Annotated in this window: 55 protein-coding genes and 1 tRNA gene (2 of these 56 cut by a window edge); 40 read left to right on the top strand and 16 right to left on the bottom strand. The window is 43.9% G+C overall.

The window, feature by feature from the left end; all coding sequences use genetic code 11:
- From NO992_RS09170 to NO992_RS09130, 9 genes are all read left to right on the top strand, one after another.
- Positions 1 to 317, top strand: the end of a protein-coding gene (locus NO992_RS09170) for a bifunctional tRNA (adenosine(37)-C2)-methyltransferase TrmG/ribosomal RNA large subunit methyltransferase RlmN (RefSeq protein ID WP_017217053.1). The gene continues 820 nt to the left of window position 1, outside the view; the window shows 317 of its 1137 coding nt (coding positions 821-1137); its start codon lies beyond the left edge, outside the window; its stop codon occupies positions 315 to 317.
- Between the two features lie 141 nt (positions 318 to 458).
- Positions 459 to 1952: a type IV pilus biogenesis/stability protein PilW gene (gene pilW / locus NO992_RS09165; RefSeq protein ID WP_371376296.1), complete on the top strand. Its 1494-nt coding sequence runs from the start codon at positions 459 to 461 to the stop codon at positions 1950 to 1952.
- An 8-nt stretch (positions 1953 to 1960) separates the two neighbouring features.
- Positions 1961 to 2812, top strand: a complete 852-nt coding sequence (locus tag NO992_RS09160) for a RodZ domain-containing protein (protein WP_239358677.1) — start codon at positions 1961 to 1963, stop codon at positions 2810 to 2812.
- Between the two features lie 5 nt (positions 2813 to 2817).
- A complete protein-coding gene (ispG, locus tag NO992_RS09155; protein ID WP_371376293.1) occupies positions 2818 to 3936 on the top strand; it encodes a flavodoxin-dependent (E)-4-hydroxy-3-methylbut-2-enyl-diphosphate synthase in 1119 nt (372 codons plus the stop codon).
- Between the two features lie 178 nt (positions 3937 to 4114).
- Positions 4115 to 5392 carry a histidine--tRNA ligase gene (gene hisS, locus NO992_RS09150; RefSeq protein ID WP_371376290.1) on the top strand — a complete coding sequence of 426 codons (1278 nt, stop codon included), beginning with the start codon at positions 4115 to 4117 and terminating at the stop codon, positions 5390 to 5392.
- Positions 5393 to 5401: 9 nt separating this feature from the next.
- Complete coding sequence (locus NO992_RS09145) at positions 5402 to 6019, top strand: tetratricopeptide repeat protein (protein WP_010605666.1); 618 nt, start codon at positions 5402 to 5404, stop codon at positions 6017 to 6019.
- A 9-nt stretch (positions 6020 to 6028) separates the two neighbouring features.
- Positions 6029 to 7210, top strand: coding sequence for an outer membrane protein assembly factor BamB (bamB, locus tag NO992_RS09140; protein ID WP_010377353.1), 1182 nt, complete (start codon positions 6029 to 6031; stop codon positions 7208 to 7210).
- 74 nt (positions 7211 to 7284) lie between these two features.
- Complete coding sequence (gene der, locus NO992_RS09135; protein ID WP_010377355.1) at positions 7285 to 8754, top strand: ribosome biogenesis GTPase Der; 1470 nt, start codon at positions 7285 to 7287, stop codon at positions 8752 to 8754.
- Positions 8755 to 9151: 397 nt separating this feature from the next.
- Positions 9152 to 9538, top strand: coding sequence for a VOC family protein (locus NO992_RS09130; RefSeq protein WP_239358673.1), 387 nt, complete (start codon positions 9152 to 9154; stop codon positions 9536 to 9538).
- A 43-nt stretch (positions 9539 to 9581) separates the two neighbouring features.
- On the opposite strand, the gene NO992_RS09125 is transcribed toward NO992_RS09130, so the two are convergent.
- The 4 genes from NO992_RS09125 to NO992_RS09110 all read right to left on the bottom strand — a co-directional run bounded on the left by NO992_RS09125 (position 9582) and on the right by NO992_RS09110 (position 11526).
- Positions 9582 to 9938: a DUF2750 domain-containing protein gene (locus tag NO992_RS09125; protein WP_010605663.1), complete on the bottom strand. Its 357-nt coding sequence runs from the start codon at positions 9936 to 9938 to the stop codon at positions 9582 to 9584.
- A gap of 11 nt (positions 9939 to 9949) precedes the next feature.
- Positions 9950 to 10528: a glutathione S-transferase family protein gene (locus tag NO992_RS09120; RefSeq protein WP_019647242.1), complete on the bottom strand. Its 579-nt coding sequence runs from the start codon at positions 10526 to 10528 to the stop codon at positions 9950 to 9952.
- A gap of 100 nt (positions 10529 to 10628) precedes the next feature.
- A complete protein-coding gene (locus NO992_RS09115; RefSeq protein WP_010377362.1) occupies positions 10629 to 10910 on the bottom strand; it encodes a peptidylprolyl isomerase in 282 nt (93 codons plus the stop codon).
- Between the two features lie 64 nt (positions 10911 to 10974).
- Entirely contained in the window at positions 10975 to 11526 is a 552-nt protein-coding gene (locus NO992_RS09110; RefSeq protein ID WP_010377364.1) for a glutathione peroxidase, read from the bottom strand.
- Positions 11527 to 11593: 67 nt separating this feature from the next.
- Between NO992_RS09110 and NO992_RS09105 the strand changes: the two genes are divergently transcribed.
- The 3 genes from NO992_RS09105 to NO992_RS09095 all read left to right on the top strand — a co-directional run bounded on the left by NO992_RS09105 (position 11594) and on the right by NO992_RS09095 (position 15491).
- Positions 11594 to 12082 (top strand): GNAT family N-acetyltransferase, encoded by a 489-nt coding sequence (locus NO992_RS09105; RefSeq protein WP_239979745.1) that lies wholly within the window; start codon positions 11594 to 11596, stop codon positions 12080 to 12082.
- Positions 12083 to 12232: 150 nt separating this feature from the next.
- A complete protein-coding gene (locus NO992_RS09100; protein ID WP_371376283.1) occupies positions 12233 to 14200 on the top strand; it encodes an ATP-binding protein in 1968 nt (655 codons plus the stop codon).
- A gap of 157 nt (positions 14201 to 14357) precedes the next feature.
- Positions 14358 to 15491 carry a PleD family two-component system response regulator gene (locus NO992_RS09095; RefSeq protein WP_010377372.1) on the top strand — a complete coding sequence of 378 codons (1134 nt, stop codon included), beginning with the start codon at positions 14358 to 14360 and terminating at the stop codon, positions 15489 to 15491.
- Between the two features lie 66 nt (positions 15492 to 15557).
- Here the strand turns inward: NO992_RS09095 and queG are convergent, their stop codons facing one another.
- Positions 15558 to 16691 (bottom strand): tRNA epoxyqueuosine(34) reductase QueG, encoded by a 1134-nt coding sequence (gene queG / locus NO992_RS09090; RefSeq protein ID WP_371376280.1) that lies wholly within the window; start codon positions 16689 to 16691, stop codon positions 15558 to 15560.
- Between the two features lie 11 nt (positions 16692 to 16702).
- On the opposite strand from queG, the gene NO992_RS09085 reads away from it, so the two are divergent.
- The 9 genes from NO992_RS09085 (at position 16703) to hflC (ending at position 26664) form a co-directional block, all read left to right on the top strand.
- The gene (locus NO992_RS09085; RefSeq protein WP_371376278.1) at positions 16703 to 18187 is read left to right on the top strand and encodes an NAD(P)H-hydrate dehydratase; all 1485 of its coding nucleotides are present in this window, start codon (positions 16703 to 16705) and stop codon (positions 18185 to 18187) included.
- A complete protein-coding gene (tsaE, locus tag NO992_RS09080) occupies positions 18184 to 18657 on the top strand; it encodes a tRNA (adenosine(37)-N6)-threonylcarbamoyltransferase complex ATPase subunit type 1 TsaE (RefSeq protein ID WP_010605655.1) in 474 nt (157 codons plus the stop codon). Before NO992_RS09085 ends, tsaE begins: the two co-directional genes overlap by 4 nt.
- Entirely contained in the window at positions 18650 to 19993 is a 1344-nt protein-coding gene (locus NO992_RS09075) for an N-acetylmuramoyl-L-alanine amidase (protein WP_308374178.1), read from the top strand. Before tsaE ends, NO992_RS09075 begins: the two co-directional genes overlap by 8 nt.
- A 3-nt stretch (positions 19994 to 19996) precedes the next feature.
- Positions 19997 to 21862 carry a DNA mismatch repair endonuclease MutL gene (gene mutL, locus NO992_RS09070; protein ID WP_371376274.1) on the top strand — a complete coding sequence of 622 codons (1866 nt, stop codon included), beginning with the start codon at positions 19997 to 19999 and terminating at the stop codon, positions 21860 to 21862.
- Positions 21863 to 21908: 46 nt separating this feature from the next.
- On the top strand, positions 21909 to 22859 hold the full coding sequence (miaA, locus tag NO992_RS09065; protein WP_371376271.1) for a tRNA (adenosine(37)-N6)-dimethylallyltransferase MiaA: 951 nt from the start codon (positions 21909 to 21911) through the stop codon (positions 22857 to 22859).
- A 75-nt stretch (positions 22860 to 22934) separates the two neighbouring features.
- On the top strand, positions 22935 to 23198 hold the full coding sequence (gene hfq, locus NO992_RS09060) for an RNA chaperone Hfq (protein ID WP_010377383.1): 264 nt from the start codon (positions 22935 to 22937) through the stop codon (positions 23196 to 23198).
- 24 nt (positions 23199 to 23222) lie between these two features.
- Positions 23223 to 24512: a ribosome rescue GTPase HflX gene (gene hflX / locus NO992_RS09055; RefSeq protein ID WP_010605651.1), complete on the top strand. Its 1290-nt coding sequence runs from the start codon at positions 23223 to 23225 to the stop codon at positions 24510 to 24512.
- A gap of 92 nt (positions 24513 to 24604) precedes the next feature.
- Positions 24605 to 25780 carry an FtsH protease activity modulator HflK gene (gene hflK, locus NO992_RS09050; RefSeq protein WP_099030575.1) on the top strand — a complete coding sequence of 392 codons (1176 nt, stop codon included), beginning with the start codon at positions 24605 to 24607 and terminating at the stop codon, positions 25778 to 25780.
- 5 nt (positions 25781 to 25785) lie between these two features.
- The gene (hflC, locus tag NO992_RS09045; protein ID WP_253104374.1) at positions 25786 to 26664 is read left to right on the top strand and encodes a protease modulator HflC; all 879 of its coding nucleotides are present in this window, start codon (positions 25786 to 25788) and stop codon (positions 26662 to 26664) included.
- Positions 26665 to 27415: 751 nt separating this feature from the next.
- Here hflC and NO992_RS09040 read toward each other — a convergent pair.
- Entirely contained in the window at positions 27416 to 28576 is a 1161-nt protein-coding gene (locus NO992_RS09040) for a DcaP family trimeric outer membrane transporter (protein WP_371376265.1), read from the bottom strand.
- A gap of 319 nt (positions 28577 to 28895) precedes the next feature.
- On the opposite strand from NO992_RS09040, the gene acs reads away from it, so the two are divergent.
- Positions 28896 to 30836, top strand: coding sequence for an acetate--CoA ligase (gene acs, locus NO992_RS09035; protein ID WP_253104379.1), 1941 nt, complete (start codon positions 28896 to 28898; stop codon positions 30834 to 30836).
- A gap of 86 nt (positions 30837 to 30922) precedes the next feature.
- Complete coding sequence (locus tag NO992_RS09030) at positions 30923 to 31576, top strand: LuxR C-terminal-related transcriptional regulator (protein WP_371376262.1); 654 nt, start codon at positions 30923 to 30925, stop codon at positions 31574 to 31576.
- Between the two features lie 47 nt (positions 31577 to 31623).
- Here NO992_RS09030 and NO992_RS09025 read toward each other — a convergent pair whose 3' ends face one another.
- The 3 genes from NO992_RS09025 to NO992_RS09015 are packed head-to-tail and all read right to left on the bottom strand — an operon-like array spanning position 31624 to position 33927.
- Positions 31624 to 32808 carry a VWA domain-containing protein gene (locus NO992_RS09025; protein WP_010377399.1) on the bottom strand — a complete coding sequence of 395 codons (1185 nt, stop codon included), beginning with the start codon at positions 32806 to 32808 and terminating at the stop codon, positions 31624 to 31626.
- Positions 32809 to 32810: 2 nt separating this feature from the next.
- On the bottom strand, positions 32811 to 33647 hold the full coding sequence (locus tag NO992_RS09020; RefSeq protein ID WP_371376393.1) for an AAA family ATPase: 837 nt from the start codon (positions 33645 to 33647) through the stop codon (positions 32811 to 32813).
- Between the two features lie 43 nt (positions 33648 to 33690).
- On the bottom strand, positions 33691 to 33927 hold the full coding sequence (locus NO992_RS09015) for a DUF1653 domain-containing protein (protein WP_010377401.1): 237 nt from the start codon (positions 33925 to 33927) through the stop codon (positions 33691 to 33693).
- Positions 33928 to 34011: 84 nt separating this feature from the next.
- Here NO992_RS09015 and NO992_RS09010 point away from each other — a divergent pair, with 84 nt between their 5' ends.
- From NO992_RS09010 to rpoS, 10 genes are all read left to right on the top strand, one after another.
- Positions 34012 to 34482, top strand: coding sequence for a DUF2947 domain-containing protein (locus tag NO992_RS09010; RefSeq protein ID WP_045962078.1), 471 nt, complete (start codon positions 34012 to 34014; stop codon positions 34480 to 34482).
- Positions 34483 to 34566: 84 nt separating this feature from the next.
- A complete protein-coding gene (locus tag NO992_RS09005) occupies positions 34567 to 35205 on the top strand; it encodes a hypothetical protein (protein ID WP_171039493.1) in 639 nt (212 codons plus the stop codon).
- 38 nt (positions 35206 to 35243) lie between these two features.
- Positions 35244 to 35537, top strand: a complete 294-nt coding sequence (ftsB, locus tag NO992_RS09000) for a cell division protein FtsB (RefSeq protein ID WP_010605642.1) — start codon at positions 35244 to 35246, stop codon at positions 35535 to 35537.
- Positions 35521 to 36219 carry a 2-C-methyl-D-erythritol 4-phosphate cytidylyltransferase gene (gene ispD / locus NO992_RS08995; RefSeq protein WP_017217025.1) on the top strand — a complete coding sequence of 233 codons (699 nt, stop codon included), beginning with the start codon at positions 35521 to 35523 and terminating at the stop codon, positions 36217 to 36219. Before ftsB ends, ispD begins: the two co-directional genes overlap by 17 nt.
- Positions 36212 to 36688 carry a 2-C-methyl-D-erythritol 2,4-cyclodiphosphate synthase gene (ispF, locus tag NO992_RS08990; RefSeq protein WP_017217024.1) on the top strand — a complete coding sequence of 159 codons (477 nt, stop codon included), beginning with the start codon at positions 36212 to 36214 and terminating at the stop codon, positions 36686 to 36688. The genes ispD and ispF overlap by 8 nt, the downstream gene beginning before the upstream one ends.
- A complete protein-coding gene (truD, locus tag NO992_RS08985; protein ID WP_010377408.1) occupies positions 36685 to 37722 on the top strand; it encodes a tRNA pseudouridine(13) synthase TruD in 1038 nt (345 codons plus the stop codon). The genes ispF and truD overlap by 4 nt, the downstream gene beginning before the upstream one ends.
- Positions 37723 to 37757: 35 nt before the next feature.
- Positions 37758 to 38498: a 5'/3'-nucleotidase SurE gene (gene surE, locus NO992_RS08980; protein ID WP_010377409.1), complete on the top strand. Its 741-nt coding sequence runs from the start codon at positions 37758 to 37760 to the stop codon at positions 38496 to 38498.
- 9 nt (positions 38499 to 38507) lie between these two features.
- Positions 38508 to 39146 carry a protein-L-isoaspartate(D-aspartate) O-methyltransferase gene (locus tag NO992_RS08975; protein WP_017217023.1) on the top strand — a complete coding sequence of 213 codons (639 nt, stop codon included), beginning with the start codon at positions 38508 to 38510 and terminating at the stop codon, positions 39144 to 39146.
- Positions 39147 to 39270: 124 nt separating this feature from the next.
- Positions 39271 to 40092, top strand: coding sequence for a peptidoglycan DD-metalloendopeptidase family protein (locus tag NO992_RS08970; RefSeq protein WP_349195295.1), 822 nt, complete (start codon positions 39271 to 39273; stop codon positions 40090 to 40092).
- A gap of 63 nt (positions 40093 to 40155) precedes the next feature.
- Entirely contained in the window at positions 40156 to 41136 is a 981-nt protein-coding gene (gene rpoS, locus NO992_RS08965; RefSeq protein ID WP_017217021.1) for an RNA polymerase sigma factor RpoS, read from the top strand.
- Between the two features lie 88 nt (positions 41137 to 41224).
- Here rpoS and NO992_RS08960 read toward each other — a convergent pair whose 3' ends face one another.
- The 3 genes from NO992_RS08960 to pepA all read right to left on the bottom strand — a co-directional run bounded on the left by NO992_RS08960 (position 41225) and on the right by pepA (position 46674).
- Positions 41225 to 44074: a valine--tRNA ligase gene (locus NO992_RS08960; protein WP_017217020.1), complete on the bottom strand. Its 2850-nt coding sequence runs from the start codon at positions 44072 to 44074 to the stop codon at positions 41225 to 41227.
- A 20-nt stretch (positions 44075 to 44094) separates the two neighbouring features.
- The gene (locus NO992_RS08955; protein WP_010377414.1) at positions 44095 to 44541 is read right to left on the bottom strand and encodes a DNA polymerase III subunit chi; all 447 of its coding nucleotides are present in this window, start codon (positions 44539 to 44541) and stop codon (positions 44095 to 44097) included.
- A 621-nt stretch (positions 44542 to 45162) separates the two neighbouring features.
- The gene (gene pepA / locus NO992_RS08950; RefSeq protein ID WP_010377415.1) at positions 45163 to 46674 is read right to left on the bottom strand and encodes a leucyl aminopeptidase; all 1512 of its coding nucleotides are present in this window, start codon (positions 46672 to 46674) and stop codon (positions 45163 to 45165) included.
- Positions 46675 to 46870: 196 nt separating this feature from the next.
- Between pepA and lptF the strand changes: the two genes are divergently transcribed.
- Positions 46871 to 47983, top strand: coding sequence for an LPS export ABC transporter permease LptF (lptF, locus tag NO992_RS08945; RefSeq protein WP_010377416.1), 1113 nt, complete (start codon positions 46871 to 46873; stop codon positions 47981 to 47983).
- A complete protein-coding gene (gene lptG, locus NO992_RS08940) occupies positions 47980 to 49047 on the top strand; it encodes an LPS export ABC transporter permease LptG (RefSeq protein ID WP_017217017.1) in 1068 nt (355 codons plus the stop codon). Before lptF ends, lptG begins: the two co-directional genes overlap by 4 nt.
- Before the next feature lie 93 nt (positions 49048 to 49140).
- On the opposite strand, the gene NO992_RS08935 is transcribed toward lptG, so the two are convergent.
- The gene (locus NO992_RS08935; RefSeq protein WP_222242488.1) at positions 49141 to 49638 is read right to left on the bottom strand and encodes an RDD family protein; all 498 of its coding nucleotides are present in this window, start codon (positions 49636 to 49638) and stop codon (positions 49141 to 49143) included.
- Between the two features lie 317 nt (positions 49639 to 49955).
- Here NO992_RS08935 and NO992_RS08930 point away from each other — a divergent pair.
- Positions 49956 to 50040 (top strand) — tRNA-Leu (locus NO992_RS08930).
- Between the two features lie 1271 nt (positions 50041 to 51311).
- On the opposite strand, the gene NO992_RS08925 is transcribed toward NO992_RS08930, so the two are convergent.
- The 3 genes from NO992_RS08925 to NO992_RS08915 are packed head-to-tail and all read right to left on the bottom strand — an operon-like array spanning position 51312 to position 52636.
- Entirely contained in the window at positions 51312 to 51911 is a 600-nt protein-coding gene (locus NO992_RS08925; RefSeq protein ID WP_010607729.1) for a hypothetical protein, read from the bottom strand.
- 3 nt (positions 51912 to 51914) lie between these two features.
- Positions 51915 to 52382: a hypothetical protein gene (locus tag NO992_RS08920; RefSeq protein WP_371376248.1), complete on the bottom strand. Its 468-nt coding sequence runs from the start codon at positions 52380 to 52382 to the stop codon at positions 51915 to 51917.
- Positions 52382 to 52636 carry a helix-turn-helix transcriptional regulator gene (locus NO992_RS08915; RefSeq protein ID WP_371376245.1) on the bottom strand — a complete coding sequence of 85 codons (255 nt, stop codon included), beginning with the start codon at positions 52634 to 52636 and terminating at the stop codon, positions 52382 to 52384. Before NO992_RS08915 ends, NO992_RS08920 begins: the two co-directional genes overlap by 1 nt.
- 1365 nt (positions 52637 to 54001) lie before the next feature.
- Between NO992_RS08915 and NO992_RS08910 the strand changes: the two genes are divergently transcribed.
- From NO992_RS08910 to NO992_RS08895, 4 genes are all read left to right on the top strand, one after another.
- Positions 54002 to 54976, top strand: coding sequence for a calcium/sodium antiporter (locus NO992_RS08910; RefSeq protein WP_371376242.1), 975 nt, complete (start codon positions 54002 to 54004; stop codon positions 54974 to 54976).
- Positions 54977 to 55041: 65 nt separating this feature from the next.
- The gene (locus tag NO992_RS08905; protein ID WP_371376240.1) at positions 55042 to 55881 is read left to right on the top strand and encodes a mechanosensitive ion channel family protein; all 840 of its coding nucleotides are present in this window, start codon (positions 55042 to 55044) and stop codon (positions 55879 to 55881) included.
- Positions 55882 to 56042: 161 nt separating this feature from the next.
- Positions 56043 to 57434 (top strand): diguanylate cyclase domain-containing protein, encoded by a 1392-nt coding sequence (locus tag NO992_RS08900; protein WP_371376237.1) that lies wholly within the window; start codon positions 56043 to 56045, stop codon positions 57432 to 57434.
- Between the two features lie 44 nt (positions 57435 to 57478).
- Positions 57479 to 57671, top strand: partial view of an ATP-binding protein gene (locus NO992_RS08895; protein WP_371376234.1) — the beginning only. Its footprint extends 1610 nt past the window's final position; the window shows 193 of its 1803 coding nt (coding positions 1-193); its start codon is at positions 57479 to 57481; its stop codon lies beyond the right edge, outside the window.

Genomic DNA, 57671 nt, shown 5'->3' with positions numbered 1-57671 from the left:
AAGACGTGAATGACAGTACAGATCATGCCCATGAATTAGTCGAAGTACTCAAAGGCACGCCGTCAAAAATTAACTTAATCCCATTTAACCCGTTCCCGGGTAATGAATATGGCCGCTCTAGCAACAGCCGCATCGATAGATTTTCTAAGGTGTTACAAGCTGCAGGACTGACGTGTATCGTTCGTCGCACCCGTGGCGATGACATTGACGCTGCATGTGGACAGCTAGTGGGTGATGTTGTGGACAGAACCAAACGTTTAGCTAAGAAAAAGCAGCGTGACGACAACGCCATTGCTGTCAATGTGAGCGCACAATAATATTCATGAGCTGGGTTTACCCAGCTCATTTCATCTTGACCACAGATAAGTTCTGACTATCTGGTAAAAAATAGATGAATCTCTTAGCCTTTTGGGTAATATAGGGCACACATAGAACCCAGTGGCATTCAAAGGTGAGTGATGCAATCGCGAAATTATCGCAAAACAGGATTGGCTGCATCCATTCTCGCAGGCGCGAGTTTAGTTCTGTCAGGTTGTGTGACGGAGAGTAGTTATCGCTCCGACGGGCGTCCTGTGGCCGAACAACAAGTCAATAACACCAATGCCGCAAGAACTCGTATTGCACTGGCACTTCAATATCTCAATTCAGGTAACACTACCTCAGCCAAATTTAATTTAGAGCGGGCATTACAACTAGCGCCAAAACTGGCCGAAGCCCATTATACGTTGGCGTATTATTACGAGCAGGTGGGTGAGCAACAACGTGCTGATAATGCCTATCAGGCGGCTTTGGATATTGAGCCAGATAACCCCGACACGCTAAACAACTATGGCACTTTTCTTTGCCGAGTTGGTCAGTATGACAAGGCGAGCCAATATTTTTTCAAAGCGATTGAGGTACCAAGTTATTTGCGGGTATCGGCAAGCTACGAAAACTTGGCGCTGTGTGCGCTGAAACAAAATGAGTATTCCCTAGCCGAGGAATATCTGCAAAGCGCGATTAAGCATAACGCTCAGCAGATGTCGTCGCAACTTGCGCTCGCGGGCCTATACTATGCTCGCAGTGATTTCTTAAGAGCAGAAGATGTACTTGATAATGTTGCCAAGCGTGGATTTATTTCACCAAGAAGCTTAATGCTTGGGCACTTAGTACATATGCAAATGGGGCACTTACAGAAGGCGCAAGACATCGCCACGACTTTGGTGCAAAGCTACCCTAAATCTGCTCAAGCAGGGCTCATCTTAACGAATAATATCGCTGCAAGTGAATTTGAACGGTTGCGCAATCGCTACCGAGAAGCACAGTTAAATAAGCTTGCCGAGGCGTCGCCTAGTCATATTGTAGCGAATCCAAAAATTAAAATTAAACGTAAGAAAATGCAACCGAATTCAACGCAATCATTCACCGTTGATTCACCCGTTGAGGCCAATAATTTTGCGCCTTCGGCAAAACCTGAAGTGGTAAAAAGTACGTCTTTAGTAAACGTTAGCTCGGACTCTGAAGCTCGGGTTGAGTTTTATCAACCGGACCCATCGGAAGTTACATTTAGTCCTCGCTCACGTGAGCCTCAAGTGTTAGCGACTACCTCATCAAGCAGTTCAAGTGTACCGTTATTAAATCGTGACGTTGCGCCTCCTCAGGTACCTTTTCATACTGTGATTGCAGGTGAAAACCTATTTAGTATTTCAGTCAAATACGACATTAAAATGGTTGAATTGATGGAATATAATCAAGTGCGGGAATCTGCAAGATTGTACGCAGGTCAAAAGGTGTATCTTAACAATCCCAATGTCGTGCATGAAATTGCGGCGGGAGATACTTTGCTCAGTATTGCCGATCGATATGGTGTGTTGATCGATGAAATTATGCGATGGAATAAACTCACTCCTGATGTGGCGCTGCAAGCAGGCCACGGATTACTAATTGTAGACCCAACAAATTACGTTTTATGAACCAAACAATGAAAGAGCAGGAAGCACCTGAACAAGAGCAGCCTTCACTCGGGCAAACTTTAGCAACGGCAAGACAAAATGCCGGGATCAGCTTTGCTGAAATTGAATCGCGCTTAAAGATGACTCATGCCCAACTTACCAAGCTCGAGCAGGATGACTATCAAGACCTAGGGCCTGAAACCTTTGTGCGTGGCTACATTAAAAATTACGCCGCGTTACTGGGATTGAATCCGACGGAAGTACTGGCTAGATATCAATCTCCGGAGTTGCCGCCACAGAAAAAGCGAATGCAAAGCTTTTCTCGCCGCACTCATAAAGAAGCCCACGATAACCGCCTAATGATGGTGAGCTACATTGTGCTGGCTATCGTGCTGGGGTCGTCGGCATTTTGGTTTTGGCAGACCAGTAGCTCAGAACAAGAAGTGGTGCCTGAAACGCCGGTCACTCAGCTTGAGACGCCAGTTGAAAATGCCACAACGCCAAAGGTTGATGAGTTAGCATTACCTACTGAGCAAAACAATGACACAACCCCGCAAAGCGAGCCACAGGCGAGTGAAGCGGAGGTTTCAGTGCCAGTTGAAACGAAACCGCAAGCGACAAAACGAGACTCTGCATTGAGCACGGTAGTCATGCATTTCAACGAAGAAAGTTGGGTTGAAATGTTTGACGCAACACAAGAGCGTGTCGCGTTTGGTGTTAAAAAAGCGGGATATACTATGACAGTTGAAGGTAAGGCCCCTTTTTCTGTTATACTCGGCAAGCATCAGGCCGTAGAGGTCACGCTTGACGGTAAACCAGTGTCATTGCCTGCGTTTACTAAAAACCGTCTAGCTAAATTCAATTTACCGTTAACAGAGTAGTCAGCATGTTTTCAGAACCACCTATAAAGCGTAGAAAATCAACAAGGATCTATGTCGGTAATGTGCCTATTGGTGATGGCGCACCGATAGCTGTACAGTCTATGACGAACACCAATACTCTAGATGTTGATGCGACGGTGGCACAAATTAAAGCTATCCAAGACGCCGGAGCGGATATTGTCCGTGTTTCTGTGCCGACAATGGATGCAGCTGAAGCATTCAAAAGCATTAAAGAGCAAGTGGATATTCCACTCGTCACGGATATTCACTTCGATTATCGTATTGCATTACAAGTGGCTAAGTACGGCGCCGACTGCTTGCGGATAAACCCTGGGAATATTGGCAGTGAAGATCGTATTCGTGCAGTGATTGACGCGGCGGGTGAGCACAACATTCCAATTCGTATTGGCGTGAATGGCGGCTCACTAGAGCGCGATTTGCAAGAAAAGTATGGTGAACCAACACCTGAGGCCTTGCTTGAGTCTGCGATGCGACATGTCGAAATTCTTCAGCGCCATAACTTTGATCAGTTTAAAGTCTCGGTAAAAGCTTCCGACGTGTTTTTGGCCGTTGGCGCTTATCGTTTATTGGCAAAAGAAATTGATCAACCTCTGCACCTTGGGATCACCGAGGCGGGTGGGTTTAGAGCCGGTTCGGTTAAATCGGCAGTTGGTCTAGGGATGTTACTTGCTGAAGGGATTGGTGATACATTACGTGTTTCACTTGCGGCTGATCCGGTGCAAGAAATCAAAGTGGGTTTTGATATTCTAAAGTCACTGCGAATTCGTTCGCGCGGCATCAATTTTATTGCTTGCCCAAGTTGTTCACGCCAAGAGTTTGATGTAGTGAATACAATGAATCAGCTGGAAGAGCGATTAGAAGATATCGTCACACCAATTTCGGTGTCTGTGATTGGCTGCGTGGTAAATGGTCCTGGTGAAGCACTTATCAGTGACTTGGGCCTTGCTGGCGCAAATCGTCGCTCAGGTCTTTATATCAATGGCGAGCGCCAAAAAACACGGATTGATAATGATGATATCGTCGCTCAATTAGAGTCTCAGATCCGAGAATATGTAGAGAAAAAAGAAAGTGAAGAAAAAATCGATGTAAAAATCATCGACTGACACCTGCGTAATCGTTAAGATAAGCGAATTTTCGCGCTTTCTCACGGCGTGCTAAACTGCACGACGATAAATGGCATTAAAGAAATAAAACCAATGCGATGAGGCTGTTTGAGCGCATTTAGTCAAAGACTCAAGCAGCATTAAATCGATTGGTGACAAATTTAAGTTAGGGTTTTCAGTGACTAAACAACTTCAGGCAATCCGTGGAATGAATGATTGTCTGCCAGGTGACACGCAAGTCTGGCAGAAAGTAGAATCGGTATTAAGAGAGACAGTAGCGGCTTTTGGCTACCAAGAGATCCGTTTTCCAATCGTTGAGTCGACCGATCTATTTAAACGCTCTATCGGTGAAGTGACCGATATCGTTGAAAAAGAGATGTATACCTTTGATGACCGCAATGGCGATAGCTTAACGCTACGTCCGGAAGGTACTGCTGTGTGCGTACGAGCGGGAAATCAAAATGGTTTGCTATATAACCAAGAACAGCGCCTTTGGTACATGGGGCCAATGTTCCGCCATGAAAGACCGCAAAAAGGCCGTTACCGTCAATTCCATCAATTTGGTGTTGAAACTTTTGGTATGGCAACACCAGATATTGATGCTGAAGTGATCCTAATGACGGCGCGCTTATGGCAGCAATTTGGTATTCAAGACCATGTAAAGCTTGAGCTCAATTCTTTGGGGTCAAATGAAGCGCGTGCTGAATATCGCGATGCTCTGATTGCATATCTGGAGCAACACAAAGAAGCGCTTGACGAAGACAGTTTGCGCCGTATGTATAGCAACCCACTGCGCGTGTTAGATAGCAAAAACCCAGAGGTGCAAGCTGTACTTGTTGATGCACCTAAGCTTTCTGAACACTTAGATGAAGAATCACGCGAACATTTTGCTAATTTGTGTGAACGTTTAGACGCAGCTGGCGTCGAATACCAAGTTAATGAAAAACTGGTACGTGGCCTAGATTACTACAACCGCACCGTATTTGAGTGGGTGACAACAAGCTTAGGTTCTCAGGGCACTGTATGTGCTGGCGGCCGCTACGATGGCTTGGTTGAGCAGCTTGGCGGCAAAGCAACGCCAGCCGTTGGTTTTGCTATGGGTATCGAACGTTTAGTGTTGATGCTACAAACGCTGGAATGTGTGGGTGATATTCGTCGTAATGCTGATGTATACGTCGTTGCAATGGGTGACAAAGCGGCGATTCAAGCCCCAGTAATTGCACAGCAATTACGAGATGATATTGCTGGCCTTCGCGTGATGGTTCATTGTGGCGGTGGCAACTTTAAGAAACAATTTAAACGTGCAGATAAAAGCGATGCTGTTATTGCGCTCGTGCTAGGCGAAGATGAACTCGCTGAAGGCAAAGTGACAGTGAAGTATCTGCGTGAAGAGAAAGAACAAATCACCTTACCACTTGCAGAAGTAAAAACGCTGTTAGCAGAGCTGGTAAGCTAAGAGGTTAGAATGGAAATTTATTCAACAGAAGAACAACAAGCAGAAGCAATAAAACGATTTTTCCGTGAAAATGGTACAACAATTGTGGTCGGTGCCGTGCTTGGTTTGGGTGGTCTGTATGGCTGGAAAGCGTATAACCAAAGCCAGATCGATAGCGCAGAAGCAGCATCAGAAGCATACACTCAGGTTGTTGAAAGTGACGATGTACTAGCAAAAAGCGACGCCTTTGTTGCTGCAAATGCAGATTCTAACTACGCCGTGTTAGCGGCTTTCGTTGCTGCTAAAGAGGCAATTGACAAAGACGATCTTAAGCTAGCTGCCGAGAAGCTAACTTGGGCGGCTGACAATGTTGCCAACGCTGAGCTAAAAGCAACGGCTTTATTAAGACTTGCACGTGTACAAGCGTCTCAGTCTCAATACGAACAAGCACTTGCAACACTGGCTAAGCCTATGCCAGAAGCGTTTAAGGCACAGCTTGCTGAGATCCAAGGTGATATTTACCTTGCTCAAGGCGATAAAGATAAAGCACGTAGTGCTTATCAATCGGCATTAGAAGCAGCGGAAGGCAATAGCAACCCTATGCTGCAAATTAAACTGGATGATCTTGCACAAAAGACAACGGTTTAAGGAGTTGCCATGAAGAAGTTAACGATGGCCTCATTGGCTTTATGTGTTGCAGCACTCACCGCTGGTTGTTCTTCTAGTGATGATGAAGAAGAGTTAAAACTCCCTGAGATCAACAATCAATTCGACGCCACTGTTGTTTGGCAAGAAGGGATTGGTGACGGGGTTGAGCACTACTTTTCGCGCTTATCTCCTGTAAGCTACCAGAACACTGTTTTTGCCGCTGCCCGTGAAGGTATAGTGACAGCGTTTGATACTGAAACAGGTAAAGAAAAGTGGCGAGTTGATGTTCGTGAGAATAAGAACTTTTGGCCATGGGAAGACAATGACAGTGCGAAGCTGTCAGGCGGGATCACACAAGCTTATGGCAAACTGTATGTTGGCTCTGAGCACGGACAGGTTTTTGCGCTTGACCGTGAAACCGGCGAAATAGTATGGCGTAAGTCGGTACCGGGTGAAGCGCTTTCTGCGCCAGCTGCAGGCGATGGTCTTCTTTACGTTAACTTAGGTTCAGGCAAGCTGGTTGCGCTACACCCAGATACAGGTGAAGAGCGTTGGCACTATGAGCAAGAAGTCCCTGCGCTGACATTACGAGGCCTAAGCTCACCGACCAGCGCGAATGGTGGCGTATTGGTTGGCGAAGAAAGTGGTAAATTAACAGCGCTTATCGCTGAAAACGGTTTTACCGCATGGAGCTCGGATGTTGCAATTGCAAAAGGGGCTTCTGAGTTTGAACGTTTGGTGGATGTCGATACTAAACCCGTTGTAAGCGGCGCATATGTGTATTCTATCGCCTATAATGGTAAACTAGTCGCCATTGATGTGCGCAGCGGTAATGTGGTGTGGGATCGTGAGTACAGTAGTTACCGAGACCTCACACTTGATCTTGACGTAATCTATTTGGTTGATAGCGATGGCGTGTTGTACGCACTAGACAAAAACTCAGGTATTGAACGTTGGACACAACCAGCTCTGCGCGGTTGGTATTTAACCGCTCCAACGGTTGCTGGCAACTACGTAGTGGTTGGCGATCAGGAAGGTAACTTACACTGGCTAGATAAGAGCTCTGGTGAGTTGGTATCGCGTACTGAGTTTGATAGTTCAGGTTTTTTCGTCGAACCGATTGTGGTTGATGGCAAAGTATTTGTTTACACGCGTGATGGTGAGCTTAGCGCAGTTCAAATTCCGCAGTAACTTTCTGAATTTTTGGATATTTTATGGGGCTTCGCTTTTGCGAAGCCTTTTGTTGTTTTTAAAAGAGGTAGTCTATGCTTCCTGTGATCGCTCTGGTTGGGCGACCTAATGTGGGTAAATCCACACTGTTTAATCGTTTAACACGTACTCGTGACGCGTTAGTTGCTGACTTTCCGGGTCTGACTCGCGACCGTAAATACGGCCAAGCAAACTATGAAGGCTACGAGTTTATTGTGGTAGACACGGGTGGTATCGATGGCTCTGAAGAAGGCATTGAAACTGAAATGGCCGAGCAGTCGCTGCTTGCAATTGAAGAAGCGGATATTGTGCTATTTTTGGTGGATGCGCGCGCAGGTATGACGGTTGCTGATCAAGCTATCGCGCAGCACCTTCGTAAACAACAGAAAAACTGCTTTGTTGTCGCCAATAAAACGGATGGCATTGACGCTGACTCCAACTGTGCTGAGTTTTACCAGCTAGCGCTCGGTGACGTTCAACAGATCGCCGCCGCGCACGGTCGTGGTGTTACTCAATTATTAGAGTTGACGCTACAACCGATTATCGCTGAGCTTACGGCTCAAGATGAAGAGCTTGAGAATGACGATGAAGATATCGCTGAGCTTTACCTTGAAGGTGAAGAAGCCGAAGACGGCAAAACAGGTTTTGAAGACAAGCCTGTTAAACTTGCGATTATCGGTCGTCCAAATGTAGGTAAGTCAACACTAACTAACCGTATTTTAGGTGAAGACCGCGTTATCGTTTACGATATGCCGGGTACGACGCGTGACTCAATTTACATTCCGATGACGCGCAATGATAAAGAGTACGTGTTAATCGACACCGCCGGTGTACGTAAGCGTAAGAAAGTCAGCGATGTCGTAGAGAAATTCTCGGTTATCAAAACACTGCAAGCGATTGAAGATGCCAATGTGGTATTGCTCGTTGTAGACGCGCGCGAGGGGATCTCAGATCAAGACTTGAGCCTACTTGGTTTTGCGCTAAATGCGGGTCGCTCGTTGGTTATTGCGGTAAACAAATGGGATGGTCTTGATGATTATGTCAAAGAGCGTATCAAAACTGAGCTAGACAGACGACTGGGCTTTGTTGATTTTGCTCGTCTGCACTTTATCAGCGCATTACATGGTACAGGTGTTGGTCACTTGTTTGAGTCGATTGACGAAGCTTATGAGTCAGCGACTAAGCGAGTAAGTACAGCAATGTTACGTCGTATTATGGATATGGCTCAGGCGGATCACCAGCCACCACTAGTTCGTGGACGCCGTGTGAAGCTTAAGTACGCACACGCAGGTGGTTATAACCCGCCGCGTATTGTTATCCACGGTAATATGGTGCACGAACTGCCAGATAGCTATAAGCGCTATTTGATGAACTACTATCGTAAAGCGCTTAACGTAATGGGTACGCCGATTAAGATTGAATTCCGTGAAGGGGATAACCCTTACGCTGGTCGTTCAAACAAAATGACGCTATCGCAAAAGCGTAAGCTTCGCGCATTCGCAAAAGAAAACCGCAATAAGTCGTAAGGCTTTTTGCGAGAATTTTAGCTCGACACCATTTGGTTAGTGTGTCGAGCTAAACATAAGTTCCACACCTATCCAACCAACTTCTGTTTACACCACCGACTATATTTAACCCCTGAACGCTCTTACTTTGTTTTACCTTGCCCAACATTTGTGCTTAAGTTATATATAACCTGAGCTTCGGATAATTAATGCCTTTCTAGCAGCTAGTTTCAGCGCTAACTTTGTTGAATTTACTTCCAATAGCCAGCTATTGGTGCGTAAATCCGCCTAGTTATCCCTAAAACTCTCTGGCTGGACAAGTATATGGTTTAGACAAGCTTGAAAAATAAAGAGTTAGCTCATTTCTTACCCAAAACTCAGGTTAAGTTACATTAGGTTTATTGATAGTGGGGCTTAGGTGTTTGCCAAAACGGTGATTTATGTAGAAAGTGTTGAGGAAGTGCTGGATTTTTACTATCAAGCATTTGGCTTGAGCACTTTTGATATGACAGATGAAGGGGATTATGGTGAGTTAGACACAGGTGAAGTGAAACTCGCCTTTGCCAGCCACCCGTTAGCTCAATCACAATTTAGGCAAGACTATATTCGTTGCCATCCTAAACAGCCTGCACTTGGTTTTGAAATTACCATCAGCTGTGAAAATGTCCCTGAATGCTATGATAAGGCGGTAGCCGCTGGGGCTGAGCCATTAAGCCCACCAAACCAAAAGGGCAGAGTAACACAAGCTTATGTAAGAGCCATTGAAGGGACTTTAATTGCTTTGGTGTCAAAGCCGGGGGAATAGCGGCACTCACAAAGGATGAGCGCCACTTTGATGCGGTGTGCTTTTATTCGATATCGACAAGTAGTCTAGCAAGACCAACGGGCTCGATTTCAACACAAACGTTGTCATCATTCCAGTTTAGACCAACGAGTGCATCATCTTCTTTTAGGTCGAGTACCCATTCGTCAAGAAAACTTTCAACATCAATACTCATTGGCGAGAATTCACTCCACTCGTCGCGACATTGAGCTTGCGCTTTTTCTTCACTATCCCAAAGCAATAACACATCAGTCTCGTCAAACTGGTTTGAGTCAACCACAACCATACCGCCGTCATCAGAGCTAAGTGCCCAAACGCTTTCAGTATTTTTTACTTGCTCAATAAACTCACTGACTTCTGAGCCAATTTCTTCTTCATTCATCATAGGTGTTCTCAATTTCGTGGATCAGTTTGCTGGGCGATTGCTTGGCTTTGCCAACGGCCATGAAATGCCATTAGGTTGGTGTAATCGCTCAGGTCGACGAGCTCTCTAAATAGAACCCAATCAATAAGGCAGTATAAACTGATTTGGAGATAATCACAGTGTAAAAACTCTTCTGTCACACACTCTTCATTGAGATAGTGCAGGGTATGACCAATTCGTTCCCGCTGTAGATTAAAAAATAGTTTATCTTGTTCAATATCAAAACCTGAGCGCTTGCTAAGTAACAGTTCCACCAAAGAATCATTACAGGCATTGATAAGGATCAGCCAATTTTCTTGATCCCAACTGGGAAATGGAAGTTGATGTTTTTCACGGAGATAGCGAACAATCAGATTGGAGTCACAAATAAGTTGTGCATCGTCTATTAAAAATGGGATCTTACGGGCAGGATTATGGCGAATAAGTTCGTCATGGCCTGCTTCGGAAAATATATCTATATGCTGGTAGCTCATTGGGAGCTGTTTAGCCGCGGCCCACATTCTAATTCGACGGGCGTATGGACTGGTGTTCGAACCGATAAGTTTCATGCCATCATTCCTTCAACTAAGTATCTTTTCGCTCATTCAGTAAATGTAGCTAGCTGGTATTAAGGAATGATGGCGAAGTGATTAACTTTTCGCAAGCGAATTAATCGCTACGACTGGTTACCTCAAGCAAGTGAAAACCAAACTGCGTTTGCACTGGCCCTTGTACTTGATTGATTGGGGCTGAAAAAACCACTTTATCGAATTCAGGCACCATCATGCCTGGTCCGAACTCACCTAGCGCACCACCATCTTGGCCCGACGGGCAATTGGAGTACTGCTTTGCGATTTCTGCGAAATCTTCCCCTGCTGCAATGCGTTCTTTGAGCTCCATGCATTGCGCTTCACTATCTACTAGGATGTGTCTTGCACTAGCGATTGCCATAATTTCTCCGATGATTATTTATTATTCATACTTTATTCTAATCTAGGTACGTTAAAAAATCAGCTTATCTAGGCAAGAGTTTTTCAATTTCGCTAGTGAGTTCGTCAGACATAGGTTTAGTGCGGCTGTTAAAGCGCTTGATTGTCTTCCGATCAGCTGACACTAAGTATTTGTAAAAATTCCAATTTGGAGAACTTGTTACTTCATTCAAATGTTGGAAAATGGGGTTGGCATCCGAGCCTCTAACTTCCGATGTCGCAAACATATTGAAGGTTACACCGTAGTTGATAAAGCATACTTTTGCAGTTTCCTTTTCGTCGTCTTCTTCTTGAAAAAAGTCATCAGAGGGAAAACCAAGAACAACAAGACCTTTATCTTGATATTTTTGATGTAGTTGCTCAAGCCCTTCAAACTGTCCGGTAAATCCACAGTTGCTGGCTGTATTTACGATGAGAAGCGGTTTGTCTTTAAATTCACATAGATTAAGTGAGTCATCAGAACGCAGTTTTCGCAGCTCAACATTGGTAAAATCATCACAGCTGGATGTCTTTGCATACGTGTTACTCGAGATTAGGAAACCAAGCGCTAAGCTCAGAATCGAAAGACTTTTTATCATCAGTGCTTTCCTTTTATTTATGTTATCTCTTATGATACGAAAATATTCGTTACCTTGATCAGCTTTCATGAATATTAGACTCGCTAAACCGCATGACCTTTGCGCCATTGTTGCCATTTACAACGAAACGATACCGAGCCGCCAAGTCACAGCGGATACGGAGCCCGTAAGCGTAGCACAAAAGCAAAGTTGGTTCGCCGCACATACGCAAAATCGCCCAATTTATGTGGTAGAGCAGGCGGATGAGGTGGTTGCATGGATAAGCTTTAGCAGCTTTTATGGACGTCCTGCCTACGATGGTACGGCTGAGGTGAGTATCTATCTTGCAAAAGCGGCACAAGGCCAAGGGTTAGGTAGTAAACTCATGGATTTTGCAGAGCAGCAAGCGCCAACTCTGTTTATTACGACGTTACTTGGCTTTATTTTTTCTCATAATCTCCCCAGTATCCGCTTGTTTGAAAAACACGGTTATAAAAAGTGGGGAGAATTACCTAATGTCGCGGTCATGGATGGTAATCACTATAGCTTGACGATTTTGGGCAAATCTCTCGCATAGCTTTATACGCCGTTGGTCTTTGCTGTTTGAATTTTTTTCGTTGCGTGAATTAGACCGCGGCGTCAAACATATCAAAATAGTGCTATTTTTTAGCGTCTTGTGATTCTTCTACTAAACTGGATCTCAGAATTATCGGTAAAGGATCTGGTTATGACGAATCGAGTGCTGATTATTGACAGCAGCAGTGTGCAAGCGATGCGAGTAAAGGTATTATTTGAGTTACTCGGTGGTGAGGTAGAGCATGTGCATTACCGGAGTCTGGAAGCAAATCTCGATTTTGATAAGTTTGATGTTGTTGTTATTGCTCATGGGGTGCCCGCCAGTAAGCTCCAAGCGTTATATCAACTGAGGAATCATGATAAGTTAGTGTTGCTGGCACCTAAACCCGATAATGCCGAGCACTTAAAATCTTTCAGTGAAATCAACCGGGCCTTGCCAAATGGCATTGTGATCTATCCTTTCTTTGCCAATAAAGATATTACTGGCTTACTTGAGCGCTTACTGGAAATTGGTTCTACTAATACCTTAGTGCTGCCCAAAGTGTTGCTGGTTGACCATCATACGCCTCGCCTAGAGACCTTAGCTAACGGTCTACGCGGAGCACAGCTTGCGGTGACGACCGCGACGACGCTTGATGAAGCGATGCAAGTTGCCGAGCGACACCCTGTTGATCTCCTTATTTGTGACTTTAATCTAGAAAAAGACACAGGCTTAGATGTGTTTAATAAAGTTCGTCAAGTGCACCACAATTGCCGCTGCTTATTGATGACTTCTCGGGTTAATCAAGTGGATATGTTAGAAGCCGTGCGTCAAGGGGTTGAAGACATTCTGATTAAGCCGTTTGATGAGAGCGATTTATTACAAAGCCTACATAAATTATGGCAAACAGAGCTCTTAAGACGCCATAACCAAGAGTTGGTTGAGCGCCTACAGGATACGGTCGATGCCTTAATTGAACGCGATAGTCTGTTGCGTGTGATTTATAAACATACCCCGGATCCGATTATGCTGTTCAACCGTCAAGGCCATATTATTGAAGCAAATGACGCGTGTTGCGAATTGTTTGAACTGACGGAAGAAGAACTACAGCCACTCTCTATTTTTGAGCTATTTGATGAAATATCCGTGTCGCAATTACGCGATTTGATGAAGCATGTTGGTATGTTAAAGCATTTTAACTGTGAGCTGAGTCTGCCAAAAGCGGGTGAGCGCAGCATTCCTTTGATGGGAACGTTTAATGAAATCGATCATCACGGCGATATGGCATTTGCGGTCATTTTTAAAAATGTCTCAAAGCTTAAAGAGCAGCAAGAAGTATTAGAAGAAACCAAAGAGTTGCTAGAGTTTGAAGTGCAAGCTCGAACGGCACAGTTACAAAAAGCCAAAGAAGCGGCGGAAGCGGCCAACCTCTCGAAATCTGAATTCTTAGCCAATATGTCCCATGAATTGCGCACACCAATGCACTCTATATTAAGTTTTGCACGTTTCGGTTTAGATAAACTCACGGCTCCTGAAGTACCTACAGATAAACTCAAAAAATATTTATCTCGTATCGAAACCAGCGGTGAGCGCCTATTGGTGCTTCTTAATAACTTGCTTGATTTATCAAAACTAGATGCGGGACGTTTTCCATTTAATCCAAGTTTCCATAATTTGATTAATGTGATCCAAAGCGGCATTGAAGATGTGTCCGGCACTGCGCTTGAGAAAAAGATAAAAATTCGTTTTGAAAAGCCCGCTCAAGGCGTGATGACCTTTTGCGATCCGGAGCAAATGAATCAAGTGATCAGAAACTTATTGGGTAATGCGCTCAAGTTTAGCCCGGAAGGTAGTGAGGTGAGTGTACTGTTAAGCTGTAAAGATCAAGATATTCATATCAAGATTGCCGATCAAGGGGTTGGTATTCCGGATGACGAATTGGAACAGATCTTTGCCAAGTTTGTGCAAAGCAGTAAAACAGACAGTGGTGCTGGCGGCACGGGTTTAGGTCTTGCTATTTGTAAGGAATTTATTTTACTGCATAAAGGGCAGATTTACGCCGAGAATAATCCGGAGGGCGGAGCATGTATCAATGTGAGCCTGCCGTTAACAGAGCACCTTGAAAGTAATGCGGTGTAATTGTGGTAATTGGAAAGGCGTTGAGTAAGCGTCTATAAATAATGATAGAGCTTGTACTAATACAATCTGATTGGGAGCTGTTGAAGCACTGGTCTTAAGTTACCGTATTTTCCCCACAGTGCCTTTCCCATTGTGAATCGACGAAGGATATTCATTTATGGCTTTACGCAGAATCTTAGCAGTTGACGACGAACCATTTAATCTAGAAATCATTGAAGAGATTTTAGAAGACTTAGACTTTGAGCTAAAAACCGTTGAAAGCGGTCATGAATGTCTAGCTGTAGTCGAAGACTTTGACCCTCAAGTTATTTTACTTGATGTAAGCATGCCAAAAATGAGCGGTTATGAGGTATGTAAGGCGATTAAAGCCAATCCAAACACACAGCATATTATCGTTATGTTTGTGTCGGCAAGGGGCTCTGTTGAAGAGCGCATGGAAGGCTACTCAATGGGAGCTGAAGATTATATTGTTAAGCCATTTGGCCAAGGTGAACTAAAAGCCAAACTCACGCACTTGAATCAAATGCTACTAGAAAAAGATATTCTGGCTCAGCAAATTGAAGATGCAACCTCCACAGCATTTAGCGCCATGGCTAATAGCAGTGAAATGGGGCAAATCGTTACCTACATCGAGCAAATCGGTGAAATAGAAACAATCCCACGACTGGCGGAAGCTTTATGTCAATGTTTGAAGGGACTGGGACTTAATTGTAATGTTGAGGTTCGACTCGAGGGACAAAAGCATCACTTTGCAACTACCGGAATTTGCTCACCTATCGTCATTGAGTTATTTGAGATCTTACACACCAAAGGGCGATTACATGAATTTACTAACCGCATATTGGTTAACTATCCATTTTTGAGTATTTTGATCCTCAATATGCCGGGAGACGATCCAGATAAACACGGTAGATTGCGGGATCATATTTGCTTTATTGCCAGTGTAACGGAGCAACAGTTAATTGCTATTTCCACTAAACGTAAGCTGGTACAGCAACACGAGGACCTGGAAGAAGCGATAAAAATGGTGCAAGGTAAGTTTAATAGCATGGTGTCGCTGCTTGATAGAAATCGTCAAGAAAACGAAAAAGTGTTCCGTTCATTACAAGAGTTATTTGAAGAGCGCATTCCGACAATGGGCCTAGACGAAGATCAGGAGATGTTTATCTATCAAAACGTCGATAAAGCGATTCAAAGCTCAGTCGCACGGGAAGAAAGTGTGCGAGAAGTGAAAACCGCTTTCCATGATATTGAAGAAGACTTAAAACTACTCTCGCGACGCTCAGAATAGCAACCCTACTTTCCAATACCGCCGTAGGTCGCGCTTTAGCGCGACTTTTTTATCGCAACAAATCCGCTAAGCGTCTCGTGGCAAGCCCTTTTCAATAATGCGGATCAACCTTGCTTTTTTGCGCTCATGTTGGTCTGACTTTTGTCTTTGTTGCTCCAACGCCCAGTCGATATGCTCGATAACAAGGGGAGTTGCACTCTGACGCTTATCTTCCAGTGCTATAACGATAGCTTCATCGTATTGTGCATTGCCAAGGCCAACGGCTAAGTTTCGCAGCCAACGTTCATGTCCAATCCGGCGAATGGGGCTACCTTCGGTATTTTTCAAAAATGTTGCTTCATCCCAAGCAAATAAGCTCAATAATTGCTGATCTTTAAGTTGAGTTCGCGGCAAAAAGTCGGCTTCTTCCGTTATTTGACCATAGCGATTCCATGGGCAGACTAACTGGCAATCATCACAACCGTATATCCGATTCCCCATTTTTGCCCTAAATTCCTCTGGGATAGCGCCTTGAAGCTCTATAGTGAGATAAGAAATACAGCGTCTCGCATCGACGACATAAGGTTCTACGATGGCGCCGGTGGGGCATAAAGTTAGGCAGGCGGTACAACGGCCGCAACCTTCTTCTTGGTTTGGTTTATCAATGGGAAGAGGAATATCAACAAACAGCTCACCCAAGAAAAACCAAGAACCCGCCTGCTTATTAATCACTAGACTGTTTTTTCCACGCCAGCCAAGTCCTGCTTTTTCTGCAATTTGTCGCTCTAGTACAGGGGCTGAATCGACAAAAGGACGAAACCCTAACGTGCCGACTTCTTGCTCAATCTTTTGTCCGAGCTGCTTTAGCTTGTTGCGCATTACTTTATGATAGTCTCGACCTAATGCATAACGAGAGATGTAGGCGGTGGTTTTGTTACCAAGCGCTCTGGCAAAGCTGGCATCGGGTGGCAGGTAGTTCATTTTCACCGAAATAATGCGCTGAGTGCCAGGAACCAGCTCAGCGGGGCGGGCACGCTTCATTCCATGCGCCGCCATATACGCCATTTCACCATGATAGCCTGCGTCTAACCAGCGCTGAAGTTGCGCTTCATGATCGCGTAAATCAATGTCGGTTATACCGACTTCTGCAAAGCCAAGTTCTTGGCCCCATTGCTTAATTTGTGCTGCAAGTTCACTATAATTGATATTATCGGTCGTCACGGGAAGAAATAATGGCTAATGAATACACGGACAATTTACCACAATTTGCTTATTCAGCCCAACAAGTGCAGCAATATGAAGCAAAAGCCGCAAAGTTATCAGGTACAAACCTAAGTACCTTAATGCAACGAGCTGGGACTGCTGCATTTCGCTTTATTGAAAACAGCCAGCCAAAATCCAGCCATATCTTAGTTATCACAGGTAAAGGTAATAACGCGGGAGACGGTTTTGTCGTTGCTCAATTATGTCAGCAGGTCGGGTTTTCCGTCACCGTATTCGCGTTATTTGCACCCGAAAGCTTAATGGGCGATGCGCAGCAGGCATTTTCTCAATATCAAGGCGCATTGGTTTTCTCGTTGAACGAGGTAGAGTTAAGTCAGTTTACGGTTGTGGTTGATGGTGTATTCGGCACCGGTTTTAGAGGTGAGCTGCCTGACCATGTTTGCCTTTGTTTTGACAAAATAAATAAACTGCCGGTGACTAGGTTGGCACTTGATGTACCGAGCGGTATAAATGCCACAACAGGAGAAGTTGCGGCCAGTGCATTTTTAGCTACCAAAACCATCACCTTTATCGCGTTAAAACAGGGCTTACTTAGCGGCTCGGCAAAGCGTTTTGTGGGAACGTTATTGTTAGCCGACTTGGACGTAGGTGAAGCATTCAAAACTCTAGTAACGCCAACATCTAATTACTTAAATCATGAAACGTTAATGGCAGCAAGGCCGCAGCGAGCACTAGATAGCTATAAAAATGCCCATGGTCATGTGTTACTTGTTGGCGGTAATCGTGGCATGGCTGGGGCAATTCGATTGGCAGCAGAAGCTGCTCTGCGAGCTGGGGCTGGCCTTGTATCGATAGCGACTCATCCTGATAATATCGCGAGCGTCTTACAGGGGCGCTTTGAATTAATGGTACACGGTGTTGAGAGTGCGAATGAGTTATCGCCACTGATGAAAAAAGCCAGTGTGATAGTGCTTGGTCCCGGGCTTGGTCAAGACGCTTGGGCCAAAGCGCTTTTTAACTGTGCGATGGCAACTGAATTGCCGATGGTTGTAGATGCTGATGGGCTCAATTGTTTAGCGCATGCACCAAGGCAAAAATCAAACTGGGTGTTAACGCCTCACCTTGGTGAAGCAAGGCGATTATTGAGTCACTTAGAGACATCGCTAAATGAGCGCGACCGCTTCGCGGTGGCTAAAAAAATTAGCCATGAATATGGCGCCGTTACGGTATTAAAAGGGCCGGGTAGTTTGATATCTGAAGGTGAGCGGATAAATATTAATCGTTCAGGCTGTGCAGGAATGGCGAGTGCTGGGATGGGCGACGTTTTATCTGGTATGATAGGCGGTTTAATTGCCCAAGGGATGGAAGCATTTGCTGCAACAAACCTAGCCGTGTATATTCATGGTTTAGCTGCCGAGCAGGCCGCCCATGATGGCGAAAAAGGTATGTTGGCCGGGGATTTATTCGAACATATTCGAGGTATTTTAGGGTGACAACAGGTCATATGAAATTCGATTTGGCTGATGAGCCAGCAACAGTTGCCATGGGTAATAAAATTGCCAATGTTATTCGTCAAGGTGCGGTACTATTTTTACACGGTGATTTAGGCGCAGGTAAAACCACGCTCACTCGCGGTATTGTGCAAAGCCTTGGTCATTCAGGTAAGGTAAAAAGTCCAACTTATACCTTAGTTGAACCTTATGAACTGGATGATGTCTCAATATATCATTTTGATTTATATCGATTAGGTTCGCCTGAAGAGCTCGAATACATGGGGATCCGGGATTACTTTGCAAGTAATGCTATCTGTGTTGTTGAGTGGCCTGAAAAAGGTGAAGGCTTTATTCCAAACCCAGATATAGACGTCACAATGCAGTATGCTGGTGATGGCCGTCAAATTACACTTGAGGCCAAGTCTAGCCGCGGCGAGGCACTATTAAAACAATTACAAGATTATGCGTAATCAGCCGACTATTAGTTATATTTTCATTTTTATCTGCATGCTCTTAACGAGCATGCACAGCATTGCCCAAAACGCCATCGAAAGTGTGCGTGTTTGGCCCTCCCCAGAAAGCACTCGTATTGTTTTTGATATGAGCGATAAGCCGGATTACAGCTATTTTGTGCTGAAAAACCCTCTGCGCTTAGTGATCGACCTTGAAAACACCAAGCAACAAAAAGACTTTCCGAGTGTTCCGGATGAACATCGAGTTGTAAACAAGGTGCGCCACAGCAAACCGAAGAACAGCAATTCTGCACGGATTGTTGTGGAGCTAAGTCGCAGCGCTACGCCAAAAATCTTTGCGTTAGCACCAACCGGTCCGTATAAAAACCGACTAGTCGTTGATTTGTATGGTAAGCAGATGAGCGCTTATGACGATACAAAAACTGCCACGCCACGAAAAACACTGGCGCAAGACAGAGATATTGTTATCGCCATTGATGCGGGTCATGGCGGTGAAGATCCGGGTTCCATTGGACCTTCAGGTACTTATGAAAAGCTCGTAACCATTCAAATCGCGAAGCGTTTAGCACGCTTAGTCGATAGCCAGCCGGGGATGAGCGCAAAGCTTATTCGTACTGGCGATTATTACCTCAAGTTGAATACGAGAACTGCAAGAGCGCGTGAAAGAAAAGCGGATTTTTTTGTGTCTATTCACGCAGATGCCTTCACCAGCCCTCAACCACGCGGAGCGTCGGTCTGGGTGTTATCACTACGCAGAGCTAATTCTGAAATAGGTAAGTGGCTAGAAGACAAAGAAAAACACTCACAGTTATTAGGTGGTGCTGCCGATTTAATTAAAGATACGGCCAACGAAAAATATTTAGCCAAAGCGCTACTTGATATGTCGATGGAACATTCGATGAAAACTGGGTTTCAGGTCGCAGAAGAAGTCGTCAAAGAGCTGAAAAAAGTGGCAAAAATGCACAAAAGCAGACCGCAAGCCGCAAACTTTGGGGTACTAAAATCACCAGATATACCTTCTATTCTGGTGGAAACTGGCTTTATTTCAAACCCTCAAGAAGAAAAACTATTAATGTCTCCGCATTACCAAGAGCGTTTAGCTCGGGCTATTTTTAGTTCGATAAAGGGCTATTATGAAAAAAATCCACCGGATAACTCGCTCTTTGCGCGTATGCAATCCAATAAGCCGGTAACGCATAAAGTAAAAAGTGGCGAGTCATTGAGTGTGCTGGCTAGCCGTTATGGCATTACGGTCAGTGAATTGAAAAAAGCAAATAACCTGAAAAACAATACCTTGTTTATTGGGCAAGTCTTAACTATTCCAAAAGCGTAAATGATGACGATAGAAATACTTCCAGCTCGGTTGGCCAACCAAATCGCTGCCGGTGAGGTGGTGGAGCGTCCAGCATCCGTCGTGAAAGAGCTGGTGGAAAACAGTATAGATGCTGGTGCGACGCGCATTCAAATAGATATTGAGCGCGGAGGACACAAGCTTATTCGGATCCGTGATAACGGTATTGGTATTGTTAAAGACGAGTTGATGTTGGCGCTGTCTCGCCACGCGACGAGTAAACTGAAAAGCTTGGATGATCTGGAGTGTATTGCTTCGCTTGGCTTTAGAGGCGAGGCGCTGGCATCCATCAGCTCAGTATCGCGACTGACTCTGAGCTCTAAGCCCCAAGCTCAAGAGACAGCTTGGCAAGCTTTCGCCGAAGGGCGAGATATGGCTGTGCAGGTTCAACCTACCGCGCACCCTGACGGCACCACCATTGAAGTCAAAGATCTGTTTTTCAACACGCCAGCGCGCAGGAAATTTTTACGCACCGAAAAGACCGAATTTAGCCATATCGATGAACTGGTTAAGCGCATTGCATTGAGTCGTTTTGATGTTGCCATCACGCTCACTCATAACCAAAAGGTGGTTCGCCAATATCGCCCACGCACTATTGAAAAAGGTGTTGAGCGAGTTGCGCAAGTTGGTGGTAAAGCATTCTTACAGCAAGCAAGCTTTATCGACTCAGGTCATGAGGGACTAAGATTATTCGGTTGGGTGTTACCTGCGGGGGTCAACAACGGCACGCAATATACTTACGTAAATGGGCGGATGATGCGAGATAAGCTCATCTTGCATGCTATTCGCCAAGCGTTTGATGAATCAATCGGGCATGAAGAGCTTCCCGGTTTTGTCATATATCTTGAGTTAGACCCGAGACAAGTTGACGTTAATGTCCATCCCGCGAAACACGAAGTTCGCTTTCATCAAGCGCGCTTGGTTCACGACTTTATCGTACAAGCAATAAAGCAGGTCGCGACGGAGCAAATTGATTTACCTTGTGCAAGTGAGACCGAGACTCAAGCACCTGATATCGCATCGCCATTATTTACGCCCCAAGAACAAGTAGATGAAACCTATCATCAAAGTTACCGTTCAACCTTACAGCCCGAAACGCAAGCACAGACCTATTCGGCTCCAAGTATCTTTGGCGAGCGTTCTGAAGCATCAAGAGCAGTCTCAGGTGGTGGTCGAAGTAATTATGGCGGTGCAACAGGTGGTGGCAAAAAACAGGTGAATGTAAATCAGCTCTATCAAGGGCTATCACATCAACAGATGCAGCACTTCGATCAAATTGAAGAAGGTACTTCACCGTTAAGTGAAGTAAGTAGCGTCCCGATATCCGCCAGTAAATCTAGCTGGATGTTGTTGCCGCAAGGCAAAGTCATGCTTGAGCAAGATAATCAGTTGTTGTTTGGTGATTGTAGGCAAGGGCTGATGCCATATTGGCAAATGCAAATTGAGCAAGATGGCACATTGCAAGGCAAAGCGCTGTTGTTACCCGTGCGCATCAAGTTAGATAAAGCCGCACTGGAAGCATTGCAGCAGCGTGAAACTTGGTTGGCAATTTTAGGGTTTGCGATTGAAATTTTTGATGGCCATATTTTAGTTAAAAAGTTGCCAGTGTCGCTCTATAGCATAGATGTTGGTGAAATTTCTAAGCAGATGATGGAACCAAGCTCAGATGCTGAACTCCAAGATTGGTTACAGTGGCTAGAAGTCTCAACACCCAGTAGCTATTTCGATAGCCAGCATTTTGATTTAGTTAAAGAAAAATTACTTTCAAAAGCCTCATGTTTGGCTCGTATTCATAAAAGTGCGGTTACAATTGATGCCCAGAAGTTGGTCAGTTTTTTAAGTTCGCAGTAATTCGTGCCTAAGTAGGTATTAATTACTATGTACTATCAGCTATAATATGAGATTAGTGCAGTTTATTAGTAGGTTAGATGTGAACAAGTTACCTGTCATTACTCTAATGGGACCGACAGCAGCGGGCAAAACCGCATTGGCCATAGAGTTATGCCAAGCGTTAAATACCGAAATCATCAGTGTAGACTCGGCGTTAGTGTACAAAGGGATGGATATCGGTACGGCAAAGCCGAGCGCACAAGAGCAAGCACAGGCACCACATCACCTAATTGATATTATTGATCCTGCACAAAGCTATTCGGTTGCTGAGTTTCGTGCTGATGCTATTAAACTAATTGATGATTTTCATCAGCGTGGCAAGGTGCCAATTTTAGTCGGTGGCACGATGATGTACTTTAAAGGCTTAATTGAAGGCCTGTCGCCATTACCAGAGGCTGATGCTGAAATAAGAGCAGTATTGGAGCGCGAAGCCGAACAAAAGGGTTGGCCTGCGCTGCATCAACAATTAAAAGAGATTGATCCAGAAGCTGCGGCTAAAATCAGCGAAAACGATTCGCAACGCATCAACCGCGCTTTGGAAGTTTATCGCATTAGTGGTAAGACGATGACTCAATTGCAGCAAAGCAAACAGGATGCATTGCCGTATCAGTTTCATCAGTTTGCTATTGCGCCAAATGACCGAAAAGTCTTACATGAACGTATAGAGAAAAGATTTAAAATAATGTTGGATGAAGGCTTTAAAAATGAAGTTTTGGCCTTATATCAACGTAAAGATTTACACCCTGATTTGCCTTCTATTCGCTGTGTCGGATATCGGCAAATGTGGGAGTATTTAGCTGGCGAGTGCGATTATAACGAAATGGTTTTCAAAGGCGTCGCAGCGACCAGACAACTGGCGAAGCGGCAATTAACTTGGCTGAGGGGGTGGCAAGATGTGACTTGGCTTGACACCGATAGTCAAGAAAACTTGCAACGTGTTCTAACTTCGCTAAGCTAATAGTAGTTGTTAATCAGCGTGTTCTGATTAAATCAACGACCTGACATAATAACACCTAAAACGAAGGATAAGAAAATGGCAAAAGGCCAATCTTTACAAGACCCATTTTTGAATGTCTTGCGTCGTGAGCGCATTCCAGTCTCAATTTTTTTAGTGAATGGCATTAAATTACAAGGCAAAATCCAGTCATTTGACCAGTTTGTGATTTTGCTTGAAAACACAGTAAACCAAATGGTTTACAAACACGCCATCTCCACTGTGGTTCCAGCTCGTGCGGTTAACTTCCAAAATGCAACCGGAAGTGAAGCGGGCGACCAAGGTGAAGAAGGTAATTATTAATTCTTATTAGTAGGAGCTTAATGCTTGTTTGACCGTTATGAAGCCGGCGAACAGGCAGTCTTGGTTCATATAGAATTTCCTCACGAAGGAGATCGCGAAGATCTACGTGAATTGGAAATGCTAGTTTCTTCTGCTGGTGTTAGTAGTGTGGCGGTTGTGCAAGGCAGCCGTCAAGCACCACATGCAAAGTTGTTTGTCGGAACGGGTAAAGCTGAAGAAATTGCCGAGATTGTCAACATCCACAACGCAGATGTCATCATATTTAACCACCAACTCAGTCCCTCACAAGAGCGCAATTTAGAACGCGTTTGTAAGTGCAGAGTGTTAGATAGGACAACGCTGATCTTAGATATTTTCGCGCAAAGAGCCCGTACCCACGAAGGTAAATTGCAGGTTGAGCTTGCTCAGCTAAGGCATATCTCTACGCGCTTAATTCGAGGATGGACGCACTTAGAAAGGCAAAAAGGGGGGATCGGCTTACGTGGTCCTGGTGAAACCCAATTAGAAACCGATAGACGGTTACTAAGAGAGCGAATTAAGAGTATTCGTAAACGATTGGACAAAGTTGCCGTTGTGCGTGAGCAAGGGCGTCGAGCGCGTAGTCGTAACGAGATCCCAACCGTTTCTCTAGTAGGTTACACCAATGCGGGTAAATCGACGCTGTTTAACAAAATTACGGATGCGGATGTATATGCTGCGGACCAATTGTTCGCAACGCTTGATCCTACGCTAAGAAAGATAGAAATCGATGATGTTGGCCCCGTTATCTTAGCAGATACAGTAGGTTTTATTCGTCATTTACCTCATGACTTGGTAGCAGCATTTAAGGCGACTTTAACAGAGACTCGTGAGGCAGATTTACAGCTTCATGTCATCGATGTTGCAGATCCGAGAAGAAAAGAAAATATAGAACAGGTACAATTGGTTCTAGAGGAAATTGAAGCCAATGACATTCCTCAACTTTTAGTCTACAACAAAATTGATCTAATGGACGAAGTTGCGCCTAGAATAGATAGGGACGATGAAGGAAAACCGATCAGAGTGTGGTTAAGTGCCCACTCTGGAGAAGGGATTTCGTTGTTATTCGACGCCGTTAAAGAGTTGTTGGCAAAAACCGTTTTCACAGCTGAGCTTGCCGTCCCTCCTGCGCTTGGGCGTTTACGAGGTGCGCTATTTGAGCTTAATGCCGTGGATGAAAAAGGCTACGACGAGCAAGGCAACTGGCTTGTTTCGGTAAGAATGCCAAAAATCGAATGGGAAAAGCTCAATAAGGAATTCGGGCGAAATCTCAATGATTTGGTCGTTGGTAGTTAAAAATCGTCAATTTCGAGCGTATTTTTATATGAGAGTCGCTCGAATTTTGTTAGATTTAACCTAATTCATTTAAATAACAATGGAGTATAGCTATGGCCTGGAACGAACCGGGTAATAATGGCAATGATAACGATCCGTGGAAAAACCGCGGGGGGCGGGATCAAGGCCCACCTGATCTAGATGAAGTATTCCGTAAATTTGGTAATAAATTCGGCGGTATTTTCGGCGGTAAGCCGGGGAAAGGTGGTAATGGCGGATTAGGCGGTGCTGGTTTCGTCTTTATACTTATTATCGCAGCCATCGTATGGGCACTAAGTGGTATTTACACGGTAAAAGAAGCTGAGCGCGGTATCGTGCTGCAATTTGGTAAATTTGACCGTATTGCTGAGCCGGGTCTGCGTTGGAAAGCCACGTTCATCGAGCGTGTTATTCCTGTAGATATTGAAGCGGTACGTTCATTGTCGGCTTCAGGCTTTATGCTTACGGAAGACGAAAACGTAGTAAGCGTTGAGTTTGAAGTGCAATATCGTGTTGTAGATCCAACGCTTTATCGTTTTAGTGTGACCGATGCTGACCACAGCTTACAACAAGCGCTAGACAGTGCTCTGCGTTACGTTGTGGGTCATTCTCGCATGGACCAAGTGTTAACTACAGGTCGTGAAGTGGTTCGTCAGCGCACTTGGGAAGAGCTAAACAGTATTATCGAACCATACAATCTTGGTTTGATTGTTACAGACGTTAACTTTAAAGACTCGCGTCCTCCTTCAGAAGTAAAAGACGCATTTGATGATGCGATTGCTGCGCAAGAAGATGAAGAGCGCTTTATCCGTGAAGCAGAAGCTTATGCGAAAGAAATTGAACCGCGTGCGCGTGGTCAAGTAACTCGTATGACGCAAGAAGCAGAAGCTTATCGCGAACGTATTATCCTTGAATCTCGAGGTGAAGTGGAGCGCTTTGAAAAGCTACTGCCAGAATACCAAGCGGCGAAAGAAGTAACGCGTAAACGCTTATATATTGATGCGATGGAGCAAGTTTTAGGTCGAAGCTCAAAGGTATTGGTTGATGTTGAAGGTGGTAATAACATGTTGTATCTACCGCTTGATAAGATTATGCAATCACATAACAATGCTTCGTCACCAGTTCGTTTACCAAATCAAAGTGAAATAGAGCAACTTCGTCAAAGAATAGAAGGTAACCAGCAGCAAAATAGTTCTGTCAATTCAGGCGGTGATAGATTTAACCGCGACAGATTTGGTAACGGGAGATAATCAATATGAAGAATTTTAGTCTACTTCTATTAGTCACTGCCGTGATCATGTCTTTCTCAGGTATCTTTGTAGTAAACGAAGGTCAAAGAGCGATCGTACTGCTATTTAGCAAGGTACAAAAAGATGAGAATGGCGATGCGTTGGTATATGAACCTGGCCTTCACCTGAAAGTGCCTTTCTTTAGCCAAGTACGCAAATTAGATGCACGTATCCAAACACTTGATGGTCAACCTGATCGCTTTGTAACGAGCGAGAAAAAAGACTTAATTGTGGATTCGTATGTAAAGTGGCGCGTAAACGATTTTAGCTCTTATTACCTACGTGCGCGTGGCGATAAGCAATATGCTGAAACGCTACTAAAACAAAAGGTCAATAACGGTCTAAGAACAAACTTCGGTTCGCGTACTATCAAAGAGATAGTATCGGGTGAACGTAGCGAGCTAATGGAGGAAGCGTTAGTTCAAGCGTCAGAAAGTGCAACTGAGCTTGGGATTGAAGTACTTGATGTCCGTGTTAAGCAAATTAATCTACCTAACGAAGTAAGTAACTCAATCTACCAGCGTATGCGTGCGGAGCGTCAAGCAGTGGCGAAAGAGCACCGTTCTGAGGGTCAAGAGAAGGCGGAGACCATCCGTGCTAATGTTGACCGTCGTGTTACCGTTATGCTTGCAGATGCTGAGCGTAATGCTCGCGCAGTTCGCGGTCAAGGTGACGCAACGGCTGCAAACATCTATGCAAACGCGTATAACAAAGACCCTGAGTTTTTCGGGTTTGTTCGTTCGCTTGAAGCATATAAAAATACCTTTAAAGATAAGAATGACGTTATGGTGTTATCACCGGACAGCAAGTTTTTTGATTATATGAAGGATGCAAAAGCACAATAAGATGATGCTTTTGAGATAATTGTAAAACCCCGCCAGCCAGCGGGGTTTTTTTATTGGCGCGATATGGTCACAACGTAAGACGATGAAATCCCACGAGTAGCCGCGATCTTTCATGCCGCAAAAAACACACTGTAGCAGCGGACTTTATGTCGCGAAAAAACACACCGTAGCAACGCCTTTATGTCGCTAAGAAACATACGGTAGCAGCGACTTTAAGTCGCCAAGAAACACATCGTAGCAGCGACTTTAAGTCGCCAGAAACACATCGTAGCAGCGACTTTAAGTCGCCAAGAAACACATCGTAGCAGCGGACTTTATGTCGCGAAGAAGCACACCGTAGCAGCGACTTTAAGTCGCCAAGAAACACATCGTAGCAGCGACTTTATGTCGCGAAGAAGCACACCGTAGCAGCGACTTTAAGTCGCCAAGAAACACATCGTAGCAGCGGACTTTATGTCGCGAAAAAGCACACCGTAGCAGCGACTTTATGTCGCGAAGAAGCACACCGTAGCAGCGACTTTAAGTCGCCAAGAAACACATCGTAGCAGCGCGTAGCAGCGACTTTATGTCGCGAAGAAGCACACCGTAGCAGCGACTTTAAGTCGCCAAGAAACACATCGTAGCAGCGGACTTTATGTCGCGAAGAAACACACCGTAGCAGCGACTTTATGTCGCGACCAACAATAAAAAAGCGGCCAATAGGCCGCAGTTAGGAAGTGAATTGGTACTAGCCTATTAAAATAACAAAACCTTAAAACACGTACTTCACTGAAAGTTGTAGTCTGTCTAAATCACCTTCAAAGCCACTTTCTGTTTCCCGAGTACCCATCTTATATTCAGCACCAAAGGTAAGTTTTTTCACGGGTGAATAAAGTAGGTTTGCGCTGTAACTCATACTTGATTTTGTCGGATCGCCAGTTACTGCCAGCAAATCGCTTTCGTTATCAGCATTAAAGAAAGAGTATAAGAATGTTGAGCGGAACTGTTCATTCCAGCTATGTTGATAAGCGATAAAGCCCGACGTCGAGTCAATTGCATGTAATGAGTTACCGTCGTATACTGCACCATTAGCAACGTTTAGGCCTACGTAACGACCAAGCCCTTGACCTTGGGTCAGCATAAACTTCAAGTTATTGTTGCCAAAATTAACACGACCAGATGCACTTATCCCAAATGAGCTTTCAGACTCATCAGCTCCACCGACTTTATAGGTAATTTGGCGTGCAAGTGCTGCTACGGCAATATGACCCCAATCTGCATTGTGTGTGTAACGTGCTGTGAAATCAGGCATGCTAGCGTCATCAGTGACGACACGGCCACTATCTGCAGTGGTCACTGTGCTCTCTGGGTTTTCAATAGAGAAAGACCAGTTTCCCGTGGTGTATTTAGCCATGGCTTGGCGTACGAAAACGGTGCCTTCAGCTGGGCCGACGAAATCTAAAGTCTCTGGTAGCGCACTAACATTTTGGAAGTTTGACCAAGCCTGACCGAACAAGAAGCCCTTGTAGCTCACAAAGGCTTGGCGAATACGAGGTGAGTAGGAGTTACTAACACGCTCATTGCCTCCAGATGTAGAAATAAAGTCTAGCTCGATTTTAGTTTTGATACTGCTGCCATCATCGAGCTTAGTATCGGTCCCGAAGCTAAAGCGAGATTGGCGAGCGTGCATATCAAATACAACATCGCTATCTGAGTTAACCCCGACCGGGGTCGTACCAGGAACGTAAAAGTCTCGGCCGATATTTTGCGCCCCCAGCGCGCCGTCAGAAAAATCACTCCAAATGGCATCAAGCTTGATATAACCACCATAGTTAACTTTAGTATCGCCAATCTCAGCCGCAGTGGCAGGGAGAGTGCAGAGACTACTGATAGCAACTGCGAGCAGTTTTTTATTAATGTTATTCGTTGTCATAATCCAGTTCCTCAATAGCTGTGCTTTGCAGTTGGCAGCAGCTGACATTCATTTTAATCATCACTAACTGTTGTTTAAGGTTGGTTTTTACTCAATTACCTATTGGTCTATTAGACTAAGGTGGCATACGGTAAATGAGTGGAGGATAAGGCGAACATAACGTTTGTATCAAATTAGGTACGATTGGTAAGTTGTATGAAACTTTTACGTTTGCAGGTGTTCTACAACTAAGGTCTAATACTTAAACACCCAAGGCTGGGTGATCCTTAGGAAAAGCGTGTCTAGCAGACCTAGACCTCTAAATATAATGGAGATGACTATGTCACAGAGCATTTATCCAGTTCCTGAAAAAATCAAGAACGCAGCATTAATCAACGACGAGCAATATCAAGAACTATATCAAAAGTCGGTTGATGACCCCGCAGAGTTTTGGAAAGAGCACGGTCAACGTTTAGATTGGTTCAAACCTTATAGTAAAGTTAAAAATACCTCATTCGACAAAGGCCATATCAATATTAAATGGTATGAAGACGGCGTATTAAATGCCTCTTATAACTGTATCGATAGACACCTCGAAAAGCGCGCCGATAAAATCGCATTGATTTGGGAAGGCGATAACCCAGAACAAACAGAAAATATTACCTACCAACAACTACACGATGAAGTCGCAAAGCTTGCCAATGGCCTTAAGAGTCTAGGAGTTGCAAAGGGTGACCGCGTCGCTATCTACATGCCGATGACTCCACAAGCAATTTATGCCATGCAGGCCTGTGCAAGAATTGGTGCTATCCATTCCGTTGTGTTTGGGGGCTTTTCACCTTCAGCGATTGCAGACCGTATCAAAGATTCTGGCGCCAAAGTTGTCATCACCTCAGATGAAGGTCGTCGCGGTGGTAATTGTGTGCCGCTTAAGGCAAATGTTGATGAAGCGGTAGCGCAAGCTGGCGTCACCACTATCGAGCATGTGATTGTACATCAATTAACAGGTGGCGATGTTGAATGGAATGCTCACGATGTATGGTGGCATGAATTAGTTGCTGATAAACCTGCCGAATGTGAACCTGAAATGATGAATGCGGAAGATCCGCTCTTTATTCTTTATACCTCGGGCTCTACCGGTCAGCCGAAAGGGGTAGTGCATACTACGGGTGGATACCTAGTGTATGCATCAATGACCCATGAGTATGTATTCGACCTTCAAGAAGATGATATTTACTGGTGTAGCGCGGATGTGGGCTGGATCACGGGTCACAGTTATATTGCTTATGGTCCACTAGTAAATGGTTGTACTCAAGTTGTATTCGAAGGCGTGCCGACTTATCCAACGTCTGGTCGCATGGGTGAAATCGTTGATAAACATGGTGTTACTATTCTCTATACTGCACCTACCGCGATCCGTGCGTTGATGGCGAAGGGTGATGAGCCGACAGCAAGTTCTAAGCGTGACAGTTTACGTATTTTGGGTTCGGTCGGTGAGCCAATTAATCCAGAGGCTTGGTCTTGGTATTATGAGCAAATTGGTAATAGTGATTGTCCTATCGTAGATACTTGGTGGCAAACCGAAACGGGCGGCATCATGATCACGCCACTTCCTGGCGCTACCGCACTTAAGCCGGGTTCTGCGACCCGTCCATTCTTTGGTATTGCTCCTGCACTATTTGACGCGGAAGGTAATACGCTGACAGGCGCGACCGAAGGTAATCTGGTGATTTTGGATAGCTGGCCTTCACAAGCCCGTACGGTTTATGGCGACCATGAGCGCTTTGAACAAACGTACTTCTCGGCTTATCCTGGCGTTTATTTTACGGGCGATGGTTGTCGCCGTGATGAAGACGGTTACTACTGGATCACAGGTCGTGTGGATGATGTACTTAACGTTTCAGGTCACCGCCTCGGTACTGCTGAAATTGAAAGTGCGCTAGTCGCTCACGAAGCGGTTGCTGAAGCGGCTGTGGTAGGCTATCCACACGACATTAAAGGCCAAGGGATCTATGTCTATATCACGCCAAATGAAGGGGTAACGGTATCTGACGAGTTAACTAAAGAGGTGAGAAATTGGGTGCGTAAAGAGCTAAGCCCAATTGCAACCCCTGACATGATCCAATGGTCTCCAGGTTTACCTAAAACCCGCTCTGGTAAAATCATGCGCCGTATTTTGCGTAAGATTGCAGCCAACGAGTATCAACAGTTAGGTGATACTTCTACACTTGCCGATCCAAGTGTGGTTGATGAATTAATCGAGAATAGATTGAATCGTTAACTGAATAACTTGAATTGCGACCTAATATAAACATACTATAACGGCTGTTATCTTTACGATAACAGCCGATTTTTTAGGAGCATAGCATGTATCAGTTTTTAATCGCGGATGATCATCCTCTATTTCGAGAGGCGCTTAAGGGGGCTCTAAAAGCGCAGTTTGAAGGACTAAAGGTATTCGAATCTGAAAACTTTGACACTACGCTCTCGGTCTTACAACAACAAGAAGAACTAGACCTACTCCTGCTCGATTTACATATGCCGGGCAATGGTGATTTATATGGACTAATTCGGATCCGTGAGGATCACCCAAGTCTTCCAGTTGTTGTGGTTTCGGGAAGCGAAGACCTCTCTATCATTTCTAAAGTGATGGGATACGGCGCGATGGGTTTTATCCCAAAAGCGGCGTCAGTAGAACAAATTACCGAAGCCATAGAGCAAGTGCTCGAAGGTGACACGTGGTTGCCTGAAGGCATGAAAGACAAAGTGGCTGAACTCGAAGGGGAAGACAAAGAGCTTGCCCAACAAGTGGCCTCGCTCACGCCACAGCAATATAAAGTGCTGCAATATTTACACGAAGGCTTGCTGAATAAGCAAATTGCCTATGAGCTAAATATTTCAGAGGCAACGGTGAAAGCACATATCACCGCTATCTTCAGAAAGTTGGGTGTCTATAACCGTACTCAAGCCGTATTGATTGCTTCAAAACTACAACTAGAACCTATCGAAGCGAATGACTAATTTCGCATCATTGCTTGCAAGGTGCTTACCTTGCAAGCAGCACTGCTTTAGCTCAATTCTTTAAACGCCTGACTTAGACCCTCTATTGTTAGCGGATACATTCTGTTTTGCATCAATTGATTTATTAGCTCTATTGAATGGTAATAAGACCAATAGCTTTGCGGCTGAGGATTAAGCCAAGCCACCTTACTGAAGTGATTGGTTAAACGATTCAGCCAAGTGGCGCCTGCTTCTTGATTCCAATGCTCTACGCTACCGCCGGGATAGGTGATTTCATAGGGGCCCATTGTCGCGTCACCAACAAATATTAGCCGATAGTCTGAGCCGTAACGGTTAATTAGCTGATAAGTATCAAGTAATTCGCTGTCACGACGGTCATTATCGTGCCAAACATGTTCGTACACACAATTATGAAAGTAAAAAAACTCAAGGTGCTTAAATTCACTGTGTGCGGCACTGAATAGTTGCTCACAAAGCTGGATATGGTCATCCATAGAGCCACCAATATCAAACAGCATCAATACCTTCACAGAGTTATGTCGCTCAGGAGCCATTTTCACATCCAACATGCCGCCTTGTCTTGCGGTTGCGCGAATAGTTTCATTAAGGTCGAGCTGATCACTTGCTCCGCTGCGCGCAAATTTACGCAATTGCTTGAGTGCAAGCTTAATATTGCGGCTGCTGATGTCGGTATTACTGTCGAGATTACGATACTGCCGCTTATCCCATACTTTTACGGCTTTCCGGTGGCGATTTCCATCTTGGCCAATGCGGATCCCTTCAGGATTATAGCCGTAAGCGCCAAAGGGGGAGGTGCCCCCTGTACCAACCCATTTATTGCCGCCTGCGTGACGTTTTTGTTGCTCAGCCAAGCGTGCTTTTAACGTTTCAAGGAGCTTATCGAGTCCACCCATGGCGTTCAGTTTGGCTTTTTCTTCTTCAGACAGTGATTTCTCAAACTCTTTACGCAACCAATCCTCTGGCAATTGCTGCTGTTGAAGTTGTGAGAAGAGGTCTATTGACTCTATTCCCTCAAAGTAATCAGCAAACGCACGGTCGAATTTATCAAACAAGGTCTCATCTTTCACGAAGATGGTTTTTGCCAAAAAGTAAAAGCCGTCTAGATCGGCAAAGCAAACTTCTTTATCCAGCGCCTCTAAACAGTCTAGTAATTCGCGCAGGCTCGCTTTGATACCGTAACGTCTAAGCGTGAGTACAAAATCGATGAGCATGATCAGCGGCGGCTCATAAAGGCGAGCTTCTCAACCAAAGAAACATCTTGCTCGTTTTTAAGTAGTGCACCAAATAACGGCATTAGGCCACCTTGGTTAGATTTGTCATGCAACGCGTCAGGGGAAATATCTTCAGCTAATAGTAGTTTTAACCAGTCGAGTAGCTCACTCGTACTTGGCTTTTTCTTTAGGTTTGGTGTGTCGCGTAATTGGAAAAAGCTTTCGAGTGCTCGTTGTACTAAATTCGCTTTAATATGTGGAAAATGCACGTCTACAATTTGCAGCATCTCTTCTTTGCTCGGAAAGTCGATGTAGTGGAAAAAGCAGCGGCGTAAAAAGGCATCTGGTAGCTCTTTTTCATTGTTAGAAGTGATAATTACAATTGGGCGAACTTTGGCTTTTACTTGCTCGTTAGTTTCGTAGACATGAAACTCCATTTTATCGAGTTCTAACAGCAGATCATTGGGAAACTCAATATCGGCTTTGTCGATTTCGTCAATCAACAGAACGGGACGCTTTGTGGCGGTAAATGCCTGCCACAGCTTACCTTTGATGATGTAATTGCCAACGTCATTAACGCGAGGATCGCCAAGTTGACTGTCGCGTAAACGCGAGACCGCATCGTATTCGTACAGGCCTTGCTGAGCTTTGGTTGTTGACTTTATATGCCATTGGATTAGTTCGGTATCTAAACTTTTTGCCAGTTCTTCGGCGAGTAAGGTCTTGCCTGTGCCTGGCTCACCTTTAATGAGGAGGGGTTTTTCTAAAACGATGGCCGCATTCACGGCCTGTTGTAGAGCAGAGGTAGCAATATATTGATCAGTACCTTTAAACATAATTCAACTTCTTGTGGTCAGATGAGATAGGGTCATCTTGCCACAATCAGCTTTTCGCTGCCAACCCCGCTTCGGTTTCGATTAAGGTGAAGCGAGGCACCGCTTCGCCTTCGACCATAACGTCTTCTAAAAACATTTCAAGTGGTCGAACCCAAAAACTCATATCTCCATATAGGGTTTGATAAACCACTTGCTTCTCTTGCGTTTCACTGTGCGTTGCCAAGGCGTGCACTCGATATAATTTTCCTTTGTAGTGGCGGTAAATTCCAGGTGTGATATCCACTAATTCAAGCTCCAAAAAATAAAAGCCGTACGTGACGGACTGAAATGTTATAATCCGTGCCATTAAGACTGAAGGTGTTTAAAGATGAATTATATTGCGCTGGACGATTATAAGAAAGCTTGGGTTTTCAAACATAAAGATCTTCCAATCGAAGAATCCGACCTGGCATTGATAAAACCAATGTCAGCGGCGCGCGCTGCGGTGCTTTGGAGCACTATGGTAAGCAACGAAAAAGATCACCCTGATTTCTTTGATAAAACAGATTGGGTTGGTAAAGCGGACTCATGGCAAGAAACCCTCAATTGGGAGCAGCCGTGGGAAGCAGGAGAAGCATTTCCTGAAACGATCGAGCAATTTCTTGATTGGCAAGCCAATACCACCGTGTATTTTTGTCTCTCTCGAGATGATGTGATCGAGACCCGCTTTGACGTGTTTAAGCGATGTTGGCAGAACTTTATGTTTTTGACTGACGGTAGTTTCTTAATAGGAAAAAAACGCAGTTCGGTAGTACAATTTATGGCTGAGGGGCAAGCAAAACTAGGAACCAAGCCGTAAGCAAGTACAACAGAGCAGTTTGCTTTGATTTGAAACATGGCTAGTGTATAAAGGATGTACACCAGTCTACTAAAGTAGATTGCATTGACGGGAGGCGTTTTGGAGCAGCAGCAAAATACAATCTGGTATGACGAAGCATCTCGCCTTGTATTTGCCGAGCTTGTAAATGTATTTTATGCCAGAGAGTTGCCGAAACTTGCTGAGCTCTCCGATCATACTCGCCTTCAGCGTTTGTTAAACAGCCTGCCGTATTATGTTGAGCGCGCGGCCACACATATTATTCATGGTGACGTCCCGCTTGAGCTAGATAGTTTCAATGGATGTTGGTTAGCAAAGCAAAAATCACAGCCTAAATGTGATGACGCTGCCAACGCAGCATTTTTTACCACTAAGGTGAAAGTGGGGCTGGTGGTTCCTATGCTATATGCAGACTCGACGGGGACAAACGTTAGGCTCGACAGTGTCGACCAAGTGAATGAGGCTGACAAACTGCACTGCAACCAATTTGGCTGGTTTAGTGTTAGTGGCAATAGCTTACAAGCAAGTGATGAAGCGTGTGTACAACTGTTAAAACCGACGAAAGCGTTAATGACAGCGGCTTGTTGTGGTCATACTTGGCATTTTGGCAAAGCGGCAATACCACGAAGGCTGACGCTAAGAGAAATGTTACTTGCCAGCGCGATTAATTGGCCACAAGTACAAAAAACAAAAATGAGTCAGTGATCCTAATCGACTCAAAAAACAGAAGTTTGGATTAAGCAATGCGATTTTTTCAGTTAGCGCTGTTGGTTTTAGCGCTATTTATTCAGTACAGACTTTGGTTCGGCCACAATGGCGTGGAGGACTACACTCGGATAAAATCCGTGGTTAAATCGCACCAAGAAACCAATGCCAACCTCAGTAAACGAAATAAATTATTAAAAGCGGATATCGAAGATTTAAAACTCGGTCTTGAAGGGGTTGAGGAGCGAGCTCGTCATGAACTCGGCATGATTAAACCCGGCGAAACTTTTATCCGTGTATTACCGAAAGTACCTCATGAAAAGAAACGATAAACTTGCAGTCGTCATCCCCGCAGCTGGGGTTGGCAGTCGTATGCAGGCGCAGATGCCTAAACAGTATATTCCACTATTAGGTAAACCGATTTTAGTACACACACTGGAAAAACTAGCTGGACTTGAATGCGTCGATCAATTTATGGTCGCCGTTTCCAAAGATGATGGATATTTTTCATCGGCGTTACTACCTGATAGCCGTTTTAGCTATTGTGAAGGTGGACAAGAACGTGCCGACTCCGTTTTATTGGCGCTAAAAGCGTTAGCACCAAGTCGCCCTGACTGGGTGTTAGTTCATGATGCAGCTCGACCTTTAGTAGCGCTGGATGATATTCATCAGCTGATTTCACAATGTATAAATCAACAGCAAGGTGGCATACTGGCTGCCAAGGTTAAAGATACCATCAAACGTGGTGCGGAGTTGGTACAGGAGACCGTACCTAGAGCGTCGTTATGGCAGGCTTTTACGCCTCAAATGTTTAGGTATGAAGAGTTATTGGCTGCGCTGGAGCTTGGGCTTTCTCAAGGTGCACATATCACAGATGAAGCATCTGCGATGGAATTACAAAATCGGCCAGTCCAACTCATTGCCGCGCGCACGGATAACATTAAGATCACGACGCCGGAGGATTTACCTCTGGCGGAGTTTATAATTCAACAACAAGGTAAACAGCATGATTAGAATTGGCCACGGATTTGATGTTCATAAATTTGGTGGAGCTGGCCCATTGACAATTTGTGGGGAAAAAATCCCTTACGAACAGGGCTTTATTGCTCACTCGGATGGTGATGTGGCAATTCATGCATTGTGTGATGCCTTGTTGGGGGCACTTGCGCTGGGAGATATTGGTAAGCACTTTCCTGATACTGCGAGTGAATTTGAAAATATCGACAGCCGCATTTTATTACGCCGCGTGATGGAACAAGTGAAAGCGCTTGGCTATCAAATAGGCAATATCGACGTCACAATTGTCGCACAAGCACCAAAAATGCGACCACATATTGATGCGATGCGTACTAACCTTGCTGCGGACTGTGAAGCGCAGCTAGGCGAAGTTAATGTTAAAGCAACCACCACCGAAAAACTGGGTTTTGAAGGGCGTAAAGAAGGGATTTCAAGTCATGCTGTGGTGCTATTGGTAAAAGCATGAAGACACTCAACTATCTTTATGGCAAACCGTTATCTGACGGCGATTATAAGTCACAACCAGAAGACTTTAGAGTCGAAGAAATTTTAGATATTCCTTTTACTGGCGAAGGTGAGCATGTTTGCTTGCAGATCATTAAAAAGGGAGAAAACACTGCATTTGTCGCTAAAAAGCTTGCAGAGTTTGCCCAAATTTCACCGCGAGATGTCAGCTATGCAGGAATTAAAGACAGACACGGCGTATGTACGCAGTGGTTTAGCGTGCCGGTGCCAATTAAAAAGTCGGTAGACTTTAGTGCATTAAATAGTGACTCTATTTTTGTGGTGCAACAAATACGGCACAATCGAAAGCTAAAAACAGGTTGTCATAAGGGCAATCGCTTTGCCATTACCCTCAGAAACGTGACTGCTCCACTTGATATTCTGTCGCGTATTAATGCCGTACGCCAAGGGGTTCCTAATTATTTTGGAGAACAACGTTTTGGTCATGATGGCCACAACTTAGCCATGGCAGATAGGTTATTTGACGGCGAAAAGATCCGCGATAAAAAGCTCAGAGGGTTGGTACTTTCAGCCGCTCGCTCTCATCTGTTCAACGAAGTTGTCAGCCGCCGCGTGGCAGAGCATGGCTTGGCAACGACTTGGCACCGTGAAATCTTTTTACTGAGCGGTAGTAACGCCTTTTTTGATTCAGAGATTGATTGCGAGCTCATTGAGCGGTTACTGAATGGCGACATTTTGCTTTCGGCGCCATTGGTTGGCAAGGGTGAAAAGGGCTTATTGCCGCAAGAGCGTGAATGGTTGGCACCTTTCGCTAAATGGCACGAAGGATTAGCAGAGTTTGGGATGAAAAATGAGCGCAGAGCGCTTAGATTAATACCTGAAGCGCTTAAGGTGAGTATGGCTGACGATAGCACGCTAACCCTAGAATTCAGTTTACCAAAAGGAACTTTTGCCACGGCGCTGCTCAGAGAGCTTGTTAATCATAAAGATGCCAGTAAAAAGTTTAATAAACACGAAGAGTCGATACAGCAGTGAGATACTCATTGTCTAACAAGAAAAAGAGGTGAAATATGAAGATCCTATTGAGTAATGACGATGGTGTTCACGCCAAGGGCATTGCTATCTTGTATCAAGCGTTATCACAAATCGCGGATGTAACTGTCATTGGTCCAGATAGAAACTGTAGTGGTGCGAGTAACTCGTTAACCTTATTAAACCCACTCAGAGCGACTACGCTAGATAATGGTTTTATCTCCGTAAATGGCACGCCAACCGACTGCGTTCACCTTGGAGTGAACAAACTGATGGATGAATTGCCGGATTTAGTCGTTGCAGGGATCAATAATGGCGCTAATCTTGGCGATGATACGTTGTACTCTGGTACTGTTGCGGCGGCTACTGAAGGTCGACATGTGGGTTTACCTGCGATTGCCGTTTCTCTTTGCTCTAAAAATGAAGCCCACTACGAAACTGCAGCACATGTCACCGTAGAGATCATTAAAAAGCTTGCAAACCACCCACTACCAAAAGACCAAATCATTAATATCAACGTCCCTGATATTCCATTAAGTGATTTAAAAGGGATTAAAGTCACTCGGTTAGGCTCACGTCATAAAGCGGATACCATGACCGAACAAATAGACCCGTGGGGCCGAAGTGTGTACTGGTATGGCACCTTAGGCCATGAAAGTGACGCAGGTGAAGGCACGGATTTTCATGCTGTAAACAACGGTTATGCCGCTATCACACCGCTCAAGGTAGATATGACGGCTTACGAAAGCTTAGATGCTGTGGCGAGCTGGTTATCTTAAGAGGCGTATGTGCTGAGTAATTATCAGGGCAGCGCTAATGCGCTAGTGGAACTGCTAAGAAAGCAAGGCGTAGAGGATGAAGTGGTACTCAATGCCATCGCTAACACGCCTAGACATATGTTTGTCGATGAAGTGCTTAAACATAAGTCATATGAAAATACAGCTCTTCCTATCGGACAAGGACAAACGATATCGCAACCTTTTATCGTTGCAAAAATGACCGAAGTATTAAAACAAGTGGGTGTTAAAGGGCGTATTTTGGAAGTGGGGACGGGCTCTGGTTATCAGACCGCCGTACTCGCGCAAGTGTTTGAACAGGTCTTTAGCATTGAACGGATCAAGTCACTGCAGTGGCAAGCGCGCAGAAGGCTGCATTTGCTGGATTTATATAATGTGACGATGAAACATGGAGATGGTTGGAAAGGCTGGGCTTCAAAAGCGCCTTTTGCAGGGATCATTGTTACTGCTGCGGCACAATCTGTTCCAGATGAGTTGTTGGCGCAACTAGAAGATGGCGGTGCTATGGTCATTCCCATCGGAGTTGAAGCGCAAACACTCACCTTGTTTGTTAAACAAGGGGAGCAGTTTATTCGTCACGCCCTCGCACCTGTACGCTTTGTACCTTTAGTCGCTGGCGAAGTCGGTTAATTTTGTAGCTTTAAAAACAACTCCATAAAATATAACTATTTTTTCCAGTTAAATGTGAAAACCAAGCAAAATTAAGTTAGATTGATATGATAGTCGTTGATAGTAGCACTGGAAAATATAAGTAATGCACAAGTCTCAGGTCATCATATCGATTTGTTTAAGCGGCCTGCTTGTTGCCTGCTCATCGAATCATACGCCTGCGCCTGTAACAACTTTATACTCTGGTAAGACCACTTCGTCACATAAAATTAATATTAACGGAAGCAGTTACAAAGTAAAAAAAGGCGATACTTTATTTGCAATTGCATTTAGCGCGAACAAAGATGTAAGAACGCTCGCGAAAATCAATAAAATTAAGCCTCCGTACACGATCTACCCCAATCAGATCATTCGTCTAGAGTATCCCAAAAATAAAAACAAAAAGAACACAAAATACACGAAAGTAAACCACAAGTCTCAGTCTTTAAAACAAAAAAGTAACAAAAGCCCCAAAAAAGAGCTTGATAAGCCAAATCAACGAGAGTATGTTCAAAGACAAGCCACACAAAAATCTAGTAGTACCAAGGCTTTGTATAATAATAAGGTACTATGGAAATGGCCTGCTGAAGGCAAGGTGACTCGTCACTTCTCTGTTAAAGAGAATGGTTATAAGGGATTGGAGATCTCTAATAAACCGGGTACTTCAGTTAAGGCTGCTGCTGGCGGTGTAGTTGTATATGCAGGGAGTGCGTTGCGTGGGTATGGTAATTTAATCATTCTGAAACATACGGATGATTATCTAAGTGCGTATGCCCACAACGCTAAGTTACTCGTCAGAGAACAGCAAAAAGTTAAAGTTGGGGAAAAAATTGCCGAAATGGGTAGTACAGATGCTTCTAAGACGGCGCTTAGGTTTGAGATCCGTTTTAAAGGTCAAGCTGTAAACCCGGCAAAATACTTGCCATAAAGTAATGCGAGTACTTCGATTGGTTCGAGTACCCTTACTTTTATTCGCTTGGGGAGAATACTTATGGCTCACACTGCAAAATTACCTACAAAATCTACTCCAGAGTTAGACAAGTTCGAAGATGATAATATTGACGAACCGAAAGACGAATTACTTGAAGACCTCGAAGACGACGAAGAAGTTTTTGCCAAAGAAGAAGTGGTTAAAAACTTAGATGCTACTCAACTCTATTTAGGTGAAATTGGATTTTCCCCACTGCTCAGTGCAGAAGAAGAAGTTTACTTTGCGCGTAAAGCGTTAAAGGGGTGCGAAGCCTCACGTAAACGGATGATAGAGAGTAACTTGAGATTAGTGGTTAAAATCGCTCGTCGTTATAACAACCGTGGTTTGGCATTACTTGACCTCATTGAAGAAGGTAACTTAGGCCTGATCCGAGCGGTAGAAAAGTTTGATCCGGAACGTGGATTTAGGTTTTCTACTTATGCAACTTGGTGGATCCGTCAAACTATCGAACGTGCGATCATGAACCAAACTCGTACCATTCGTTTGCCTATTCATGTTGTCAAAGAGCTCAATGTTTACCTACGTACAGCACGTGAATTGACGCAAAAGCTGGATCATGAACCTACCGCAGAAGAAATCGCTGAATGTCTCGACAAACCCGTCGAAGAAGTCAGTAAAATGCTGCGTCTAAACGAAAGGATCACCTCGGTTGATACGCCTATTGGTGGTGAAAATGACAAAGCACTGCTCGATATTATCGCGGATGAAAAGGGCGGTGGTCCAGAAACCGAAGTGCAGAGCAACGATATTAACAAACACATTGTTGATTGGCTGGGAGAGTTAAACCCAAAACAGCGAGAAGTGCTAGCGAGACGCTTTGGTTTGCTTGGTTATGAGCCATCTACGCTTGAGGATGTTGGCCGCGAAATTGGGCTAACGAGAGAGCGTGTAAGACAAATTCAAGTTGAGGCGTTGAGACGCTTAAAAGACATTTTACAACACGAAGGGTTAAGTACAGATAGCCTATTTGAGCAACAGTAAATCATACCAATTTACTCATTAAAAAAGCCGCAATATGCGGCTTTTTTAATGAGTAAATTGGTATAAAACCAGCCAAGGTAGAAAGCGATTATAAGCTTTCTATCTTGGCTTTTTGTTCAAGTAGCTTCGTTTTTGCATCGCTAAATTCAGCTAATTTTGCTTTCTCTTTAGCAAGTACTGCTTCAGGTGCGTTACTTACAAACTTTTCGTTTGCGAGTTTCTTTTCAACTTGCTCAAGACCTTTTTCTGCTTTTTCAAGCTGCTTAGCAATACGCGCAAGTTCTGCTTCTACATCAATCAAACCTGCCATTGGGATCATGATCTCAAGGTCACCGATAAATGCGGTCGCACAAGCTGGTGCTTCGTCTTTGCTTGCAAGTAAGTCTACCGTTTCCAGTTTTGCCAGAGCGCTTAAGAAAGCTTGGTTTTCTTCTAGACGACGTTTGTCATCTTCGCTTGCACCAGTAAGTAACACGTTTAGCGGCTTGCTTGGACTGATGTCCATTTCACCACGAATGTTACGGATAGCAATAATAAACTGCTTCACCCACTCAAGGTCAGCCATTGCTTGCGCATCAACTTTGCTTTCGTCGAATACTGGGAACGCTTCAAGCATAATTGTCTTCGCTTCGACACCTGCAATTGGTGCTACACGTTGCCAAATTGTCTCTGTGATATAAGGCATTAGTGGGTGCATCAAACGAAGTAAGCCTTCCAATACGGTGATAAGCGTATGGCGTGTACCACGCTGCTGCGCTTCATTGCCTTTAAATAAAATTGGCTTAGTTAGCTCTAGATACCAGTCACAGAATTGGTTCCATGTGAACTCATAAATAGTGTTTGCCGCAAGGTCAAAGCGATAGTTATCCAAGTGCTCAGAGAACACCTTAACCGTATTTTGGAATTGACCTAAAATCCAACGATCTGCAAGAGAATACACTTTTTCGTTATCGTTGAAGCCACAGTCTTGTTCTTCTGTGTTCATCAATACATAACGGCTAGCATTCCAAAGCTTGTTACAGAAGTTACGGTACCCTTCAAGACGGTTCATATCCCAGTTGATATCACGTCCTGTTGACGCCATTGCTGCAAGAGTGAAACGCAATGCGTCAGTACCGTGTGCTTCAATACCATCGACAAATGTTTTGCGCGTATTCTTTTCGATTTTTGCCGCAAGCTGTGGTTGCATCATATTGCCAGTACGTTTCGTCACTAGGCTCTCAAGATCGATACCATCAATCATGTCTAGTGGATCTAACACGTTACCTTTTGACTTAGACATCTTATCGCCATTTTCATCGCGAATAAGGCCAGTCACATAAACGGTCTTAAATGGAACTTGAGGTTTACCATCTTCATCTTTGATGAAATGCATGGTCATCATGATCATGCGAGCTACCCAGAAGAAGATAATGTCGAAACCAGTAACCAAGGTATCTGACGGGTGGAATACCTTTAGATCTTCCGTGTTTTCAGGCCAACCTAACGTTGAGAAAGTCCACAGTGCAGAAGAGAACCAAGTGTCTAGTACGTCTTCATCTTGTGTCAGCGTCACATTTGCATCAAGGTTATGGTTTTGACGAACTTCTGCTTCGTCACGACCAACATATACATTACCTTCGCTGTCATACCATGCTGGGATCCTGTGGCCCCACCAAAGCTGACGGGATATACACCAGTCTTGAACATCACGCATCCAAGAGAAGTACATGTTCTCGTATTGCTTAGGTACAAATTGAATATCACCATCTTCTACCGCTTTTACTGCAGGCTCTGCAAGAGGAGCAACGCGAACATACCACTGATCGGTAAGTAGTGGCTCGATAACTACGCCAGAGCGGTCGCCATAAGGAACGGTTAGACTGTGATCGTCGATTTTCTCAAGTAGACCAAGCTGCTCAAATTCGTCAACGATTTGCTTACGCGCATCGAAACGGTCAAGGCCGTGGAAACGCTCTGGAATTGGTGCATCCATCGCTTCAAGTGGCTTACCATCAAAAGTAAAGCACTCACCCGTATTTAGAACAGCCGCGTCTTTGTTAAATACGTTGATCATTGGCAGCTCATGGCGCTTACCAACTTCATTATCGTTAAAGTCGTGTGCTGGCGTGATTTTTACGCAGCCCGTGCCTTTTTCCATATCCGCATGTTCATCGGCAACGATAGGAATGCGACGGTTGACGATAGGAAGTAGAATTTCTTTACCAATTAAGTCTTGATAACGTTCATCATCCGGGTTTACTGCAACACCTGTATCACCAAGCATGGTTTCTGGACGAGTGGTTGCAACAATGATGTAGTCTTTACCATCTTTAGTGGTTACGCCATCCGCAAGTGGATAACGTAAATTCCACATATGACCCTGCTTGTCTTTATTCTCAACTTCTAAATCAGAAATTGCAGTGTGTAATTTAGGATCCCAGTTAACTAGACGCTTACCACGGTAGATTAAGTCATCTTGATATAGGCGAACGAATACTTCTTTTACAGCTTCAGACAGGCCGTCATCCATCGTAAAACGTTCTCTATCCCAATCTACAGATGCACCTAAACGGCGTAACTGTTTGGTGATTGTGCCACCTGATTGCTCTTTCCATTCCCAGATTTTATTGATGAATTCGTCACGGCCTAAATCATGGCGTGATTTACCTTCTTCGGCTGCAAGCTTACGCTCAACAACCATCTGAGTGGCGATACCTGCGTGGTCAGTACCCACTTGCCATAGCGTGTTTTTGCCTTTCATACGCTGATAGCGGATCAAAGTGTCCATGATAGTGTCTTGGAACGCGTGGCCCATGTGTAGACTACCTGTGACATTCGGCGGTGGGATCATAATCGAGTATGCGTCACCATTGCCTGATGGCTTAAAGTAGCCATTTGACTCCCAGTCTTGATACAAAGACTGTTCAATATCTTGTGGATTGTAGGTTTTATCCATTACACAGAACCCTAAAAATGCTATTTCTCAATGTCTTCAGTGGAAATTGTTGCGCCAAGTGCACGAAGTTGCTTAAAGCGTTCTCGTGCGGCTTGCTTAGCGCTGGCTTCAACAGGCACAAAATCTATCACCTGTTCAAAGCGACGAATAAAGTCAGGGACGACCCGAGCCAGATTAATGAGCACGGGGCGACGAGCAGCAGGAGGCATAGTGCCAATTTCCACCGGTGCGCCGCCTTTGGGGCCTTCGCCTTGTAAGTTGTGGGGCACAAACCTGTCTGCGTCAAAGCACCAAAGGTGCTCATCGAATAAATGAGCATCGTCAGTATTATCGACGTTAACAAAGATACGGTGTCCAGCTTGATACAAGCTCGCCGCAGTTTGTGCTGCCAGATCAAAATGAGCCGGAACGCTAATCCCCGGCTCATCGTTTTGTTTTAACACGTAAAAGCGCGCTTTGATAGTCATGATAATAATACCAATTGCGAGGAGTACTGAGGTTTGCCACAGGCTCCACAGCTGCTCAATATCTGTAATCTTGTTTACCGTGATAGCGTAGACGAAGAAAATCAGTATGCGCGGCTTAGTTTAAAACTAATTATAGCGCCACTTAAATGCACATAAATAAGCCTGTATTCTGCCATATAAAGGCAATACCATCAATCAAGAAGCAAGAGAAGAAGAATAAAATATGGCAAGTGGTGGGAAGTGCTTGCAGAGGTGGTTTAGTAGCTTTGTAGTGTTAATTTGGTGCGGGATATAGTCGCGGGGTAAACCCGCTGCTACGGTTTGGATTAACCTTGTGTAGCTGCGACTTTATGTCGCGGGGTAAACCCGCTGCTACGGTTTGGAATAACCTTGTGAGCTGCGACTTTATGTCGCGGGGTAAACCCGCTGCTATGGTTTGGATTAACCTTGTGTAGCTGCGACTTTATGTCGCGGGGTAAACCCGCTGCTACGGTTTGGATTAACTTTTTGCAGCTGCGACTATATGTCGCGGGATAAACCCGCTGCTACGGTTTGGATTAGCCTTGTGTAGCAGCGACTTTATGTCGCGACTTATGCTTGTTAAGTATCGCGACTAGACTATTAGTCTTGCTGTGCGTCCGTGATATTGGCGCGGTTAAGTAAATATTGCATCAGCATAGGCACAGGACGACCTGTAGCGCCTTTGTTCTTGCCGCTGCGCCATGCAGTACCTGCGATGTCTAAATGCGCCCAGTTGTACTTTTTCGTAAATTTAGACAAGAAACACGCGGCTGTAATCGTGCCAGCTGCGCGACCACCTAAGTTCGTAAAGTCAGCAAACGGGCTTTCAAGTTGTTCTTGATAATCATCCCAAAGCGGCAGTTGCCAAGCTCTGTCTCCACTTTGCTCTGACGCTTTTAGCAAATCATGGGCAAGCGGGTTATGGTTAGATAAAAGACCTGTCGCATGGCTACCAAGCGCAACAATACATGCCCCTGTTAATGTCGCAACATCGACAACGGTTTCCGGCTCGAATGCTTCAACGTAAGTTAGCGCATCGCACAGTACTAAGCGGCCTTCGGCATCCGTATTGAGTACCTCAACGGTTTGACCGGACATGGTGGTTAAAATATCGCCCGGACGGTAAGCATCGCCCCCTGGCATATTTTCGCAGCCAGCTAATACACCAATCACATTAAGTGGCAGTTGCATTTGCACAACGGCTCGCATTAAGCCAAGTACGCCTGCGGCTCCGCCCATGTCGTATTTCATTTCATCCATCGCTTCGCCAGGCTTGATAGAAATACCACCCGAGTCAAATGTTAATCCTTTACCCACGAATACGATTGGTGCTTGGCCTTCGTCACCACCGTTATAGTGGATAACCGACATCACTGATTCGTTGCGACTACCACGGCCAACTGCTAGGTATGAGTGCATACCCAGCTCTTCCATTTCTTGTTCACCAACAAGGTTAACGGTAACGTTATCAAAGTCTTCAGCCAACTGTTGTGCTTGCTCGCCCAAATAACGAGGGTTACAGATATTTGGTGGCATATTCGCAACGTCTTTACACAACTTACTACCAGCGGCGATAGCAAGACCGTGCTCAATCGCGCTTTCACCGATTGTTAATTCACGGCGCGTTGGTACGTTAAAGACGATTTTACGTAGCGGGCGTCTAGCCTCACTCTTTTTGCTTTTTAGTTGATTAAAGGTATACAGACAATCTTGCGTGGTTTCGACCGCTTGGCGAACTTTCCAGTAGGTATCACGACCTTTAACATGCTGCTCAGTCAGAAAACATACCGCTTCCATTGAGCCCGTTTCATTTAACGTATTGATGGTCTTAGAGATAATTTGTTTGTATTGTTTATCGTCGAGCTCTCTTTCCTTACCACAACCCACTAACAAAACGCGTTCGCTGAGTACATTTGGTACATGATGAAGAAGTAGAACTTGTCCTGGTTTGCCTTCAAGATCACCACGTCTGAGTAAATTTGAGATATAGCCTTCGCTTATTTTATCCAGCTGTTCACCAATTGGTGAGAGACGGCGTGGCTCGTATACACCAACAACAATACATGCGCTACGCTGTTTCTCTGGACTACCACTTTTAACGCTGAATTCCATTGCGACTCCTGAGTCTTTGTCATGTCATTTTGAACTTTTTATGCCAACACACTTTCCTACATTAAAGTCATGAATATGCTTTAACCTTAGGTAGGATATTCCGGCGCATTGACATATAATAAAGTGACTAAAATAATCAGTTTACTCAATTTTTCCCACTATTCCAGTGAAACAAGACGTTTTATAGGGACGAACATTGCTTATTTTCCGCTATTTAACGGGTGAAGTGCTAAAATCTCAGGTTGCGGTTTTTCTCACCTTAATGACAATATTTTTGTCACAAAAGTTTGTACTCATTCTGAGCTCAGCGTCTGAAGGGGGTATACCGGGTAAGTTAGTACTTGCTATGCTTGCGCTAAAGCTGCCACAGTTAGCCGGTTATATTTTACCGCTTAGTCTCTTTCTTGGGATCATTTTAGCCTATAGTCGCATTTACGCCGACAGTGAAATGACGGTACTGCGCGCTTGCGGGGTCAGTGAGTGGTATGTCGTTAGGGTGACTTTAGTCTCTAGTGTATTTTTTGCATTACTCGCCGCTTGTGTGAGTATGTATATTGCACCTTGGGCGAGTGAAAAAGAGTATCAATTAAGAGAGCAAGCCGATGCGGAATCGGGACTTTCTACTCTCAGAGCTGGTAGATTTCAGCAAACGGGCAATGAAAAAGCGGTGGTATTTGTTCACGGTATTAGCGAACAAGGCCGCGAATTAGACAAAGTGTTTGTCGCGCAATTGCCTGAGAAGGACTCAAATCAAGCCGCTCGTTTAGTGTATGCGCAAAAAGGAGAAGTGATTGAGCTTGATAGTGGTGAGCAGCAATTACTCCTTCATGAAGGTAAGCGTTACGAGACTGATGGCTTCAGCCAAGCACTTAATCGTACTGAATTTGGTACTTACCAAGTGCAAATTAAAGAACAAGAAATTGAACACCAGCGCCGTAAATTAGAGGCTATTCCAAGCTTACAGTTACTTGAAATGGATACGCCTGAAGCAAAAGCGCAATTTCAGTTGCGATTATCGGTGCCTATTTCCATTTTGTTACTCACTCTATTGGCTGTGCCACTAAGTGTGGTTAACCCAAGACAAGGCAAGTTTGCTAAGCTCGTGCCAGCAATTACGCTATATTTGGGTTATTTCATTCTACTCAACGCAGGCAAGTTTCTGTTAGCTGAAGAAAAAGTGCCAGCCTCAGTCGGTCTCTGGTGGATCCACTTAAGTGTGCTCTTTATTGGCGTTTATTTAATTGCGAAAGGAAGACCTTTTGGTGTGTGGGTTCGCTCGGTATTTATGAAACGGGAGACGACGGCATGATGAAGACGCTAGATTGGTATTTAGGGCGTAGCATCTTACAAACCACAGGTTTCGCGCTATTAGTTTTTGTGGGGATCAATACGCTTATAAAGTTTATTGAGCAACTGCGCTCGGTTGGTCGTGGCAGCTATGATTTACTCGGTGCCATGCTCTATACCATTTACAGCATGCCAAGCGATATCGTCGTATTTTTCCCTATGGCTGCGCTGATTGGTGGCCTGATTGGGCTTGGTGCACTTGCTTCAAGCAGTGAACTAATTGTTATGCAAGCGGCTGGGTGGTCGCGCTTTCAAATTATTATGTCGGTGATGAAAACGGCAGTGGTGCTTGCGCTACTGATGATGGCGCTTGGGGAGTGGGGGGCACCAAAAGCGGAGCAAACCGCAAAACGGTTAAAAAACGAAGCAATTTATGGCGGTGAAGTTTACAGCGCTCAGCGTGGTGTGTGGGCGAAAGACGGCGGCAATTTTATTAACATTGGTAATGTTGAAAAAAACGGTAAGCTTAAAGATATCGCAATTTATTATTTCGATGACTCACTAACACTGGCAAAAATCGTACGCGCTCAGTCGGCGCAAAGCATATCTAACGGCTGGCAATTGCAAGACGTGGAAGAAGTACATATCGATCAACAACAAATTACAACGCATTATTCAAAATCAATGCTCTACGAGTCTGAATTAAGTGAAGACAGGTTAGGTGTTGTATCGATAGAGCCAGATGCTTTGTCTTTCACAGGATTATGGTCATTTCTCGCTTATCTAAAGCAAAATGAGCAAGATTCAAGTAGCTATGAACTCGCGCTGTGGCGTAAGGTGATGCAGCCGCTGACGATTGGGGTAATGCTGCTGGTGGCTTTGTCATTTATCTTCGGGCCACTGAGAACGGTGAGCATGGGCGCGCGGATTATTATGGGCGTGGTAACAGGCTTAGCTTTCCATCTGAGTAATGAAATTTTTGGCCCTATCGTGATGGTATATCAAGTTCCACCGGTGGTTGGCGCGTTAATGCCAAGCTTGTTATTTATTGGATTGGCTATCCATCTGCTGAAGAAACAAAATTAACGTTTTGAATTAAGTAAAAATATAGGCCTCATTATGAGGCCTATATTTTTTATGGACATGGCTAATGGAATAGGCTGCTATTTGAAGCTTAGATTAGTCTAAGCTGTTATACACCTTTTTATTTTCCTCTTTGCTCAGTACCACTACCTCAGTACCACACAGCATATCCTGGAGCGATCTTTTCTTTTTAAAGTCTAACAACACTACCAGATTACCCAGTCCAATTAGCGCGCATAGGCTACGAGCGATTGCTTTTGGCCAAGTTAACAGTGCTCCGTCGGGGGTTTGCACTTTTAGGCGCCATGCGCGCATACCGATAGTTTGACCGCTCTTAGTCCAAAAATAGGCAAAAAACAGCACCGAAACCAACACCAATAACGTGGCTCTAAGTGTATATAAGATAGGATCCGCTTGGATCAGCGCCGATACGTCTTCATGATTGCCAAGTGCGAGCATGTTAAATGAAATTAAGGCATTGATGGTTAGTAAAAATAACACGGTAGTCAGCATTGCGAACGCGACGACCACTAAGCTGTCGTATATAAGTGAAGCCAAGCGACGGCTGAAATTCGCTGGAGCAAAATGTGACATAACAACTCTCATAATTACAAGGTTGCGGAGTATTTTACACATAAACCGATAAAACGTTTACTGAATTACGTTAACTAATGGATTAGTAACATCTTGTCGTTACCGTTTTAGCAGGAATAAAGTTGACTTTAGGGTAATATTTAACTGCTTGTGCACAAATAACAGGCAGTTAACGCCTTATTGCAAAAAAATTACTTGCCGTTCTTAATCGCCTTTGTATAATGCAAAGCATAGAGACGAAGGCAAATAAAAAAAGCCTGAGCTCAAAGTGGTTTTTCTTTATTTTCTCTTGTTTTAGAAGATGAAAGAAAAATTATGCCAGTGTGATGGAATTGGTAGACATGACGGATTCAAAATCCGTTGCCTTCGGGCGTGGCGGTTCAAGTCCGCCCACTGGTACCACTTTTTATAACCCTTGCTTTTTAGCAGGGGTTTTTTTATGCCTCAAATTTATGCTTTGAAATTATGGTATCGGACTTGGGCGCCACGCGGGTGGCGCTAATACAGGTTAAGAGTCCACTCACTGGTACCACTTTTTATAACCCTTGCTTTCTAGCAAGGGTTTTTTTATGCCTCAAATTTATGCTTTGAAATTATGGTATCTGACTTGGGCGCCACGCGGGTGGCACTAATACCGGTTAAGAGTCCGCTCACTGGTACCACTTTTTATAACCCTAACCGATTGGTTGGGGTTTTTTTATGCCTTAAATTTATGCTTTGAAATTATGGTATCTGACTTGGGCGCCACGCGGGTGGCGCTAATATAGGTTAAGAGTCCGCCCACTGGTACCACTTTTTATAACCCTTGCTTTTTAGCAGGGTTTTTTATGCCTCGAATTGTAGGTCGAGATTTATCTCGACGAACGAATTAGTCTTATCTCAAAGGATTGGTTTATCTCTACAGACCGTTCTTGCGAAACTGGACTTGGACGCCACAACGGCAAACCCTCGACCTTGTTCGCCAGCTCTTGCTACCTTTTCTTTTGGCAACGAAAAGGTAGTCGTAGCCCATAAATGGGCGTCGAAACCTGTCAGGAGGACGGGCTGACTTTACGATAAATTTCGAGCTATCAGCCGTTAGCAACATAAACCTCCATGTTTAATATCAAAGTGCATCCATGCACTTCTCGTTCATTCTTTTTTAACGACGAAAAAGAACGAACCAAGAAAACGTCGCCCCAGCATCACACTCAATCCTCAAATCCTAAGCCGTTATAGTGCAACCGTCTTGTAAGGCACCTCCCTGTGCCAGACAAGACTTAGCCGACATCCTGTCGGCACATTGCATATCAGCTTATGCTTCTCGGGTGTGATGGAGGGGAGAATAAGTTGCTTGTAAGATCGTCTACGACTTAATCAATAAAGCTGTTTGCAAAGGTTACAAAAATTATCAGCATAGTCTCCTAACTCACAGTCTAAATAGTTTTGTGGGAGGCGGTTCACCCGCCGAGAAGTTATGCTTTTGTGATGAGATAGAGAGGGTACAGTGTGATGTTGGGAGTGCCTTTTCTTTTGCGCAACAATTCTTTGGCATCAAAAAAAAGATTGTCGTAGCCCTTTGATGGGCGTTGAAACCTGTTATCAGAGCATCGAGGTTCTACTTACTACAGCTTGTGAATACAAAAGCAAAAAAACCAGATAAAAATCTGGTTTTTTACACCATTGCTGTTTGCTTACGACAGTCTTGGTTCTTGGGAGTCGTTTGATTTTGCTGAGCATATCATCATGGTTAGTACTGCGCCGCAACATACTGCCCACGCGATATAGATTAAGCCTTCGAAATTATCGTAAATAAATGTCCATGATTTTAGGTTGAAGTATGACCACGCTATATTTTCTACTAGCCCCAGTAAGTAAATTAAGGAGGTGTACATGTATATCCAATGGTAAAGTCCATCAAAGTAGGTTAACTCAATTTGCTTGGATTTAGAGATAAGTCTGGAAATCTGAACTCTAAATATTAATATGAGTGCAGTCGTGATACTAAACAATAATTGCACACCATAAATAATGGTGCCTTGCAGTAACTTATTTTCATCAGGAATTGTGTAGTTTATTAGGCCTAGCTCGAAAACAGCATGACTACTGGCGGTTAACACTAAAATAAATCCTGCAATGTGGGTGATATTTATGTCTCTTCGATACATCCCGTATAGAGTGCATACACTTAACAATAGTAAATGAAGTGGCATGACCAAACTTTCATCCCAAAGCTGGATGTAAAAGAATGAAATTGAAGCAATGCTAAGCAAAACTAAGTTTGAGAGTTTCATTCTTTATCCTTGAATACCTTGAAGTGGTTTATCTGCGGACTCTTCTGTTTCAATAGACTGATTTCTGGGAGGCTTTTTGGCTCCATTGCCACCTGAAATTGAAGAGCACATATCGATAGAAAGCTGATTTGTCTCGGTTGTAACTGTCTTATTTCTACGAGGTTTTACAGCGCTATTTCCGCCTGAGATGTGGTTACAAACTGTTGCTTCAATCTTTAGTTTATCCACTTTGCTATTGAAGTTAGTATTCTTAACGAAAGACGGAACCGCGGCTTGACTGATTTGGGGGTGGTGTGGCTTCCATGGGCGAATACCGCCGACTACAGATTGTATTTTTTCTGAATTTAGTAAGTTTTGTTTTATCGCAACGCTAGCAGCTGCTAATTTTTTAAACGTTGCCGTATTAACTTGAACTCTAAATAAAAAAAAGTAAATACGGCTTATCAAATCAAGAAATTTAACCTTTTTCATTATTCATCATCCTGTATTTTTGTTTTTTCAGAGCCATTCATCGTACTACTCAGCTCTTTGATCTGATTAAGTAAAGATTTAGCGTCTATTTTGCAGAACATAAACCACTGAAAAAGTTGCTTTGATCTTATATCGCTTACGTCTAGCTCATAGTTACTAATGGTTTTACGATCGCATCCAAGCTTTTTTGCCATCTGTTCTTGCGAGATACCGGCCTTTCTTCTCATTGCTTTTAAATCATCGCCATTAATCACGTCCTTTTCCTTTTTTCTATGATGCGGAGACTTTTGTGCATCTAATTAAACATAATGTTAACAATAAAGTTGAAACATTAAAACAGAAAATGAACATGCTAAGTTTACTAACGCTAGATGAAATTGTAGTCACAGCCGTGCAGGGCTATGGGTTACACGATATTTCTAAATATACCAAAGGTTAACAGGTGGTTTACATAAAACATGTTTTTGTATCCAAAATCCATTCGGTAGTGAAACCAAATATCACTGCGGAAGAAATAGACTTTTTGCGTAGGCTCGACCAAATGCATCAATACTGCTATTTTTTGGTTTATGTAAAAAATAAGGGTACTGGAAAGTACGATCATGCCTTTTTTATGGATGACGCTGAGGCTATAAAAGGCCTTGAAGTGCAGGAGGTTACACCACGGCTAAAGCGTTTAGATATCATCTCGCAGGTGATTAGAAGCGTTTTGGTGTGAAGTTGCTTTAGCGTCTGCAATTTTCCTTGTTCTGATTTGTGCAGCTAAGGTTTTGTTTGGTATTTGGAACCGTCCGTTAATGAATTTGCTTTATTGTTAGGTAGACGCTTGCGCGCAGTAAGCGATTACCGCATACTTTAATTCGTTTACATATTGGATGCTTGGTTACATTTTCAAAGGATATGATTTTGGTTTATAAAATTATTGGTGGAGTGGCAATCTTTCTTTCTATTGTTGCACTTTATCCAAGCATGCAGCCCGGTGCGCCGTCTGTTATTGGGTTTTACCTCACTTTACTTTCAATGTTTATCTCTGCACTCGCGAGTCGAAGGCAGCAGCCTTACTATTTTCATTGCGTGGCCTTATTTTCATTATCTAATGTTTTATTTTTAAACGACGGAACCCGATTTAGCTTATTATTCATTCAAGGTGACTGGACCTATATTTGCTCTATGTATAGTCTTTTTTTGGTGGTGCTATGTATTGGTAGCTTATTGATTCGCTATAAAACAAGGTCATCTCAGTAGTAGCTTGTTAAAGCTAAGTAATTCCTTGTGGTAGCGAGGATAAAAGCAAAAGTGTTAGCCTGATGGATGAGTCAATTTTATCTTGGCAGGGCTGCCAAAGTTGCGCTAAGCTAATTTTACTTTGAGGGAGTAGTCTCCTGTTTTTTACAGGGAAACTGTCAACATACCCCGGGCAAGCATCGCTCGTGGCAGTTTCGAGCCTCTTTGCCTTGACAAGACTTAAGGTAAGTAACCGATATCGGGCAGATAAGGTTATTTATCTTATTGTTAATGGTCTGCCCTAAGAGAGTCTCAATGTTTTATCCCTTTGCCTGCCGTATTAGTGTGCCAACACGTATCAATTTTTCTACCATCAAGAATAAAGGAGAATAGCTATGATGCTAGCTTTATTGGCTATTCTTGGTGGTTTTATGCTGTTAGTTTGGAGCGCTGACCGTTTCGTTGAAGGTGCTGCTGCGACGGCGAAGTATGCTGGTATGCCTGCGCTACTAATTGGCATGGTGGTCGTTGGTTTTGGTACTTCTGCACCTGAAATGGTGGTATCGGCTATGGCTGCAAGTGATGGCAACCCAGCTTTGGCTTTAGGAAACGGTATGGGGTCTAATATTGTTAATATTAGCTTAATACTTGGGGTTACGGCACTGATAGCCCCTATTGCGGTGCAATCATCCATTGTGCGTAAAGAGCTGCCCATTCTTATTGTTGCTTCGTTCTTTTTTGGTTGCTTGATTTTTGACGGTGATTTAAGTCCACTTGATGCTACGTTATTATTAGTGGGATTTTTGATCTTTATTACTTGGTCTATTTACTCTGGATTGTATAGCTCAAATGATGCTTTAGAAACGGAGTTTACTCAGGAAATAAATAACCAGACATTATCATTGCAAGCGGCAATCTTTTGGTTGTTAGTTGGGCTGATACTTCTCGTTTTAAGCTCTCGTGTACTAGTTTGGGGAGCGGTCGAGATAGCAACAGCATTAGGTGTAAGTGATTTAATTATTGGTTTAACCATTGTGGCATTGGGCACTTCTTTACCTGAGCTTGCAGCTTCTATTGTTGCAGCTAAAAAGGGTGAACATGATATTGCTATCGGTAATGTCGTTGGCTCCAACATGTTTAATACACTGGCTGTGATAGGTATTGCAGGAGGAATTGAGCCAATTATGCAAATCGAACCTATGGTATTTAATCGTGACTGGAGTGTAATGATGATACTTACCATAATGCTATTTGTGATGGCATTTGGTTTTGGTCGGCAAGGCCGCATCACGAGAAAGGAAGGAGCAATGCTACTATTAAGCTACTTTGCGTATAGTGGCTATTTAATTTTTGATTCATTCAGTGGGTAGCTGGTTTGAGAGATGTTCAACTTTATCTTTTAACAAATTTATAAACTAATAAGAGAAACAAACTTATGGGAAATATCACGGCCTTTCTATCCGAGCATCAAGCTCAACTGTTATCAATAGGTCAAAATACCTTACTAACGATACTCATTTTGGTTGCATCTGCTATTGGTGCAAAAGTACTGAAACGCGCTGTTTATAAAGCTGTATACCGAGTCAGTAAACAAGATGAAATTGTAACGAAATTACTCAGTACGTTATCCGGCTATGTTGTTTACCTTATTGCTGTTGTTATTATTTTAGACTTATTTGGGGTAAATACTGCCAGCCTAGTTGCGTTAGTTGGTGCGGCTGGTTTGGCCATTGGTTTGGCACTAAAGGATACCTTAAGTAATGTTGCTGCTGGTGTGATGTTATTATTCTTGAAGCCACTCAGAAAGTCTGAATTTGTCGAGGTATCTGGCAGTTCAGGTAGTGTAAAAGATCTTGGTTTATTTACTACTGTTTTAGAAACAGCCGACGGTATTTATATCTCAATTCCCAATAGCACTGTTTGGGCTGGTGCTGTAAAAAACTTTAGCCGCAATGACAAGCGCCGAATGGATATAACGGTTGGGATTTCTTATGGTGACTCAATTGAAGATGGTCTAACAGCTTTGCGTGAATTGGTTGCTGAAGAGTCTCGTATTCTTAAGACTCCTGAACCTCAATACTTAGTGCATACCTTGGCCGATAGCTCTGTTAATTTGCAGTTACGTGCTTGGACTCCAACGGCAAACTACTGGGATATTTATTGGAAAACGCAGCGCAAGGTTAAAGATAAAGTGGAAAGTATGGGGATCACTATCCCATTCCCTCAAAGAGATTTACATATTATTGAAGGCGATAAACAGTTGCTAAAAAAGTAACAGTGTGACTGAAATTGGCAAGTAAAAGGGCTTAAGATGAACTCTTAGGTTCTTTTATTTTTATAAGTTGGATATTTCAAACTCTTAGCCTATGCTTTTGTAATTAAATCTACTTTTGGTAGGATGCTTATTTGTTAAGCGTTTAATTGGGCTGTAAATCGATGAAGGTTACCTTAGAAAAGCGTACGGTTTTGCTGTTAAGCGTGTTTAGCATTGGTTTTTGGTGGGTTGCTCTGTATGTTATAAATCTTATTTCACACTCTGTTGTCGTTAGCCAGTTAAATGAACAAAGAGAGTTGACACGTGCAGATGTATTTTTGGCTCGAGATAAACTTGAAAATGCCATTTTTATGGATACATACCTTGCCGAAAGCCTAGTCACATTGGTGACAATTGACCCTCAGTTCGCAGTTGCGAATTGGTCTCAAATTGTACAAAAAACGATTGGAAAATCAAAACTAATTAGGCACATAGCGCTAGCACCCAATAACGTGATCAGTGATGTATTTCCTTTGGAAGGAAACCAAGCCGCTATCGGTTTTGATTTTAGTAGCAATGTAGAGCAGTTTAGAACTGTAGAACTCGCCAGAAAGTCTCAAAGAGTATTTATTGCAGGGCCGCTGCACTTAGTACAGCAAGGTGAAGCGCTAATCGCGAGGTTTCCGGTATTCTCAGATTATCCAAAAAATCAAAACTACTGGGGTTCTATTAGTGTTGTCATGGACTACCAGCAGTTAGTTACATATTCAGGGTTAACCAAGCTTCAAAATGTTGAGGTGGCGCTTCGAGGAGTCGACGGTTCAGGTCCGCTAGGTGAAGTTTTTTTTGGCGAGCGGGAAGTTTTTGAATCTCCAGACTTAACTACCGTTATACATTTACCAACTGGGGAATGGCAGCTTGCTTTAAACTATCAAATAGATAGCGCAATGTTTGGCAAGACGAAATGGCAAACACAAGGTATGGCTGTACTTACCGCATTTATTCTATATCTATCACTACTTATTTTATATCGAGCATATCGATTGGCTCATCTCGCTTCGATGCAAGACGACTTAACTAAATTACCAAATCGCCGCTTTGTAATTAAGCAACTAACTGAGCTGTTGGACCGCTCTGAACAACCTTCTTTTGTTTTACTAAATCTAGACCTAAATAATTTTAAACAAGTAAACGATAAGTTTGGTCATGAAGTGGGAGATAAGCTGTTGCTTCATGTCTCGTCAATTTTGATGAACTCAGTGCGTGTGTACGATTTTATCGCACGCTTAGGGGGAGACGAGTTTGTTATTATTTTACACAGAGTGTCAGAAGACGCTTTGGTTAACTCAATTATAAAAAATATTAAGGAGCAGGTTGAAAAGCAACCGCTGCAAGTTGATAGGCACACTATTCAAACGACGGTAAGCGTTGGCTATGCTTTCCCTACAGCAAACCAAGATAGTGTCTCAGAACTCATGGCTCGCGCCGACCACAACATGTATTACGATAAAAATCTGTCGCAACGACAGCAAAACAAAAGTGAGGTTTTGGAAACAAATCAGGAAACCCACTAGAACTATACTAAGCTTACAGAGTATCAATTAAGTGAGAATGTGCCGTGCAGCTAAAGCAGTCAGTTCTATTTTTCAAAATTGCCGCGTTGACTTCTGCGATTGTGATCATTTTCGTCAGCTGGTTTTTGTATTACGAAGTGAGTCGTAGTGCCCGCCTTACCGCACAACTTACTCAATTGCAAACCGCTCTACAACGAACCATGGATCAAGAAGAGCATATTCTTATTCGAGCACAAA

Origin of the sequence: Pseudoalteromonas sp. DY56-GL79, from assembly GCF_041414765.1 — a bacterium.
Classification (GTDB): Bacteria; Pseudomonadota; Gammaproteobacteria; order Enterobacterales; family Alteromonadaceae; genus Pseudoalteromonas; species Pseudoalteromonas piscicida.
Note: the sequence above shows the minus strand (reverse complement) of the source record. Positions and strands in the feature narration are given on the sequence as shown.

Coding starts and splice junctions, on each gene's coding strand:
- pilW (WP_371376296.1), top strand. CDS start 459: ATGCAATCGCGAAATTATCGCAAAACAGGATTGGCTGCATCCATTCTC.
- NO992_RS09160 (WP_239358677.1), top strand. CDS start 1,961: ATGAAAGAGCAGGAAGCACCTGAACAAGAGCAGCCTTCACTCGGGCAA.
- ispG (WP_371376293.1), top strand. CDS start 2,818: ATGTTTTCAGAACCACCTATAAAGCGTAGAAAATCAACAAGGATCTAT.
- NO992_RS09145 (WP_010605666.1), top strand. CDS start 5,402: ATGGAAATTTATTCAACAGAAGAACAACAAGCAGAAGCAATAAAACGA.
- bamB (WP_010377353.1), top strand. CDS start 6,029: ATGAAGAAGTTAACGATGGCCTCATTGGCTTTATGTGTTGCAGCACTC.
- der (WP_010377355.1), top strand. CDS start 7,285: ATGCTTCCTGTGATCGCTCTGGTTGGGCGACCTAATGTGGGTAAATCC.
- NO992_RS09125 (WP_010605663.1), bottom strand. CDS start 9,938: ATGAATGAAGAAGAAATTGGCTCAGAAGTCAGTGAGTTTATTGAGCAA.
- NO992_RS09120 (WP_019647242.1), bottom strand. CDS start 10,528: ATGAAACTTATCGGTTCGAACACCAGTCCATACGCCCGTCGAATTAGA.
- NO992_RS09115 (WP_010377362.1), bottom strand. CDS start 10,910: ATGGCAATCGCTAGTGCAAGACACATCCTAGTAGATAGTGAAGCGCAA.
- NO992_RS09110 (WP_010377364.1), bottom strand. CDS start 11,526: ATGATAAAAAGTCTTTCGATTCTGAGCTTAGCGCTTGGTTTCCTAATC.
- NO992_RS09105 (WP_239979745.1), top strand. CDS start 11,594: ATGAATATTAGACTCGCTAAACCGCATGACCTTTGCGCCATTGTTGCC.
- NO992_RS09100 (WP_371376283.1), top strand. CDS start 12,233: ATGACGAATCGAGTGCTGATTATTGACAGCAGCAGTGTGCAAGCGATG.
- NO992_RS09095 (WP_010377372.1), top strand. CDS start 14,358: ATGGCTTTACGCAGAATCTTAGCAGTTGACGACGAACCATTTAATCTA.
- NO992_RS09085 (WP_371376278.1), top strand. CDS start 16,703: ATGGCTAATGAATACACGGACAATTTACCACAATTTGCTTATTCAGCC.
- NO992_RS09075 (WP_308374178.1), top strand. CDS start 18,650: ATGCGTAATCAGCCGACTATTAGTTATATTTTCATTTTTATCTGCATG.
- mutL (WP_371376274.1), top strand. CDS start 19,997: ATGACGATAGAAATACTTCCAGCTCGGTTGGCCAACCAAATCGCTGCC.
- miaA (WP_371376271.1), top strand. CDS start 21,909: ATGAGATTAGTGCAGTTTATTAGTAGGTTAGATGTGAACAAGTTACCT.
- hfq (WP_010377383.1), top strand. CDS start 22,935: ATGGCAAAAGGCCAATCTTTACAAGACCCATTTTTGAATGTCTTGCGT.
- hflK (WP_099030575.1), top strand. CDS start 24,605: ATGGCCTGGAACGAACCGGGTAATAATGGCAATGATAACGATCCGTGG.
- hflC (WP_253104374.1), top strand. CDS start 25,786: ATGAAGAATTTTAGTCTACTTCTATTAGTCACTGCCGTGATCATGTCT.
- NO992_RS09040 (WP_371376265.1), bottom strand. CDS start 28,576: ATGACAACGAATAACATTAATAAAAAACTGCTCGCAGTTGCTATCAGT.
- acs (WP_253104379.1), top strand. CDS start 28,896: ATGTCACAGAGCATTTATCCAGTTCCTGAAAAAATCAAGAACGCAGCA.
- NO992_RS09030 (WP_371376262.1), top strand. CDS start 30,923: ATGTATCAGTTTTTAATCGCGGATGATCATCCTCTATTTCGAGAGGCG.
- NO992_RS09025 (WP_010377399.1), bottom strand. CDS start 32,808: ATGCTCATCGATTTTGTACTCACGCTTAGACGTTACGGTATCAAAGCG.
- NO992_RS09010 (WP_045962078.1), top strand. CDS start 34,012: ATGAATTATATTGCGCTGGACGATTATAAGAAAGCTTGGGTTTTCAAA.
- ftsB (WP_010605642.1), top strand. CDS start 35,244: ATGCGATTTTTTCAGTTAGCGCTGTTGGTTTTAGCGCTATTTATTCAG.
- ispD (WP_017217025.1), top strand. CDS start 35,521: ATGAAAAGAAACGATAAACTTGCAGTCGTCATCCCCGCAGCTGGGGTT.
- ispF (WP_017217024.1), top strand. CDS start 36,212: ATGATTAGAATTGGCCACGGATTTGATGTTCATAAATTTGGTGGAGCT.
- truD (WP_010377408.1), top strand. CDS start 36,685: ATGAAGACACTCAACTATCTTTATGGCAAACCGTTATCTGACGGCGAT.
- surE (WP_010377409.1), top strand. CDS start 37,758: ATGAAGATCCTATTGAGTAATGACGATGGTGTTCACGCCAAGGGCATT.
- NO992_RS08970 (WP_349195295.1), top strand. CDS start 39,271: ATGCACAAGTCTCAGGTCATCATATCGATTTGTTTAAGCGGCCTGCTT.
- rpoS (WP_017217021.1), top strand. CDS start 40,156: ATGGCTCACACTGCAAAATTACCTACAAAATCTACTCCAGAGTTAGAC.
- NO992_RS08960 (WP_017217020.1), bottom strand. CDS start 44,074: ATGGATAAAACCTACAATCCACAAGATATTGAACAGTCTTTGTATCAA.
- NO992_RS08955 (WP_010377414.1), bottom strand. CDS start 44,541: ATGACTATCAAAGCGCGCTTTTACGTGTTAAAACAAAACGATGAGCCG.
- pepA (WP_010377415.1), bottom strand. CDS start 46,674: ATGGAATTCAGCGTTAAAAGTGGTAGTCCAGAGAAACAGCGTAGCGCA.
- lptG (WP_017217017.1), top strand. CDS start 47,980: ATGATGAAGACGCTAGATTGGTATTTAGGGCGTAGCATCTTACAAACC.
- NO992_RS08935 (WP_222242488.1), bottom strand. CDS start 49,638: ATGTCACATTTTGCTCCAGCGAATTTCAGCCGTCGCTTGGCTTCACTT.
- NO992_RS08925 (WP_010607729.1), bottom strand. CDS start 51,911: ATGAAACTCTCAAACTTAGTTTTGCTTAGCATTGCTTCAATTTCATTC.
- NO992_RS08920 (WP_371376248.1), bottom strand. CDS start 52,382: ATGAAAAAGGTTAAATTTCTTGATTTGATAAGCCGTATTTACTTTTTT.
- NO992_RS08910 (WP_371376242.1), top strand. CDS start 54,002: ATGATGCTAGCTTTATTGGCTATTCTTGGTGGTTTTATGCTGTTAGTT.
- NO992_RS08905 (WP_371376240.1), top strand. CDS start 55,042: ATGGGAAATATCACGGCCTTTCTATCCGAGCATCAAGCTCAACTGTTA.
- NO992_RS08900 (WP_371376237.1), top strand. CDS start 56,043: ATGAAGGTTACCTTAGAAAAGCGTACGGTTTTGCTGTTAAGCGTGTTT.